General features: G+C 40.5%; 36 protein-coding genes, 2 tRNA genes, 11 rRNA genes and 2 riboswitches (2 of these 51 only partly in view). Of the genes, 41 read left to right on the plus strand and 8 right to left on the minus strand.

What is annotated here, in order from left to right; translation table 11 throughout:
- Positions 1-1246 (plus strand): 23S ribosomal RNA (locus QUF99_RS04805) (it extends 1676 nt beyond the left edge of the window).
- A gap of 50 nt (positions 1247-1296) precedes the next feature.
- Positions 1297-1412, plus strand: a 5S ribosomal RNA gene (gene rrf, locus QUF99_RS04810).
- A gap of 374 nt (positions 1413-1786) precedes the next feature.
- Here the strand turns inward: rrf (QUF99_RS04810) and QUF99_RS04815 are convergent.
- Complete coding sequence (locus tag QUF99_RS04815) at positions 1787-1981, minus strand: hypothetical protein (protein WP_289368840.1); 195 nt, start codon at positions 1979-1981, stop codon at positions 1787-1789.
- Between the two features lie 965 nt (positions 1982-2946).
- Between QUF99_RS04815 and QUF99_RS04820 the strand changes: the two genes are divergently transcribed.
- From QUF99_RS04820 to tsaD, 9 genes are all read left to right on the plus strand, one after another.
- A 16S ribosomal RNA gene (locus tag QUF99_RS04820) occupies positions 2947-4498 on the plus strand.
- 142 nt (positions 4499-4640) lie between these two features.
- A 23S ribosomal RNA gene (locus QUF99_RS04825) occupies positions 4641-7562 on the plus strand.
- Positions 7563-7611: 49 nt separating this feature from the next.
- A 5S ribosomal RNA gene (rrf, locus tag QUF99_RS04830) occupies positions 7612-7727 on the plus strand.
- The 16S, 23S and 5S rRNA genes sit together here with 2 tRNA genes alongside, the layout of an rRNA operon.
- Before the next feature lie 11 nt (positions 7728-7738).
- Positions 7739-7815: transfer RNA gene (locus QUF99_RS04835), tRNA-Met, on the plus strand.
- 2 nt (positions 7816-7817) lie between these two features.
- Positions 7818-7893, plus strand: a tRNA-Asp gene (locus tag QUF99_RS04840).
- A gap of 208 nt (positions 7894-8101) precedes the next feature.
- Positions 8102-8557 (plus strand): tRNA (adenosine(37)-N6)-threonylcarbamoyltransferase complex ATPase subunit type 1 TsaE, encoded by a 456-nt coding sequence (gene tsaE / locus QUF99_RS04845; RefSeq protein ID WP_483298620.1) that lies wholly within the window; start codon positions 8102-8104, stop codon positions 8555-8557.
- Positions 8538-9230 carry a tRNA (adenosine(37)-N6)-threonylcarbamoyltransferase complex dimerization subunit type 1 TsaB gene (gene tsaB / locus QUF99_RS04850; protein ID WP_289368843.1) on the plus strand — a complete coding sequence of 231 codons (693 nt, stop codon included), beginning with the start codon at positions 8538-8540 and terminating at the stop codon, positions 9228-9230. The genes tsaE and tsaB overlap by 20 nt, the downstream gene beginning before the upstream one ends.
- Positions 9231-9241: 11 nt before the next feature.
- Positions 9242-9685, plus strand: coding sequence for a ribosomal protein S18-alanine N-acetyltransferase (gene rimI, locus QUF99_RS04855; RefSeq protein ID WP_289368845.1), 444 nt, complete (start codon positions 9242-9244; stop codon positions 9683-9685).
- On the plus strand, positions 9685-10701 hold the full coding sequence (gene tsaD, locus QUF99_RS04860) for a tRNA (adenosine(37)-N6)-threonylcarbamoyltransferase complex transferase subunit TsaD (RefSeq protein ID WP_289368846.1): 1017 nt from the start codon (positions 9685-9687) through the stop codon (positions 10699-10701). The genes rimI and tsaD overlap by 1 nt, the downstream gene beginning before the upstream one ends.
- Before the next feature lie 482 nt (positions 10702-11183).
- On the opposite strand, the gene QUF99_RS04865 is transcribed toward tsaD, so the two are convergent.
- Positions 11184-13109, minus strand: coding sequence for an ABC-F family ATP-binding cassette domain-containing protein (locus QUF99_RS04865; RefSeq protein ID WP_289368847.1), 1926 nt, complete (start codon positions 13107-13109; stop codon positions 11184-11186).
- Positions 13110-13297: 188 nt separating this feature from the next.
- On the opposite strand from QUF99_RS04865, the gene QUF99_RS04870 reads away from it, so the two are divergent.
- Positions 13298-13927 (plus strand): redox-sensing transcriptional repressor Rex, encoded by a 630-nt coding sequence (locus QUF99_RS04870; RefSeq protein WP_289368848.1) that lies wholly within the window; start codon positions 13298-13300, stop codon positions 13925-13927.
- Positions 13928-13953: 26 nt separating this feature from the next.
- Here QUF99_RS04870 and QUF99_RS04875 read toward each other — a convergent pair whose 3' ends face one another.
- Both QUF99_RS04875 and QUF99_RS04880 read right to left on the minus strand, forming a co-directional pair.
- The gene (locus QUF99_RS04875; RefSeq protein ID WP_289368849.1) at positions 13954-14154 is read right to left on the minus strand and encodes a YdiK family protein; all 201 of its coding nucleotides are present in this window, start codon (positions 14152-14154) and stop codon (positions 13954-13956) included.
- Between the two features lie 2 nt (positions 14155-14156).
- Positions 14157-14900 carry a CPBP family intramembrane glutamic endopeptidase gene (locus QUF99_RS04880; protein WP_289368851.1) on the minus strand — a complete coding sequence of 248 codons (744 nt, stop codon included), beginning with the start codon at positions 14898-14900 and terminating at the stop codon, positions 14157-14159.
- Positions 14901-15323: 423 nt separating this feature from the next.
- Between QUF99_RS04880 and groES the strand changes: the two genes are divergently transcribed.
- Both groES and groL read left to right on the plus strand, forming a co-directional pair.
- Complete coding sequence (gene groES, locus QUF99_RS04885; RefSeq protein WP_289368852.1) at positions 15324-15608, plus strand: co-chaperone GroES; 285 nt, start codon at positions 15324-15326, stop codon at positions 15606-15608.
- A 38-nt stretch (positions 15609-15646) separates the two neighbouring features.
- The gene (gene groL / locus QUF99_RS04890) at positions 15647-17281 is read left to right on the plus strand and encodes a chaperonin GroEL (RefSeq protein WP_289368853.1); all 1635 of its coding nucleotides are present in this window, start codon (positions 15647-15649) and stop codon (positions 17279-17281) included.
- A 77-nt stretch (positions 17282-17358) separates the two neighbouring features.
- Here groL and QUF99_RS04895 read toward each other — a convergent pair whose 3' ends face one another.
- Complete coding sequence (locus tag QUF99_RS04895; protein WP_289368854.1) at positions 17359-18537, minus strand: site-specific integrase; 1179 nt, start codon at positions 18535-18537, stop codon at positions 17359-17361.
- 4 nt (positions 18538-18541) lie between these two features.
- The gene (locus QUF99_RS04900; protein WP_289368855.1) at positions 18542-19162 is read right to left on the minus strand and encodes a helix-turn-helix domain-containing protein; all 621 of its coding nucleotides are present in this window, start codon (positions 19160-19162) and stop codon (positions 18542-18544) included.
- A gap of 156 nt (positions 19163-19318) precedes the next feature.
- Between QUF99_RS04900 and QUF99_RS04905 the strand changes: the two genes are divergently transcribed.
- The 15 genes from QUF99_RS04905 to QUF99_RS04975 all read left to right on the plus strand — a co-directional run bounded on the left by QUF99_RS04905 (position 19319) and on the right by QUF99_RS04975 (position 28282).
- The gene (locus tag QUF99_RS04905) at positions 19319-19549 is read left to right on the plus strand and encodes a helix-turn-helix transcriptional regulator (RefSeq protein WP_289368856.1); all 231 of its coding nucleotides are present in this window, start codon (positions 19319-19321) and stop codon (positions 19547-19549) included.
- 1 nt (position 19550) lies between these two features.
- Positions 19551-19850, plus strand: a complete 300-nt coding sequence (locus tag QUF99_RS04910; protein WP_289368857.1) for a helix-turn-helix domain-containing protein — start codon at positions 19551-19553, stop codon at positions 19848-19850.
- A gap of 116 nt (positions 19851-19966) precedes the next feature.
- Positions 19967-20110: a hypothetical protein gene (locus tag QUF99_RS04915; protein WP_289368858.1), complete on the plus strand. Its 144-nt coding sequence runs from the start codon at positions 19967-19969 to the stop codon at positions 20108-20110.
- Positions 20111-20124: 14 nt separating this feature from the next.
- The gene (locus QUF99_RS04920; protein ID WP_289368859.1) at positions 20125-20424 is read left to right on the plus strand and encodes a hypothetical protein; all 300 of its coding nucleotides are present in this window, start codon (positions 20125-20127) and stop codon (positions 20422-20424) included.
- 101 nt (positions 20425-20525) lie between these two features.
- Positions 20526-22730, plus strand: coding sequence for a VapE domain-containing protein (locus tag QUF99_RS04925; protein WP_289368860.1), 2205 nt, complete (start codon positions 20526-20528; stop codon positions 22728-22730).
- 400 nt (positions 22731-23130) lie between these two features.
- Positions 23131-23352, plus strand: a complete 222-nt coding sequence (locus QUF99_RS04930) for a hypothetical protein (RefSeq protein WP_289368861.1) — start codon at positions 23131-23133, stop codon at positions 23350-23352.
- The gene (locus QUF99_RS04935; protein ID WP_289368862.1) at positions 23345-23497 is read left to right on the plus strand and encodes a hypothetical protein; all 153 of its coding nucleotides are present in this window, start codon (positions 23345-23347) and stop codon (positions 23495-23497) included. The genes QUF99_RS04930 and QUF99_RS04935 overlap by 8 nt, the downstream gene beginning before the upstream one ends.
- Positions 23498-23501: 4 nt before the next feature.
- The gene (locus tag QUF99_RS04940; protein ID WP_289368863.1) at positions 23502-23723 is read left to right on the plus strand and encodes a hypothetical protein; all 222 of its coding nucleotides are present in this window, start codon (positions 23502-23504) and stop codon (positions 23721-23723) included.
- Between the two features lie 21 nt (positions 23724-23744).
- Positions 23745-24140 carry a DUF1492 domain-containing protein gene (locus QUF99_RS04945; RefSeq protein WP_289368864.1) on the plus strand — a complete coding sequence of 132 codons (396 nt, stop codon included), beginning with the start codon at positions 23745-23747 and terminating at the stop codon, positions 24138-24140.
- A 6-nt stretch (positions 24141-24146) separates the two neighbouring features.
- Complete coding sequence (locus tag QUF99_RS04950) at positions 24147-24440, plus strand: hypothetical protein (protein ID WP_289368865.1); 294 nt, start codon at positions 24147-24149, stop codon at positions 24438-24440.
- 286 nt (positions 24441-24726) lie between these two features.
- Positions 24727-24909 carry a hypothetical protein gene (locus QUF99_RS04955; protein WP_289368866.1) on the plus strand — a complete coding sequence of 61 codons (183 nt, stop codon included), beginning with the start codon at positions 24727-24729 and terminating at the stop codon, positions 24907-24909.
- 57 nt (positions 24910-24966) lie between these two features.
- Positions 24967-25149, plus strand: a complete 183-nt coding sequence (locus tag QUF99_RS04960) for a hypothetical protein (RefSeq protein WP_289368867.1) — start codon at positions 24967-24969, stop codon at positions 25147-25149.
- A gap of 77 nt (positions 25150-25226) precedes the next feature.
- On the plus strand, positions 25227-26177 hold the full coding sequence (locus QUF99_RS04965; protein WP_289368868.1) for a phage major capsid protein: 951 nt from the start codon (positions 25227-25229) through the stop codon (positions 26175-26177).
- Between the two features lie 179 nt (positions 26178-26356).
- A complete protein-coding gene (locus QUF99_RS04970; protein WP_353958387.1) occupies positions 26357-27058 on the plus strand; it encodes a DUF5986 family protein in 702 nt (233 codons plus the stop codon).
- Positions 27059-27097: 39 nt separating this feature from the next.
- The gene (locus tag QUF99_RS04975; protein WP_289368869.1) at positions 27098-28282 is read left to right on the plus strand and encodes an XRE family transcriptional regulator; all 1185 of its coding nucleotides are present in this window, start codon (positions 27098-27100) and stop codon (positions 28280-28282) included.
- A gap of 89 nt (positions 28283-28371) precedes the next feature.
- Here QUF99_RS04975 and QUF99_RS04980 read toward each other — a convergent pair whose 3' ends face one another.
- Positions 28372-28836, minus strand: a complete 465-nt coding sequence (locus QUF99_RS04980) for a hypothetical protein (RefSeq protein WP_016127451.1) — start codon at positions 28834-28836, stop codon at positions 28372-28374.
- A 3-nt stretch (positions 28837-28839) separates the two neighbouring features.
- Entirely contained in the window at positions 28840-30498 is a 1659-nt protein-coding gene (locus QUF99_RS04985; RefSeq protein WP_289368870.1) for a T7SS effector LXG polymorphic toxin, read from the minus strand.
- A gap of 765 nt (positions 30499-31263) precedes the next feature.
- Positions 31264-31365, plus strand: a riboswitch (purine riboswitch).
- A gap of 160 nt (positions 31366-31525) precedes the next feature.
- On the opposite strand from QUF99_RS04985, the gene guaA reads away from it, so the two are divergent.
- The 12 genes from guaA to QUF99_RS05045 all read left to right on the plus strand — a co-directional run.
- Entirely contained in the window at positions 31526-33064 is a 1539-nt protein-coding gene (guaA, locus tag QUF99_RS04990; RefSeq protein WP_483298589.1) for a glutamine-hydrolyzing GMP synthase, read from the plus strand.
- A gap of 163 nt (positions 33065-33227) precedes the next feature.
- A riboswitch (purine riboswitch) is annotated at positions 33228-33330 on the plus strand.
- Positions 33331-33461: 131 nt separating this feature from the next.
- Positions 33462-34787, plus strand: coding sequence for an NCS2 family permease (locus tag QUF99_RS04995; RefSeq protein WP_289368872.1), 1326 nt, complete (start codon positions 33462-33464; stop codon positions 34785-34787).
- Between the two features lie 144 nt (positions 34788-34931).
- Positions 34932-35633, plus strand: a complete 702-nt coding sequence (locus QUF99_RS05000; protein ID WP_289368873.1) for a response regulator transcription factor — start codon at positions 34932-34934, stop codon at positions 35631-35633.
- Positions 35617-37131 carry a sensor histidine kinase gene (locus QUF99_RS05005; RefSeq protein ID WP_289368874.1) on the plus strand — a complete coding sequence of 505 codons (1515 nt, stop codon included), beginning with the start codon at positions 35617-35619 and terminating at the stop codon, positions 37129-37131. The genes QUF99_RS05000 and QUF99_RS05005 overlap by 17 nt, the downstream gene beginning before the upstream one ends.
- 294 nt (positions 37132-37425) lie before the next feature.
- Positions 37426-38977 (plus strand): 16S ribosomal RNA (locus QUF99_RS05010).
- Positions 38978-39119: 142 nt separating this feature from the next.
- Positions 39120-42041 (plus strand): 23S ribosomal RNA (locus QUF99_RS05015).
- A gap of 49 nt (positions 42042-42090) precedes the next feature.
- Positions 42091-42206: ribosomal RNA gene (gene rrf / locus QUF99_RS05020) — 5S ribosomal RNA — on the plus strand.
- Between the two features lie 622 nt (positions 42207-42828).
- Positions 42829-43734 (plus strand): DMT family transporter, encoded by a 906-nt coding sequence (locus tag QUF99_RS05025; protein WP_289368875.1) that lies wholly within the window; start codon positions 42829-42831, stop codon positions 43732-43734.
- A 995-nt stretch (positions 43735-44729) separates the two neighbouring features.
- A 16S ribosomal RNA gene (locus QUF99_RS05030) occupies positions 44730-46281 on the plus strand.
- 144 nt (positions 46282-46425) lie between these two features.
- Positions 46426-49347 (plus strand): 23S ribosomal RNA (locus QUF99_RS05035).
- Between the two features lie 49 nt (positions 49348-49396).
- Positions 49397-49512 (plus strand): 5S ribosomal RNA (gene rrf / locus QUF99_RS05040).
- Between the two features lie 957 nt (positions 49513-50469).
- Positions 50470-52500 carry the 5' portion of an efflux RND transporter permease subunit gene (locus tag QUF99_RS05045; RefSeq protein WP_289368876.1) on the plus strand. The gene runs 999 nt beyond the window's last position, so the window shows 2031 of its 3030 coding nt (coding positions 1-2031); its start codon is at positions 50470-50472; its stop codon lies off the right edge, out of view.

The following is a 52500-nucleotide window of genomic DNA, read 5'->3' on the forward strand; positions in this document are numbered from 1 at the left end:
AGGAGAGAATCCTAAGGTGTGCGAGAGAACTCTGGTTAAGGAACTCGGCAAAATGACCCCGTAACTTCGGGAGAAGGGGTGCTTTCTTAACGGAAAGCCGCAGTGAATAGGCCCAAGCGACTGTTTAGCAAAAACACAGGTCTCTGCGAAGCCGTAAGGCGAAGTATAGGGGCTGACACCTGCCCGGTGCTGGAAGGTTAAGGAGAGGGGTTAGCGCAAGCGAAGCTCTGAACTGAAGCCCCAGTAAACGGCGGCCGTAACTATAACGGTCCTAAGGTAGCGAAATTCCTTGTCGGGTAAGTTCCGACCCGCACGAAAGGTGTAACGATTTGGGCACTGTCTCAACCAGAGACTCGGTGAAATTATAGTACCTGTGAAGATGCAGGTTACCCGCGACAGGACGGAAAGACCCCGTGGAGCTTTACTGTAGCCTGATATTGAATTTTGGTACAGTTTGTACAGGATAGGCGGGAGCCATTGAAACCGGAGCGCTAGCTTCGGTGGAGGCGCTGGTGGGATACCGCCCTGACTGTATTGAAATTCTAACCTACGGGTCTCATCGACCCGGGAGACAGTGTCAGGTGGGCAGTTTGACTGGGGCGGTCGCCTCCTAAAGTGTAACGGAGGCGCCCAAAGGTTCCCTCAGAATGGTTGGAAATCATTCGTAGAGTGCAAAGGCATAAGGGAGCTTGACTGCGAGACCTACAAGTCGAGCAGGGACGAAAGTCGGGCTTAGTGATCCGGTGGTTCCGCATGGAAGGGCCATCGCTCAACGGATAAAAGCTACCCCGGGGATAACAGGCTTATCTCCCCCAAGAGTCCACATCGACGGGGAGGTTTGGCACCTCGATGTCGGCTCATCGCATCCTGGGGCTGTAGTCGGTCCCAAGGGTTGGGCTGTTCGCCCATTAAAGCGGTACGCGAGCTGGGTTCAGAACGTCGTGAGACAGTTCGGTCCCTATCCGTCGTGGGCGCAGGAAATTTGAGAGGAGCTGTCCTTAGTACGAGAGGACCGGGATGGACGCACCGCTGGTGTACCAGTTGTTCTGCCAAGGGCATAGCTGGGTAGCTATGTGCGGAAGGGATAAGTGCTGAAAGCATCTAAGCATGAAGCCCCCCTCAAGATGAGATTTCCCATAGCGTAAGCTAGTAAGATCCCTGAAAGATGATCAGGTTGATAGGTTCGAGGTGGAAGCATGGTGACATGTGGAGCTGACGAATACTAATAGATCGAGGACTTAACCATATAAATATGAAGCAATGTTATCTAGTTTTGAAGGAATATACCTTCATCAGTTTGGTGATGATGGCAGAGAGGTCACACCCGTTCCCATACCGAACACGGAAGTTAAGCTCTCTAGCGCCGATGGTAGTTGGGACCTTGTCCCTGTGAGAGTAGGACGTCGCCAAGCAACCTGTAGACGAGTCATAATGACTCGTCTTTTTTGTGTTTTTAAAGGAAAAAGTAGAAAATAGTGGACTGCATTGTCTAGCGGTTTCTACTTGATTGGTAAGGGCTAATAATCAGTGGGGGATGAAGAAAAAAACGACTGATTAAAGTTTTACTTTATATGCCTCGTGTTAATCTAGGGAATTATTTATCGATAGATTAAGAGATTTTGCGGACATTTTATATGCGCAATTTTTATAAAAATACTTTCCTAATTCTGCAGCAAGTTCTTGAACCAAAAGATACTGTTTTTTTTATTCCTATTTCAATTGCTCTTTGCATTTCCTTCTCATATCCACAATGGTCATTACGTAATTTGAAAATCATAGCCTTAAATTAATGCAATTGAACGTGTGCATAGGGGAGGTTATGAATTGCAGCAAGTTTAAATGATTCATCCATAAGTTCGCTAACGACTTCCCAGTCTTTAAGTTCTATATGAATTTCAATTAGGCTGCGTAATGAATATCTTTTTTCTGTTTTTAAGCCTGTGTTTATACGGATTTTACCAAGTTTTTCACCGATTTCCATATGCTCACTCCTCTATGTAATAGTAAAGAATAATACGAGTTATATTTAGAATAATTCATTTGTGATGTTTACTGGTGATTTTACAATACCAGTAGCAAGTAGTCCTGAGTTTGTGCAAATAATTGCTAAAGCAAATTCTATATATCATATCAATCATATTTTTATTGATATTTAGAACGGGATGTTTGAAGTGAATAGTAAAACGATTTACTTTCTTATGTATGTTATGGCAATCGTTTTAGTGGCATTAGGGATTATTGTAGTAAAAGCTAGACGATAGAGAGGGTAAGAGATGCTAGCTATTTAAAATATAGACAGGCTGTTTGATTGTACTATGAAGATATTAAATTGTGTTTTCATAAGTATGAATTAGATATAGTTAACACGAACGAAGTAGGCTATGTGAAACCCGTTGCATCTAGTGATCAACTAAGTGTGAATAAATGAATCTTAGGATGGGATAGTAAGTATGATGTTTTGAAACATAACCCATTAGTAATGAGAAAAGATATATTTTAGTAAAAAGCAATATCAAACAGACAAGGAAATCGCTTCTTAGTATGGATGAGAGAGATAAGCTTTTCTTTAACAGAGCCTAAAAGAAAGAAGGAGGATCTTCTTCATAGGCCATTGTAATGAAGAGGCCTAAACCATTAGGCGGATGAGTCTACTATTGATGGAGGTCTCGCTTTAGGGAAGGTAGCTTTTGTATAGGGGTAGAAAATTTTGGTTTTAAGGAAAAAAGTATTGCTTTTATAAGAACAAGCGTGTAGTATTATATGAGTCGCTGATGCAACAGAGCAGAAAGCGAAAAAACAAAATAAAAAAACTTAGTTGACATTGAATAACTGAGATGTTAACATAAGGGAGTCGCAAATGAGCGGCAAACAAGTTCTTTGAAAACTGAACGAAACAAACAACGTGCAACGTCAATTTTTATTTTTATGATGCTAGACAAACTAACTTTATTGGAGAGTTTGATCCTGGCTCAGGATGAACGCTGGCGGCGTGCCTAATACATGCAAGTCGAGCGAATGGATTAAGAGCTTGCTCTTATGAAGTTAGCGGCGGACGGGTGAGTAACACGTGGGTAACCTGCCTACAAGACTGGGATAACTCCGGGAAACCGGGGCTAATACCGGATAACATTTTGCACTGCATGGTGCGAAATTGAAAGGCGGCTTCGGCTGTCACTTGTAGATGGACCTGCGTCGCATTAGCTAGTTGGTGAGGTAACGGCTCACCAAGGCAACGATGCGTAGCCGACCTGAGAGGGTGATCGGCCACACTGGGACTGAGACACGGCCCAGACTCCTACGGGAGGCAGCAGTAGGGAATCTTCCGCAATGGACGAAAGTCTGACGGAGCAACGCCGCGTGAGTGATGAAGGCTTTCGGGTCGTAAAACTCTGTTGTTAGGGAAGAACAAGTGCTAGTTGAATAAGCTGGCACCTTGACGGTACCTAACCAGAAAGCCACGGCTAACTACGTGCCAGCAGCCGCGGTAATACGTAGGTGGCAAGCGTTATCCGGAATTATTGGGCGTAAAGCGCGCGCAGGTGGTTTCTTAAGTCTGATGTGAAAGCCCACGGCTCAACCGTGGAGGGTCATTGGAAACTGGGAGACTTGAGTGCAGAAGAGGAAAGTGGAATTCCATGTGTAGCGGTGAAATGCGTAGAGATATGGAGGAACACCAGTGGCGAAGGCGACTTTCTGGTCTGTAACTGACACTGAGGCGCGAAAGCGTGGGGAGCAAACAGGATTAGATACCCTGGTAGTCCACGCCGTAAACGATGAGTGCTAAGTGTTAGAGGGTTTCCGCCCTTTAGTGCTGAAGTTAACGCATTAAGCACTCCGCCTGGGGAGTACGGCCGCAAGGCTGAAACTCAAAGGAATTGACGGGGGCCCGCACAAGCGGTGGAGCATGTGGTTTAATTCGAAGCAACGCGAAGAACCTTACCAGGTCTTGACATCCTTTGAAAACCCTAGAGATAGGGCTTCCCCTTCGGGGGCAAAGTGACAGGTGGTGCATGGTTGTCGTCAGCTCGTGTCGTGAGATGTTGGGTTAAGTCCCGCAACGAGCGCAACCCTTGATCTTAGTTGCCAGCATTTAGTTGGGCACTCTAAGGTGACTGCCGGTGACAAACCGGAGGAAGGTGGGGATGACGTCAAATCATCATGCCCCTTATGACCTGGGCTACACACGTGCTACAATGGACGGTACAAAGAGCTGCAAGACCGCGAGGTGGAGCTAATCTCATAAAACCGTTCTCAGTTCGGATTGTAGGCTGCAACTCGCCTACATGAAGCTGGAATCGCTAGTAATCGCGGATCAGCATGCCGCGGTGAATACGTTCCCGGGCCTTGTACACACCGCCCGTCACACCACGAGAGTTTGTAACACCCGAAGTCGGTGGGGTAACCTTTATGGAGCCAGCCGCCTAAGGTGGGACAGATGATTGGGGTGAAGTCGTAACAAGGTAGCCGTATCGGAAGGTGCGGCTGGATCACCTCCTTTCTATGGAGAATTGATGAACGCAGTTCATCAATATACGTTGACTTGTTTCGTTTCGTTCAGTTTTGAGAGAACTAAATCTCTCGAAATGTATGTTCTTTGAAAACTAGATAACAGTGTAGCTCATATTTTTTTAATTAATTTTGGTTAAGTTAGAAAGGGCGCACGGTGGATGCCTTGACACTAGGAGTCGATGAAGGACGGGACTAACGCCGATATGCTTCGGGGAGCTGTAAGTAAGCTTTGATCCGAAGATTTCCGAATGGGGAAACCCACTATACGTAATGGTATGGTATCCTTACCTGAATACATAGGGTATGGAAGACAGACCCAGGGAACTGAAACATCTAAGTACCTGGAGGAAGAGAAAGCAAATGCGATTTCCTGAGTAGCGGCGAGCGAAACGGAATCTAGCCCAAACCAAGAGGCTTGCCTCTTGGGGTTGTAGGACATTCTATACGGAGTTACAAAGGAACGGGGTAGACGAAGCAGCCTGGAAAGGCTCGTCATAGAAGGTAACAACCCTGTAGTCGAAACTTCGTTCCCTCTTGAATGTATCCTGAGTACGGCGGAACACGTGAAATTCCGTCGGAATCTGGGAGGACCATCTCCCAAGGCTAAATACTCCCTAGTGATCGATAGTGAACCAGTACCGTGAGGGAAAGGTGAAAAGCACCCCGGAAGGGGAGTGAAAGAGATCCTGAAACCGTGTGCCTACAAATAGTCAGAGCCCGTTAATGGGTGATGGCGTGCCTTTTGTAGAATGAACCGGCGAGTTACGATCCCGTGCGAGGTTAAGCTGAAGAGGCGGAGCCGTAGCGAAAGCGAGTCTGAATAGGGCGTTTAGTACGTGGTCGTAGACCCGAAACCAGGTGATCTACCCATGTCCAGGGTGAAGTTCAGGTAACACTGAATGGAGGCCCGAACCCACGCACGTTGAAAAGTGCGGGGATGAGGTGTGGGTAGCGGAGAAATTCCAATCGAACCTGGAGATAGCTGGTTCTCCCCGAAATAGCTTTAGGGCTAGCCTTAAGTGTAAGAGTCTTGGAGGTAGAGCACTGATTGAACTAGGGGTCCTCATCGGATTACCGAATTCAGTCAAACTCCGAATGCCAATGACTTATCCTTAGGAGTCAGACTGCGAGTGATAAGATCCGTAGTCAAAAGGGAAACAGCCCAGACCGCCAGCTAAGGTCCCAAAGTGTGTATTAAGTGGAAAAGGATGTGGAGTTGCTTAGACAACTAGGATGTTGGCTTAGAAGCAGCCACCATTTAAAGAGTGCGTAATAGCTCACTAGTCGAGTGACTCTGCGCCGAAAATGTACCGGGGCTAAATACACCACCGAAGCTGCGGATTGATACCTATGGTATCAGTGGTAGGGGAGCGTTCTAAGGGCAGTGAAGTCAGACCGTAAGGACTGGTGGAGCGCTTAGAAGTGAGAATGCCGGTATGAGTAGCGAAAGACGGGTGAGAATCCCGTCCACCGAATGCCTAAGGTTTCCTGAGGAAGGCTCGTCCGCTCAGGGTTAGTCAGGACCTAAGCCGAGGCCGACAGGCGTAGGCGATGGACAACAGGTTGATATTCCTGTACCACCTCTTTATCGTTTGAGCAATGGAGGGACGCAGAAGGATAGAAGAAGCGTGCGATTGGTTGTGCACGTCCAAGCAGTTAGGCTGATAAGTAGGCAAATCCGCTTATCGTGAAGGCTGAGCTGTGATGGGGAAGCTCCTTATGGAGCGAAGTCTTTGATTCCCCGCTGCCAAGAAAAGCTTCTAGCGAGATAAAAGGTGCCTGTACCGCAAACCGACACAGGTAGGCGAGGAGAGAATCCTAAGGTGTGCGAGAGAACTCTGGTTAAGGAACTCGGCAAAATGACCCCGTAACTTCGGGAGAAGGGGTGCTTTCTTAACGGAAAGCCGCAGTGAATAGGCCCAAGCGACTGTTTAGCAAAAACACAGGTCTCTGCGAAGCCGTAAGGCGAAGTATAGGGGCTGACACCTGCCCGGTGCTGGAAGGTTAAGGAGAGGGGTTAGCGCAAGCGAAGCTCTGAACTGAAGCCCCAGTAAACGGCGGCCGTAACTATAACGGTCCTAAGGTAGCGAAATTCCTTGTCGGGTAAGTTCCGACCCGCACGAAAGGTGTAACGATTTGGGCACTGTCTCAACCAGAGACTCGGTGAAATTATAGTACCTGTGAAGATGCAGGTTACCCGCGACAGGACGGAAAGACCCCGTGGAGCTTTACTGTAGCCTGATATTGAATTTTGGTACAGTTTGTACAGGATAGGCGGGAGCCATTGAAACCGGAGCGCTAGCTTCGGTGGAGGCGCTGGTGGGATACCGCCCTGACTGTATTGAAATTCTAACCTACGGGTCTCATCGACCCGGGAGACAGTGTCAGGTGGGCAGTTTGACTGGGGCGGTCGCCTCCTAAAGTGTAACGGAGGCGCCCAAAGGTTCCCTCAGAATGGTTGGAAATCATTCGTAGAGTGCAAAGGCATAAGGGAGCTTGACTGCGAGACCTACAAGTCGAGCAGGGACGAAAGTCGGGCTTAGTGATCCGGTGGTTCCGCATGGAAGGGCCATCGCTCAACGGATAAAAGCTACCCCGGGGATAACAGGCTTATCTCCCCCAAGAGTCCACATCGACGGGGAGGTTTGGCACCTCGATGTCGGCTCATCGCATCCTGGGGCTGTAGTCGGTCCCAAGGGTTGGGCTGTTCGCCCATTAAAGCGGTACGCGAGCTGGGTTCAGAACGTCGTGAGACAGTTCGGTCCCTATCCGTCGTGGGCGCAGGAAATTTGAGAGGAGCTGTCCTTAGTACGAGAGGACCGGGATGGACGCACCGCTGGTGTACCAGTTGTTCTGCCAAGGGCATAGCTGGGTAGCTATGTGCGGAAGGGATAAGTGCTGAAAGCATCTAAGCATGAAGCCCCCCTCAAGATGAGATTTCCCATAGCGTAAGCTAGTAAGATCCCTGAAAGATGATCAGGTTGATAGGTTCGAGGTGGAAGCATGGTGACATGTGGAGCTGACGAATACTAATAGATCGAGGACTTAACCATATAATATGAAGCAATGTTATCTAGTTTTGAAGGAATATACCTTCATAAGTCTGGTAATGATGGCAGAGAGGTCACACCCGTTCCCATACCGAACACGGAAGTTAAGCTCTCTAGCGCCGATGGTAGTTGGGACCTTGTCCCTGTGAGAGTAGGACGTTGCCAGGCTTTTATATCGTCGCGGGGTGGAGCAGTACGGTAGCTCGTCGGGCTCATAACCCGAAGGTCGCAGGTTCAAATCCTGTCCCCGCAACCAATGGTCCCGTGGTGTAGTGGTTAACATGCCTGCCTGTCACGCAGGAGATCGCCGGTTCGACCCCGGTCGGGACCGCCATTTATACAAAGAAAAGAACGAAACAACTTGTTTCGTATTTTTTTATTTATTTAAAAAACTTATAAAGACAGTCAATCTTATCCTTAGGAAAACTCCTAAGGTCTTTTTTTATATGATCAAAAATGAAACAAAGTGAAAAAAACTGTATAATAAAGAGCAGAGAATATTGTAAGTAAGGTAGGTGAAACCTTTGAATAGATATGAAATTATGACAACGTCTTCTGAAGAAACACAGGAATTATCAGAGAAGCTGGGACAACTTGTTGAGGCGCAAGATGTACTTATTTTAGAAGGAGACCTTGGGGCAGGCAAGACAACATTCACGAAGGGCCTTGCAAAAGGGCTTGGTGTAAAGCGTGTTGTAAATAGTCCAACATTCAATATTATTAAAGAGTACAAAGGGCGACTACCGCTATATCATATGGACGTGTATCGTTTAGCGGAAAGTGAAGAGGATCTAGGATTTGATGAATATTTTTATGGTGAAGGCATAACAGTTGTAGAATGGGCGCATTTAATTGAATCTTTCCTACCGACTTCACAGTTAAAGATTAGTTTATTTCATGAAGGTGATAATACAAGAAGAATTGTACTAGAGCCAAGTGGAGAACGTTATATTAGATTATGTGAGGAGCTATTACAAGATGAAAGTACTAGCAATTGACACTTCAAATTATGTAATGGGAGTTTCTCTTATTGATGGAAATACTGTTGTTGGAGAAATCATTACAAATTTAACAAAAAATCATTCTGTACGCCTTATGCCAGCTGTAGAACAGCTTTTGCAAGAGTGTAATGTAAAACCTAAAGATTTAAATAAAATTGTTGTAGCAGCTGGTCCTGGTTCGTATACAGGTGTTCGGATTGGAGTAACGGCAGCGAAAACATTAGCTTGGTCATTGCAAATTCCGATTGTGGGTGTGTCTAGCCTGGAAGTAGTAGCAGCAAACGGGGCGAATTTCCAAGGTGTTATTTGTCCATTATTTGATGGGCGCCGAGGACAAATTTATACAGGCTTGTATACATATAAAGAGGAACAGCTAATTTCTATAAAGGATGATCGAATCATTCTTATTGTGGATTGGTTACAGATGTTAAAAGATATGGGACAACCTGTTTTATTTATTGGAAATGATGTAGAACAACATAAAGAAACAATTGTAGAGCATTTGGGAGACTTAGCTATATTTGCTTCCTTTACAAAGAATAATCCAAGACCAAGTGAGTTAGCATTTTTAGGATTACAAAAAGAAGAACAAAGCGTACATACATTTGTTCCGAGCTATCTTCGTTTGGCAGAAGCAGAAACAAAATGGCTAGAAAGTCAAAAACAGTAGGGGTTAGAGCGATGGATATTACATTTCGAAAGATGACGACCGATGATATTGCCCAAATTGTTGCAATTGAAGAAGCGTCATTTACAACTCCTTGGACAGCCGACGCATTTTATCGTGAAATAACGACGAACGAATATGCGCACTATGTTGTAATAGAAAAAAATGATGCGGTAATTGGATACTGTGGATTATGGATTATTATTGATGAATCACATATTACGAACATAGCCATTTTACCAGAATACCGTGGTCAAAAGCTTGGAGATGCTTTGTTAAAAGAAGTAATAGATCAAGCGAAGGAAATAGGAGCTAAGACGATGACCCTTGAAGTAAGAGTGTCAAATGAAGTAGCGAAAAAGTTATACAGAAAGTATGGATTCCAAAATGGTGGGATTCGTAAACGATACTATACGGACAATTATGAAGATGGTCTTGTAATGTGGGTGAATATATAATGGAAAAAAATACAATTATACTTGGTATTGAAACGAGCTGTGATGAAACAGCTGTAGCAGTTGTCAAAAATGGAAAAGAAATAGTAGCAAATGTAGTGGCTTCACAAATCGAAAGTCATAAGCGTTTTGGCGGAGTTGTACCAGAAATAGCATCTCGTCATCACGTAGAACAAATCACAGTTGTGCTAGAGGAAGCATTAAAAGAAGCGAACATCTCATTTGAAGATATTGATGCAATCGCTGTAACGGAAGGGCCGGGGTTAGTAGGTGCACTTTTAATTGGTGTAAATGCAGCAAAAGCGGTTGCTTTTGCTCATGATATTCCGCTCATCGGTGTTCATCATATCGCTGGACATATTTATGCAAATCGCTTAGTAAAAGAGTTACAGTTCCCGCTGTTGTCACTTGTTGTATCAGGAGGGCATACAGAGCTTGTTTATATGAAAGAACATGGTTCATTTGAAGTAATTGGCGAGACGAGAGACGATGCTGCAGGAGAAGCATATGATAAAGTTGCACGTACGTTATCGATGCCGTATCCAGGTGGGCCACACATTGATCGCCTTGCTCATGAAGGAAAGCCAACGATTGATTTACCTCGTGCATGGCTCGAACCAGATTCTTATGACTTTAGCTTTAGTGGATTAAAATCAGCAGTTATCAACACTGTGCATAACGCAAAACAACGCGGGGAAGACATTGCACCAGAAGATTTAGCAGCTAGCTTCCAAGCGAGTGTAATAGATGTACTAGTAACGAAAGCAGTTCGTGCAGCAAAAGCGTATGATGTGAAACAAGTGCTTCTTGCTGGGGGTGTTGCAGCCAATAAAGGACTCCGTGCCCGTTTAGAGGAGGAGTTTGCAAAGAATGAACATATTGAGCTTATCATTCCGCCATTATCTTTATGCACAGATAATGCAGCGATGATTGCAGCAGCTGGAACGATTGCATATGAACAAGGAAAGCGTGCGACATTGGCATTGAACGCAAATCCAGGATTAGATATCGAAGCATAGTTATACACAAAATTAACCACAAGCTGTGGATAAAACCCATATTATCTGTTGATAATATGGGTTTTATTGTGTATATAAAGTGTGGATATTTTTTATGCGGATTGTGGATAATGTGGAAAAGATATTTCATCCCCTCATATTATAAAGGTGGATATGTGTATAATGTTGTGGATAACTAAAAAGAGGTCAGACGTTTGACTAGAATATTCTTATGTATATTGTAATTATACTGTATCTTTGATTTATCCTGCTATTTGCGGGCAGTAAACGCCCGATTGGTCAGGGCTAATAATCAGTGGGGAATGAAGAAAACCCCCGCCGTATAAAGTTTTACTTTATAAGGTGTAACTATTACCGATAGCATGTATGAAATGGAGACATAGTAAACTGTTTTTGTGCCATATCGGGCATTGGGATTAAAAAGAAAAAAGGAGATGACTTTGAGCCATCTCCTTTTTTTTCGTATATGAAAGACAGAGAGCTTATACGTGTAATTCTTCCCATTCTGCCATATATTTTTCTAGTTGCTCTTGCATCGTTTGCTTGGCTGTTGTAATTTCACTAGCGCGTTCGTAGTCGGCATACACTTCCGGCAGACAAAGTTGATCTTCTAATTCTGTAATTTCTTCTTCTAGTTTCGCGATATTTTCTTCTAATTCTTCAATTTTTCGTGAGCGTTGACGTTCTAACTTTTTACGTTCTTTTTCCTCAAGATAATTTATCTTTTCTTGAGCGATTTGTTTTTGGGCGGGTGCATTTGTTTCTAATTGTTCTAATTCTGCCCGTTCAAACATTTCATTTTTCTTTTCCACATAGTAATCGTAATCCCCTAAGTATTCTTGTGCACCATCTGTTGATAATTCAACGACTGTTGTCGTTACACGATTGATAAAATAGCGATCATGAGAGACAAACAAAAGGGTTCCTGGAAAATCGATTAAGGCATTTTCTAAAATTTCTTTGCTATTTAAATCGAGATGGTTCGTTGGCTCATCTAGAATGAGTAAATTGGACTTTTGCATCATTAATTTTGCTAAGGCCAATCTTGCCTTTTGTCCACCGCTTAGGGAAGAGACTGGTTTTAACACATCGTCTCCTGAGAATAAAAAGTTGCCGAGTAGGGTGCGAATCTCTTTTTCAGGTTGCATTGGATAGTCATCCCAAAGCTCGTTCAGAACACGCTTTGATGATGTTAAGTTGGCTTGTTCTTGGTCGTAGTATCCGATGGAGACATTAGAACCGAAAGAAATGTCTCCACCTAATGTCTCGATTTTATTTACAAGTGACTTTAGTAGCGTAGATTTCCCAATTCCGTTTGGTCCAACAAGTGCCACACTGTCTCCTCGTGTTAATCGTACATTAACATGCTCAATAACCGGTTCTTGATTATATCCAATGGAAACGTCTTTTACTTGTAGCACATCATTCCCACTTTGCTTTTCGATATCAAAATGAAAAGATGCTGATTTTGAATCACCTAATGGTTTGGTCATCAGTTCCATTCGTTCTAATTGTTTACGGCGACTTTGGGCACGCTTTGTTGTAGAAGCACGGGCAATATTTTTTTGAACAAAGTCCTCTAATTTTGCAACTTCGTCTTGCTGCTTTTCATAGCGCTTCATTTCCTGCTCATAGAGTGCGGCTTTTAAATCTAAATATTTACTGTAGTTTCCGACGTAACGTCTACTTTCTTTGTTAGAGATTTCATATACTTGTGTGACAAGCTTGTCTAAAAAGTAGCGATCATGGGAAACAATTAAAATAGCGCCCGGATAGCCTTGTAAGTATTGTTCTAGCCATGTTAGTGTATCAATGTCTAAATGGTTTGTCGGCTCGTCTAAAATAAGCAAGTCTGGTTTTGTTAATAGCAATTTACCAAGGGCTAACCGCGTTTTTTGACCACCGCTTAATGTGGAAATCGTTGTTCCATGCGTTTCTGCTGGAAAACCAAGGCCGCTTAAAATAGAGCGAATATCTGCTTCATATTGATAACCGCCTTTATCTTTATAATCCAGTTGCAATTGATCATAGTCAGCGAGCAATTTTTCATATGTAGCAGCGTTTGAGAAGTTTTCTTCCTTACCCATTTCTTGCTCTAACCTTCGAAGTTTTTTTTCCATGTGTTGTAGATGCGTAAAGACAGTTAATAATTCATCCCAAATGGTCAATGAAGTTTCTAAACCGGTATTCTGGGCTAAATAACCGATGGATACGTCTTTTGGTTTTATAATTTCACCATCGTCGTGAGAGAGTTCCCCTGCAATAATTTTTAATAGTGTAGATTTTCCAGCTCCATTTCGACCGACAAGGGCGATGCGATCTCTTGTTTGTACTTCAAGTTTAATGTTTGCAAGGATTGTTTCAGCACCGTACAATTTGGAAAGTCCGTTTACTTGTAATAAAATCAATTTTTTCACCTCAAATAATTTCTTAACTTTGCCATGTTTATATTTTTCAATCATACTAAAAATAGTGTATAGTTTAAAATAAAGAGAGAAGTCTCTCTCTATTATACAAGGAAAGTCTTAAGTGCTAAACTTCTGTATTTGTTCAAATCACATGAACAGAGATAGGAAGAGAGGAGTGGAGTGGTTTTATGGATCAACAAAAGATTCCACAGGCGACTGCCAAACGTTTGCCTCTATACTATCGATTTATCCAAAACTTATCTCTTTCTGGTAAGCAACGTGTATCATCTGCGGAATTAAGTGAAGCGGTGAAGGTAGACTCCGCAACAATTCGCAGAGATTTTTCATATTTTGGGGCGTTAGGGAAAAAGGGATACGGCTATAATGTGAATTATTTACTATCGTTTTTCCGAGAAACACTTGATCAAGATGATATAACACGTGTAGCACTTATTGGAGTGGGTAATTTAGGGACCGCTTTCTTACATTACAATTTCACGAAAAATAATAATACAAAAATTGAAATGGCTTTTGATGTAAATGAGGAGAAAGTTGGAAAAGAAATCGGAGGAATTCCTGTATATCATTTGGATGAACTTGAAGAGCGTTTGACAGATGATATACAAGTGGCAATATTAACAGTACCTGCTACTGTTGCACAAGCTGTGGCAGATCGATTAGCTCATACAAACGTACATGGAGTGTTGAATTTCACACCAGCACGGTTAAATGTATCAGAGAATATAAGGATACATCATATTGATTTAGCTGTAGAATTACAAACGCTTGTTTACTTTTTAAAAAATTATCCACAATAAAAACGCAGGGGAAATCCCTTGCGTTTTTATTGTTCTTTTTTTGTTTTCGTTTTGAATTTTACTAAGATAAGGTGAAGTGCTAAATTAAAATCTATTGTCGCCATACCAGCAAGCAGTAGCGTATAAAAATTCCAGATTGTATCTTCAACATTAATAATTGCTAAATATGTAAAAATACATCCAAGAAGGAAATACAGTGCTGCCATGAACAATGGTGAGTTTCTCATATTTAAAATCCTCCGATAAATCCTTGCATTTTTTCTGCTTCTTTTATCATTTCTTGTATTTGCTCATTACTTAATGCTACTTGAAATAGTGCAACTAATGTATTCATGGCAACGTGAGCCATGATGGGAACGATAATTCGTTTTGTTTTCACGTATAAGAAGGCGAAAACAAGACCCATAGCAGTGTATACCAATAGGTGCGTAAAATCAAAGTGGATAGCTGCGAATACAAGTGAACTAATGATAGCTGCGATAAAGAAATTAAACCTTTTATACAGTGTGCCAAATAAAATCTTTCTAAAGACAATTTCCTCTAAAATAGGGCCTAGTATAGATACAACAATGAGGAACCAAGGAGTGGTCCTTGCTATTTCCATTAAACGCTCTGTATTCTCAGAGCCTGGCTTAATACCTAACAAACGCATTTCGATCGTACCAGCAATCGTTTGAGAAAAGAAAGCTAAAAAGAATCCGATAAAGATCCAACCAATTGTGGCAGGAATACTGGCGCGTTTTGTATCGAAACGGCTGTCGCGAATATCTGTTCGCAGTAGCCAAAGTACGATGCATAACGCAATGAAAAAGCTAATAATTGCCCAATGACCAGTCATGATCTGTATTTTTTCATCTCGTGTTAAACCGCTATTATCATAAAGTCCAGTTTTTACAAGAAGTGGTAATCCGATGATACCTGATAATTGCATCAGAATATATGTAACTATAATCCACCAATACTGTTTATTCAAATTGGTTAACCATCCTTTCTAGCCCTTATGTTATGAGATAAGGCAGGATAACATGTAAACATCCAGCCAGGAGTACAGAATAACCGTGTGTTTTATTATTTTTTTGTAAATCTTTGCTTGAAAATGAAATAGGAAACAGGAAAAAGCTGTATCTATAGAGAAAACAACTTGTGGCATCTTTCTTATTGTAACATACGAGAAACGGAAAAGCCGATGCAATATAAAGTGAGCTAAGGCTCGCCTGTGTGATAATCATTCATTTACGTTTTGTAGAAAAAGCCTGTATATTGATTTGCAAAAAATTATGATTTTTTTACTTGCAAAAGAAATTTAGATTATTTATTATTATAAGTGTGTTAGCACTCGGAGCTACTGAGTGCTAATAAAGAAAATTTACATAGAAAAATGAGGAGGTTATTGTTCATGCTAAAGCCATTAGGTGATCGCGTTGTAATTGAGCTTGTTCAAGCAGAAGAAAAAACAGCAAGTGGTATCGTATTACCAGACACTGCAAAAGAAAAACCACAAGAGGGTAAAATCGTTGCAGTAGGTACTGGTCGTGTGCTTGAAAATGGTGAGCGTGTTGCTTTAGAGGTAGCAGCAGGCGATCTTATCATCTTCTCAAAATATGCAGGTACTGAAGTGAAATACGAAGGTACAGAATACTTGATTTTACGTGAAAGTGACATTTTAGCAATTATTGGTTAATTATATACATTTTTAAAAATCCAAGGGGGTCAAAAATTATGGCAAAAGATATTAAATTTAGTGAAGAAGCACGTCGTTCGATGCTTCGCGGTGTCGACACTCTTGCAAATGCAGTAAAAGTAACGCTTGGACCAAAAGGTCGCAACGTTGTACTTGAGAAAAAGTTTGGTTCACCACTTATTACAAATGATGGTGTAACAATTGCAAAAGAAATTGAATTAGAAGATGCATTCGAAAACATGGGTGCGAAATTAGTAGCAGAAGTTGCTAGTAAAACAAATGATGTAGCTGGTGACGGAACAACAACTGCAACTGTATTAGCGCAAGCAATGATTCTTGAAGGCTTAAAAAACGTAACAGCTGGTGCAAACCCAATGGGTCTTCGTAAAGGGATCGAAAAGGCTGTTGTTGCAGCAATTGAAGAATTAAAAACAATCTCTAAACCAATCGAAGGTAAATCTTCTATCGCACAAGTAGCTGCTATTTCATCTGCTGACGAAGAAGTAGGTCAATTAATTGCAGAAGCAATGGAACGCGTTGGTAACGATGGCGTTATTACATTAGAAGAATCTAAAGGCTTCACAACAGAATTAGATGTAGTAGAAGGTATGCAATTTGACCGTGGATATGCATCTCCTTACATGATTACTGATTCTGACAAAATGGAAGCAGTTCTTGATAATCCATATATCTTAATCACTGACAAAAAAATCGCTAACATTCAAGAGATTTTACCAGTGTTAGAGCAAGTGGTACAACAAGGTAAACCACTTCTTATCATTGCGGAAGATGTAGAAGGCGAAGCATTAGCTACATTAGTAGTGAACAAACTTCGTGGTACATTCAATGTAGTAGCTGTAAAAGCTCCTGGATTTGGTGACCGTCGTAAAGCAATGCTAGAAGATATCGCGATCTTAACTGGTGGTGAAGTGATCACTGAAGAATTAGGACGTGATTTAAAATCTGCTACTGTTGCATCTTTAGGCCGCGCTGGCAAAATTGTTGTAACGAAAGAAAATACAACAGTTGTTGAAGGTGTAGGTAGCACAGAACAAATCGAAGCTCGCATTGGTCAAATCCGTGCGCAATTAGAAGAAACAACTTCTGAGTTCGATCGTGAAAAATTACAAGAACGTCTTGCTAAACTTGCAGGCGGTGTAGCTGTAATTAAAGTTGGTGCAGCAACTGAAACTGAATTAAAAGAGCGTAAACTTCGCATTGAAGATGCTCTTAACTCAACTCGTGCAGCAGTAGAAGAAGGTATTGTTGCAGGTGGTGGTACTGCACTTATGAACGTATATACGAAAGTATCTGAGCTTGCAGCTGATGGCGACGAAGCAACAGGTATTAACATTGTACTTCGTGCATTAGAAGAGCCAGTTCGTCAAATCGCAATCAACGCTGGTCTAGAAGGTTCTGTAGTTGTAGAACGCTTAAAAGGTGAAAAAGTAGGCGTAGGCTTCAACGCAGCAACTGGTACTTGGGTAAACATGCTTGAGTCTGGTATCGTAGATCCAACAAAAGTAACTCGTTCAGCACTTCAAAACGCAGCATCTGTTGCAGCAATGTTCTTAACAACTGAAGCAGTTGTTGCTGACAAACCAGAACCTAATGGTCCTGCAATGCCTGATATGGGCGGCATGGGCATGGGCGGTATGGGCGGCATGATGTAATAAAGGTGTAAAAACCTTGTTATATCAACAATTATAAGCCTTTACACCTTAGTAAGTATCCGAAAAAGTGACCGATATTAGTCGGTGAGATTTTTAGAGAGGTCTTTCATTAAGTTACTAAACTTATTGGAAGCCTCTTTTTTTATGTTCTTTGTCATGTGTGCGTATATGTCCATTGTTGTATTAATATCTGAATGTCCTAGTCGTTCTTGTATCTCTTTTATGTGTACATTTGCTTCAATTAACAAAGACGTATGAGTATGTCTAAATGAATGAGGTGTTACTTGTTTTTGAATAGATGTTTTCTTAAGTAGTCGCTGCATTCTAATTGATAAATGCTTAATTGTCTTAGGATAACCTTCATTGGTTGAAAAAATAAAATCATTGTCTTTATAAAAAGGTTTGTTATCTGTTATTATTTTTTCTTGTTGTTGTTTGTGTTGCGTGAGCATAGCGACTAAAAGAGGGTCTATTGTTATAGTGCGAATGGAACCCTCTGTTTTTGGTGTCAGTAATGTATATTTTAACTTGTTGTTTGTTGGATTGTAGTAAGTTTTTATAACCCTTAGTGTATGTTCTTCAAAATCAATATCAGACCATTTTAAAGCTACCAATTCCCCAATTCTTAAACCAGTATAAGCTAACATAGTGAAGGCAAGTAAATCGCTCTCCAAGCCTTCATTTTTAGTGACAGTTAGAAATTCTTCCAATTCCTCTTTTTCAAGAAATTTTTCATTAATAGAATTATCATTTTCAAGATCAGATACAGTTTTCTTTTTCTTTGGTAGTTTAATGCCCTTCGTTGGTGCTTCTTTGATTAAATTATTTGTAATAGCATATTCGAATACCATATTTGTCGAAGTATGAATACTGGACACATAGTTTGTACTGAATTGAGTAGCAAGCTTATCTATAACGTCTTGATAATCCTTTTTAGTTATCTTTTGAATCGGAAGTTGTCCAAACTCATTAATAATATGCTTTAAAGCAATCCTTCTAGCCCTCACACTGCTTTCTTTAGCATCTTGACTATAATGCCTTTCCCAATCGTTATAAAGGTTTAAGAAGGCTATTTTAGAAGGCTGAATATATTCCCCATTATGAAATTGTCTTTCGAATAAAGCGGCTGCAAGTTTTGCGTCCTTTTGAGTCAAAAAACCAGATTTACTCTTTTTTATTTCCTTCCCGGTTACAGGGTCTGTGCCCATATATGCACGAAATGCCCACTTTTTCCCCTTTTTATAGATGTAAGCCATGAGATCACCTTTTTTTCATTATGAAATATTCTATAAAATCTTTTATATGTTGTTTGTCTTCATCTGTAAGTTTTTTCTGTTCGTTATTACTGGAAGGCGTATCCTCATCAAAAAATAAATCATGATTTGAACTAAGTAAATAATTAAGGTTGAAAAGATAAGGAGGGACTGACAGACTTTTCGTAACTGTTTCATCTTTGACATAAGTACCATTGTATTTGTCAATACGATCAGTTAAACGTTGTTTACGTTGTTTTAACTCCTTTAAGTCCCCTTGTTCTGGTTGTTTTTCCAAACGTTTAATTTCTGCATTTACTTTTTCTAATTCTTCTATGTTTTGTTTATGGAATGCTTGTTTGAAAGCAGCTTCGTCCACTTTGTCAATTACAGTTTTAAATGGATCACTAACAAGACCAGCAGCCATCATTAATGTACCGTTTGGTACTCCCAAACCTGTAGCTAATTTATTAATAGTTTCAATTTTAGGTGTTTTACGATTACCGTTTTCTAAATTGGAAATATATGATTGTGATAATCCAGATAATGTAGCTAATTGACTAGTAGTTAAGTGTTTTTCTTTCCTTTTGTTCTTTATAAAATCAGCAAAATGCTTATTTTGATTCAATTTAATTCACTCCTTTTTTATTACTTATGATGTACATTATAATTCATTTTTAATCCAAATGAAATAAAATGTTGACAAAAGAATTATAAAGGACTAATATGATAATTAATTCAAATGAATTAAATAATCCTGATGAATTAAAAGAGGTGAAACGAGATGAAAATCTATTTGAAGGATATTAAGGAGTTTAATATTTTATTGATTAAAAAAGGGTTTAACAAAAGTTCTCTTGCTAAAGAAACGCAAGTTTCAAAGTCCTCAATTGCTAATATATCAAAAGGAACAAGACATCCGAGTCCATTGGTTGCTAAAAAAATAACGGATGCTTTAGATATTGATTTTGATGAAATTTTTCAAATAAGGTTTCACGAAAAGGAGGTGATCTAAATTGTTAAATGTTCAGATTGATGAAAAGACGGTTAATTCAATGTTAGAAAAAGCAATTAATGAAAAAGTTGAGGAATTAGCTGCACAAAAATACTTCATGACTTATAAAGAGTTGTCCGAGTATCTAAACATTAGCAAACCGACCATTGAAGAGCGGTTAGTCAAAAATGGATTACGATACTACAAAGTTGGTAGCAAATATCTTTTTAAGAAAAATGAAGTAGATGAATTTTTAGATGAGATGACAACAAATATGAATGCTACTAATAACGATATAAAACTTTATCAAAGTTTGCTTTAAACTAAATAGCGCTTTTTATTGGTCAGATGGTCGAGCAGACCGAACATAAATGCAATGTTGGGACTTATAGCTTATGGGACGTTAGCAACGTTAATACATAATAAGAGGTGAAATATATGAATGGAGTATTCACGGCCACAAAAATCATGAAGGCATCAGAGGTTGTGGCGATAAGTGTAGAAATGAGAAAGAATCCAGTATTACTATTTAATGCTGATTTAGAAAGAAAAAAAAGATTACGTGAACTGAACAGTAAATAAGGAGCGTTGGAAACATGGGGAATTTAAGAGAATTAGCATTCGGATTAGATCATGAAGTAGGCCAAATTAAAGGTCATGCAGATACTTTAATTGATGTAGAAACACTGTTAGGTCAATTAAATGACAAAATGTTCGAAGTAGAAATGAAAGGCGAAGAAAGAAGCTATTACAGAGAACATCATAGAACGATTAGAATATTGTGGCATGTCATGCGTCAACTAAAAGCCGAACTGACTGACAGTGTTGAAACGTTCGATAAAATCAATACAGATTTATTCAATGAGGTTGTGAAGAATGTTGAAAAAAGACAATAAAAAAAGATATATGAACGGCGAATTCATATACCTGCATACAAATTTTGTTGATTACTTATATTTTAACATTAAGTTGTTTTAGATACAAGGGAGGTGAGAGTTTGTTAGCTATTACAACAGCACATAAAGAAAAAATAAAGCTTAAATATGACAGATTAATCGACATAACTAACTTTAAATCCCTTACCAACACAAATGCTATTAACAAAAAGATAGCATACGGAGAGTTTTTAAATGGGATAAGCGAGCCTATGATAACCAATGAGAAAGGCAATGCAGGTGGTTTTATAGGTGGATATGTTCAAGAGCGTAGGAATAAAGCCAATGTTAAAAGCAGAAGCATAATAACAATTGATATAGATGAAGTACCGCAAGGTTTAAATGTTTGGGAGAACATTGATGGTTTTACAAATTTTGCAGTTGCCATGTATTCAACACATAGTCATACAAAAGAGAATCCACGTTACAGGGTTATCATACCTTTGCATCATGACATTGAGCCGGAACACTACAAAGAAGTCACACGATATTTAGTGGATATTCTCCAAGTGTGGATAGATGAGACTTCATGTGAATTTGAGCGACACATGCACTATCCGACTTGTAGTAACCCTGATAATTATGAATTTTATTATCAAGACTTCACTTTCTTTAATGCTAGCTTCATTACAAAACAGCATGAAGAAATCAAGACCTTTAAAAATAATGAAAAAGCTGATCCACGCACAAAACAAAACTGGATTGGGGCATGGACAAATATTTATTCGATAACGGATGTTTTGGACAACTTCTTATCAGATAAATATGAGCCATTTAGAAATAATAGATATACCTATGTTGAGGGAAGCTCTAAAGGTGGATTAATTGTTTATGACGATGGTACGCATGCACATAGCAATCATTCAACAGATCCGATAAGCGGTAAAAACGTAAACAGTTTTGACTTATATAGGCTACATAAATTTTCCCATCTGGATAACGGTACGGAGGATATGAAGGACAAGCCTAGTTATAAAGCCATGATAGAGCATTGCAAGAAAGATGAAAAGGTTAGGGAGTATTACGAAAGATATATAAGTGGTGGGCAAGGTATTCATAAACAAGAAGAACTAAAAGTACAAAATGAAATAGATTTTAAAAGAAATAGCAAAAACAAAATACTTGTTAAAGCTGAAAATACCAAGAAGCTATTAGATTCAATGGGCATAGAGGTTTATTACGATGTTATAAGAAAACGTGAATACTTATCGTCCTTAAATTTATATTTTGATGGTGAAATAGCAGATCATCATGCACAAGGGATTATAGAAGAAGCTATTGATATGGATTATTTCATAACGAAAGATAAACTAATTGACCATCTTTTATATTTAGCTAGCTGTAATAAAAAGAACAAAGTAGCTGAATATTTCTTAAACGTATCTAAGAAATGGGATGGACAGGGTCGTATCGAGGAAGTTTTCACCACATTAAATGCTAGGTCAAATAGAGAGTTAGGAATTGCGTACTTAAAAAAATGGGCAATCCAAGCTGTTAAACTTGCATTCAACGAAAGTGGAAAGATGAATCAAGAATTTGTACTTGTCCTTCAAGGCTCTCAAGGTTGTGGGAAAACATTCTGGTTTAAGTTGTTATTTAACTCAATAGGTGATGATTATTTCAAAACGGGTAAAAGACTTAACCCAGAGAACAAAGACAGTGTAATAGAAGCAGTAAGCAACTTTGCCGTTGAATTAGGCGAGTTAGACTCGACAATGAAGTTTGAACAGGCAGCACTAAAAGCGTTCTTTACAGAGAGTTTTGATGAGTTTAGGCGACCATATCAACGGTTATCAGTTAAATATCCGAGGATGACAGTATTCTTTGCCACTGTTAATGACGATGAATTTTTGAAAGATAAGACAGGAAATAGACGGTACGCTGTAATAAACGTAGGTGACAAGATAAGTGATTTAAAAGCAATGGATATTGACCAGTTTTGGGGAGAAATTGCCACAATGGCGTTAAAAGATGATTCACACCTACTTACTAGTGAAGAAGCACAGAAACAAAAAGAACACAACGAAGAAAGCGAACTACAGACACATGAAGAAATTGAAATTTTAAGTGGGTTTTCTTGGGGAGCATCCAAAGACTTATGGACGTGGAAAAGTAATAAAGTTATTTTCAAGGAACTGGATTTAACTAAGAGTACAAAAAATGCAGCTATAGCACTTAAGAAGTACGGAGCAGTAAGAAAACAAAAGGGTAAAGACAGAGAAAGAGGATGGATAACACCACCTTTTGCTGGTAAACCATCGTGTTAATAGGGTGAACAGGTAATCGCTATAGTGAACACTAGCGAACACTAAAAAACAAAAGACGTGTTCTACCCTTAAACCCAGTAGTACCAATGGGGAAGTGAAAAAGAGAACACATGAACACCATAATCTATATAAAAAGTATAAAAGTAAAAATATATAGAGGTAGGTAGAGAGAGTAGTAGTAGAGTCACAGTTTGTTACTTTTGCTGATTTCTGGTGTTCCTAGTGTTCGCCTTGCCTCAAAACACAGTCATATCAAGGTTTTTGGGTAGAACATTTACATTAAATATGAGTTCACCTAAGTGTTCACCTTTAGTCTAAGTGGTGTTCACCCCAGTGAGAGGTGCGGGTGAAGTTATTTTTTCGGATACAAAACTAAAACAATGAAAATGGAGGTGAGCACATGGAAGGGAAGATAATTCAGATAATACCAGCTCCAGCGGATTTAAATACAGTGTATCAAAACTATGAAACAGGTGAATTGATAACATCAAGGACGTTATGTCTTGCTTTAACAGACGAAGGAGAAGTTCATTTAATGGATATAGACGATAGTGGGTGGGTTGATGTTGCAGAAGCGGCAACCAATTTTAAGAGCATTGAATGGGGGCAATCCCATGAATGAAATATTAGAACGATTGAAGGTACAATTAGAAATTCATCGTGATGATGAAAAGGTAACGGTAGATCGTTTAGATCTTATGAAGTTTATACAAGAATACGAAATAGAAAAAGGTAGAAAGAAAAGATGGTCAGATGAGAGGTGGTGAGTAAATGGCAACTAAAAAAGATCCAATTGTATTAGCGATAGAACGAGATGAGAAGGGAAATTTAAGTACCTGGTGTAGTTACTGCTGCAAATTTCATCATCATGGTGCAAGTGAGGGGCATAGGGCAGCACACTGTATTAATGAAGATAGTCCTTTTATTAATACAGGATATGTTCTAAAGAAAATGAAACTCTCGGGTAAAGAGATTATAAGAAAAGAGAATTAAATCTAAGTAGGTGATATGTAATTGAATAGCCTGAAAGACTATCAGAAATTAGAAGAAGAAATTACTTATCTTGAATTTAATCTTGAACGAACTGAACTAGAATTAAAGCGCTGGATCAGTGGTGATTTAGCTAAATATAAATTAACTGCTGATTCAGACGGTGCCAAAGTAGAAGAACATATTGAACGCATAAAAAGGGAACTTGCTTTTAAACAAGAGCAAATGAAAAAGCTCACTGATCTAATCGAGAAGTTCAAAGGGTTAGACAATAATATATTAAAAATGAAATATATCGATGGGATGACGTTAGAGCAAATAGCATACGAATTAAATTATAGTACTCGATATATCTGCAATAAACACGCTGAGATTATGAAGATAATAAAGTTTGTTGAGAAAACAGGATTAGGAGGATAAAGAACTGTGGAAGCTACTGAAGACAATAGAAACATAGATTTGTTTGGTCGTGTGGAAAGTATCCTGTTTAAAGATAATAGCATAATACTATTCTCATTCATTGACGATGTACATGGAGAATTAATTTGTACTGCACGTAAGAATGAAAGTATTCTTTATTATCAAATTGAAACGGATAAACGATACCATTTAGAAGTTAAATTGAAAGAGTTTATTAAAGAAACAGGAAACGGCGAAACGTTTTTAAATAATGGTTTATACGTTAAAAAGGTTTATGTAGAAATGAACGATTTATCATAACCCCCCCTGTCAAAAAATAAAATTTTCACTTTGGGAGGGATAGGTAGGGTAGGGGGCGCATACATCGTTGGACCATTTTTTTTAAAACAAAGGGGGGTGTTTTATACAAAAATACAAATAAAGGCTGTTCAAATCCTTATCATATCAACAATTTAGGGCGTTTGATTTTCAATTTTAAAGGTGAAAAATAAGGTGTTTTTATGGGATTAATACGTGAAAAAGTGGTGATTTTCTATCCTGTTTTTGTCGATAATTGTCGAATTTAACTTAAAGGGAGGTGAGGAAAGTGATAGAGAATTGTCTGCAATCTATACTTGATAAATTAAACAAAAAAGAAAGATCAAAACTAGAAAAGCTTATTCAAGAATATAATACTGCAGTTGAAGAGGGAGATCCTGTACATCATAAACTGTGTATGGAACTAGTCGAAGCATATCAAAATATCAGACTGGGATATGACAAATGCTAGTTTTACAGTTGAAGTAATTGAATAGATCATCAAAATTATTGAAAGGAGGTGTGAAAAATGGTTAAACATTATGAAAGTGCATCTAAATCCCACGAATCTAGAGATATGACTGAATTAAAAAATTTAATAAAAAGAAGGAAAGGTGAGGTCTGGGAAAGACGAAACGGAGTATGGAGAAAATTGGACAAGCGAGAACAGCTACTCAAACAAATCGATAAGCTGTTAAAAAAATTTAAATAGGTACTTAAAAAGCATAGGGTGTTCTGGACCAACATCCTATGCTCAATCAAAAAACAAAATACAAGGAGAATTATAACATGACTACAACAATGAAAAATAAAAAAGAAATTCGTTCGGCATTTGCTAAATTTGTAACAGGGAATATTAATGAAAAAGAAGCTCGTTCTTTAGGGGTAGATATTAACAACGGTCGTGCTACTGTACCGAAATCAATTGCAGCTGAAATTATTGGCTATGTGGAGCAAGAAAATCCATTACGTAAATACGGAAATGTTGTAAAAGTTGATGGGAATTTAAGCTATCCAGTTTTAAAAGGTGCTGTAACAGTTGATGTTCATAAAACAGAACGTGATAAAAATGAAATCCAGGTTAATCATTTGGGTTTAATTGCTGAATTATTAGACCCTGTGGAATTTGATTCTATTTCAACTATTAAGAAGAAGTTATTATATACATCAACTGTAAGTGTAGAGGACTTAGTTATTGATGTAATGAAAAAAGCATACTTGGCTAAAGAGATAGATTACATGATTAATGGAAATTATTCAGATGCCTTTAATGAAGGTTCATTATTGAATAAAGCAAAGATATTTACACCTACTGCAACTGATCCAGTAGCGATTATTAAAGAGTTAAAAAATAAACCATCTACTAATGTGGTAAACAAAGCAAGATGGATTGTAAATAAAGCTGCTCTTGAATATGTTGAAGATTTAAAGCTACCAAATGGAGAAGCGGCCCTAAAAACAATTGATCGGACGGACGGTGGCGTAAGCTATATGTTAATAGGTTTTCCACTAGATTGCCTGGATTCAGTAAAAGGATCTACAGAAAAAGCGGCAGTATTCTATTTTGGTGATTTTGATTCGTTTACCATTCAAGAAAATTCAACAGGGTTAGAAGTTGAAACTTTGTATGAAAGATATGCTCATTTAAATGAAATTGGATTCAAATTATACAACCTTCTTGATGGGAAATTAATCTATTCAGAGTTAGAACCGACTGTGTATCGCTTGGAGATTAAATAGTTTGACTATATTTGCAAGTATGATGTGATTTTTAGGGATATTGATGTGAAATTGATATCCCTTTTAATTGGAAAAAGAATGTTATTGACTATTTTCAAAAAATAAGTTTATAGGTTGACGTTTTTTAAATAAAATGTAAAAATAAGAAGACGAAATATTAAAGAATGGGAGTGACGTCTTTGCCTTTTAAACTGAATGTTAATGGAGATAGTATCAAACAAATCATTCAAAGGATTCAAGCGTCGTTGTATAAGGCTAATGATAGATTAGCAACTGATTATGGATTTAATAATGGTCACGGGATGGCAAAATGGAGTTTTATATATTCCCATCAAATTGGGAATGATACAGAAGAGTTTACTTCATTTAAAACTAAGAGGAATGGCTGGAAAGTTGCAGGACTTGTTGATACAACAACTAAAACTTTATTTTTCTTTCTGTCTCAGAAAAATCTTGAGGCTAGGCAAAAGGGAAAGATAAAATCTAAAGTGATGTATTACATTTCTGCATTGTCAGGGATATGTAATGTGAATTTTGAGGAAAAATTAGATTTTAATCAGAGAAGAGCGATCCAGTTAACTTTGGGTTTGGATTACGATGAGGATGAAGCTCGTCAAATATATGAGGAAATGCTTCGGGTATGTCCTTGTGAAATTGAACAATTTTGTGTAATTAGTCTTGATATGAGAGGCTATGAATTAAAATCCGTTAAGGCTAATATATTAAATGAAAATTTAGATACGCTTTATGAAGAGGATTGGAGTGACTTTATTACTGTTGCTTCTAATGATGATAGTGATAAGGACGACAAACAACAAGAGCAAGAACAGCATGATATGACGGTTTCGCTGAAGAAAAAGAAAAAGCAAACATCTGAATAAAATCGCGCTCTTCTCATAGAAAGAAAGGGATTTTTCAAGATGATCACATCTAAATTTAATGGTGAAAGATTGAAATTAGCTAGGCGCTTTAATGCAATGAGTTTATTGGATTTAGCGGAAAAGCTTTCAATATCTAAACAAATGATTTCTAAGTATGAAAAAAATATTAGTCCACCTAGTGGAGAAATCATGCTTCAATTGGAAGGTGTATTAGGTTTCCCAAGAAAGTTTTACTTCGAAGATGACACTGTTACAGATAAAGTAGGTAATGCTTATTTTAGAGCACTTGCTAAAACTTTGAAGAAAGATCTTGAGGCTCAGAAATTAAGATTAGACTTTCTTTCAATTATTTATCAGCTTATTAATGAGTATATTGATTTGCCTAAAGAAAACTTGCCTACTTTAGATGTAGATAATATGAGCATAGAAGAAATGGCTGTACAAGCTAGGGAGTTTTGGGGACTAGGAGATAAGCCAATTAAAAATATGGTGGAGCTCTTAGAGGTAAATGGAATAATTGTTTCTACCTCAAGAATAAATGTTTCTGAAATTGATGCATATACACAGACAAGGAAAATAAATGGTTCAGATGTTTATTTTGTAGTATTAGGTAATGATAAAGGGAGTAGATATAGAAGGCAGTTTGATGCAGCTCATGAGCTTGCTCACATACTGATTCATGAACCTTACCTTGACTTATCTACATTGTCCAAGGATGAGGAAAGAGAAATGGAACAGCAGGCCAATGATTTTGCTAGTGCATTTCTACTACCTAAAGAACCTTTTATTAGAGATGTTAGTATGTTTCCGATTGACCTAGACCATTATGTTTTTATGAAGAAGAAATGGCATGTTTCTGTGGGAGTAATGGTTAGAAGGGCATACAATTTAGGGGTAATCACTTTCAATCAATATTCGTATCTGCAAAGACAAATGAGTAAAAATGGTTGGAGAAAAAAAGAACCATTAGATGGACAATCTAAGCCCACAAGCCCAGTTTTAATTAAAAAGTCAATTCTTGCATTGCTTGAAAATAATGTCTTTGATGGTAATAGCATTTTAGACGAACTTTCAAATGAGTATCAATTGAGCCTACGTGAAGATATGTTTGAAGCATTGACTGGTTTAGAAGAAGGTACACTGGCTAACTTTAGAAATGATAGTTCTAACGTTGTGTTAGCACTGAAAAGAAATACTAATATGAGATCAAATAAAACAGTATAAAGTTTTAGATAAATGAAGAAATCCGGCTCTTGTGAGTCGGACTTTCTTTTTTTACATTTAAGATAAAATTGCCTTTCTTAAATATAAAATTATGAATAGATAGGAATTAATTCTTGTTTGAAATCTTCATACATCTCAAAGGCAATTTTCATGATTTCTTTTAGTTCTTCATAACTGTGGAAATATAGCACTGGTACTTTTTCAATGTCATTTGATAACAATCGTATAAATATATCCCATGGGTCTCCAGCTCTAACTTCACCATTATGACATGCTTCCCAAATCAATTCAGCAACACCATATTTTAAGCTGATGTTGAATCTAAAAGCATAGATATCTTTGTTTTTTACTTCTCCTACAATAAAAAAGTCTTCTTTTTTCATATAACGAGCTTTATAGCCAAGAGACTCGAATACTTCAATAGCTTTTTCATTTTCATAGTTTTCAAATGTATTTTCTCTATCTGAAAATTTTTCTGCTAATGCTTTATATCTTTCTACAAAGTCAATTTTCTCAAGTACCTCTTTTATTTCAAGTTCTAAATCATATGCCATCAATTATTCCTCCCTAAATCTAATATCAATATCATATTTTTCTTTTGCTAATTTTATATATTCCTCTATTCGTTCAAAATTTTTATTAGATGCTGGAATCTCTAAAATTTGTTTTCCTTCTAGTGATTTTCCATCTATTCTTCTATACTTATTTGAACGAATCTTAGTTCCAACATCATACTTATCTTTCATTTCTTTCAAATGTTTTTCAAAAGTTTTAATATCAATATCCGCTAGATCTGTAGCTTTTCTGGAAACTATTTCCCCTTTAATTGGGTCGTATGAATCTAATCTTTTACCATTACTTAAATGGACCTCATTATTCGGATACCATCTATTTTTTTCTGCGGTTTTATTAAAACGATTTCCTCTTGCCATAGGTGAATCTTTTGTCCAATAATCACTTGCTTCTTTCCAGTTCAATCTATCTTTAGGTACTTTACCGTCTTTTGCTTTTCTAGCGCAATATTCAGCATATTTTAATTCTAAATCAGATTCAATAAATTTACCATCTTTTAAAAGGTTTTTAGCAGTCTCACTTGAGCCCTTAACTCTACTAACAGAACCACTAGAAGAAGACTGGATTTTTTGAAGAGTATCCTTACCATTTTGAATTGCATTACGCCCAACAAATACACCATGTCCAACAAGACTAACTCCAGCCGTTGTAGCAGCTGCATCAAATGTAATAGCAATTGGTGATGCTAATCCACCAGTTCCTACTGTTGCGACTAGAGTTAAAAAATTAGAGCCGCCTATGACGGTAAGGCCTTCTAGAATTTCTATAATGGAAGCCGCTCCTGCTATAACATTTCCTGTGAACCTTCCCGCTTGATAAGTTAACTTGCTTTCTAATTCATCATTATCAGGTGATTCTAGTCCAATAACGCTTTCGAAAGCCGCACTGCCAGCGCCCTGAAAAAATTCTTTCATAAATTCCCAAGTACCGATAGCTGTTTTTTGATACCACGGTCTATTAGCTTCTTGTTCTTGCAAAGCCATTTTTTCTTCAATTTCTTTTTTTATTTCAGCTTCGCGAACTTTTTCCTCGGCAATTTTTTGAATAGAGGCTACCCACTCCATATTCAACCCTTGTGTACTAAATGTACCACTGGCGGGACTAAAACCTTTTCCGCTTTGGACTTCTGCAAGACCTGTTGCGATACTAGCGGCTAATTGAATTGCTGTACTATAGTTATCGCTAGATGTTTGATTAAATTCATATAGATGTTCTAACTTTTCTTGCAGTTTACGCCTCATGACAGCAAAAAGATTTACCATAGCGTCCATGCCCGAGATTGGCATAGCTTGATTGATTGCTTCCGTACTTGCTATCATTCGGTCAATTTCTCGAATTTGTTCTAATATCTCTTGTTCGATTACATCTGTGGAAGCGACTTGTGATTGGAAATCGTTTGGAAAGGCATTATTTTGACGGATTAATTCTTCACACAAGTAAATGATTCCTTGTGCTAATGGACGAAAGGTTTGTGCAAAGAATGCTTTTGCACTGCTATATGTTTGTCCTTGTAGAACAGTATCAATTGCAAAAGCGTCAATCGACTGAATCGCTTGTTCCATACCTTGAATGGTAGCGGTACATACAGCATTCATACTTTGTGTTTGGGTATGTACTTCCCCTAAATACATATTTAAACTCAAAAATCTCCCCCCTTTAATAAGTAAATGATACCAATTTAAGGAGAGAACTGTAAATCTTATATTCCCATAAATTCACGGTCAAAATAGAACATGTCCATTAAGTTATTTTATATATGATTTAGCTAACATATGAAGTAAAGGTATTAACATACCTCAAAGCGAACCTATCAATATTCAAGCTGAAAGGGTGAGTAAATGATAATTAGAGAAGGGATTGAAGTCACTAAAATAACTTTAGATGGTTATGAATTACCGAGTTTTTGAAGAGCATATGGAATTCATATTTAGTGTCCGAAAAGTGTCCGAAAGGGTTTAGAATTGTATATTTTTAAGTAATGAAATTGCTTGAGGATATTGATACAATAGCCTTTTTCGCATCTGTTTTCTTCTATTATATATACTGCTTGATGGGCGGCATGATGTAATTCATGTGTCTAGGAAACATCCATCTCTATGTAGAGGTGGATGTTTTTTTTAATTCCGCTATTTGCGGGCAGCAATACCCCCACCTCAAAGTTCAGCAAAAAGTAAAGAAGTGAGGTGGGGGATAAACTGCCCGTAAAAGCCCGATTGATGAGGGCTAATAATCAGTGGGGATGAAGAAAACCTCCACTGATTAAAGTTTCACCTTATGTCATATGAACAGTAGGGAGGGGGAAGAATAAACGATTGTTAGAAGGTTCATTGTACGAGGGAAATAATTTCTGTAGAATTTTGTCGCTTTCTCCCTTGACCGTATTGATACTTCATTGTTAGAATCTAGGAAGATAATATAAAGCAATCCTTCATATATCCTCAATGATATGGTTTGAGAGTCTCTACCGGGTTACCGTAAACAACCTGACTATGAAGGCAGTGCGTCTTATATTTATAAAGGGCGAATTTGTACCTTTATAAAGCCAGACCCCTGCCTTTTCTTTGTTATGAGACTGAGGGCAGAGGACTGGCTTTTTTTATTATATTGGTAATGCTTTTTGCCAAATTGGTGAAAATATTTATATACAGAACTAACGTTGGGGTGATTATTTTGAAAAAACAGCACGATACGATTATCGTTTTAGATTTTGGGAGTCAGTACAATCAGTTAATTGCACGTCGAATTCGTGAGTTCGGTGTATACAGTGAACTTCATCCGCATACAATTACTGCAGAAGAAATTAAAGCAATGAATCCAAAAGGGATTATTTTCTCTGGTGGACCGAATAGTGTGTATGGTGAAAATGCATTCCACTGTGATGAAAAAATCTTTGAGTTAGGCTTACCGATCTTTGGTATTTGCTACGGTATGCAACTTATGACAAAACATTTTGGTGGAAAAGTAGAACGTGCAGACCATCGTGAATACGGAAAAGCAGTTTTAAAAGTAGAAAACGAATCTAAATTATATGCAAACCTTCCAGAAGAGCAAGTTGTATGGATGAGCCATGGTGACTTAGTAACAGGTTTACCAGAAGGTTTCGTAGTAGACGCAACAAGTGATTCTTGTCCGATTGCTGGAATGAGTAATAAAGAGCAAAACTTATACGGTGTACAATTCCATCCAGAGGTACGTCACTCTGAGCATGGTAATGATTTAATTAAGAACTTCGTCTTCGGTGTATGTGGTTGTTCTGAAGGCTGGAATATGGAAAACTTCATTGAAGTAGAAGTAGAAAAAATTCGTGAAACAGTTGGCGATAAAAAAGTATTATGCGCACTTAGCGGCGGTGTAGACTCTTCTGTTGTAGCTGTATTAATTCATAAAGCAATCGGCGATCAGTTAACATGTATTTTCGTTGATCATGGCTTACTTCGTAAAGGAGAAGCTGAAGGTGTTATGAAAACATTTAGCGAAGGCTTCCATATGAACGTTATTAAAGTGGATGCAAAAGAGCGTTTCATGAGCAAGTTAAAAGGTGTCGAAGATCCAGAACAAAAACGTAAAATCATCGGTAACGAATTTATCTATGTATTTGATGATGAAGCATCCAAGTTACAAGGAATGGACTTCTTAGCACAAGGTACACTGTACACTGATATCGTTGAAAGTGGTACAGCAACTGCACAAACAATTAAATCTCACCATAATGTTGGTGGACTTCCAGAAGATATGCAATTCAAGTTAATCGAACCATTAAACACATTATTTAAAGATGAAGTACGTGTATTAGGATCTGAACTTGGAATTTCAGATGATATCGTATGGCGCCAACCGTTCCCAGGTCCAGGACTTGGTATTCGTGTGTTAGGTGAAATTACAGAAGAAAAATTAGAAATCGTTCGTGAATCAGATGCGATTTTACGTGAAGAGATCTTAAAGGCAGGCCTAGAGCGTGAAATTTGGCAATACTTCACTGCACTTCCTGGTATGCGCAGTGTAGGTGTTATGGGTGATGAGCGTACGTATGATTACACAGTAGGTATTCGTGCAGTAACGTCTATCGATGGTATGACAGCAGACTGGGCACGTATCCCTTGGGACGTATTAGAGAAAATCTCAGTGCGTATCGTAAACGAAGTAAAACACGTTAACCGTATCGTGTATGATGTAACGAGTAAGCCACCTGCAACAATTGAGTGGGAATAAAGAAGGTTTTATAATGTAGAAGACGATTCACCTATGCTTTCATGTGTAGGTGAATCGTCTTTTTTTGTATTTACACGAACGAAAAATAGTTTTAATGAAAAAACGTTCGTTTCTAGATTGACATATCTATGTGGGTGAGTTAATATGAGTATGTAATTGATGCAAAAAATGAATATTATAGCCGTCGTATAATATCGGGGATATGGCCCGAAAGTTTCTACCTAGCTACCGTAAATGGCTTGACTACGAGGCGTTTTAATAAAGGTAAGGGACAATTGCCTTTGTTTACAGACGCTTCCATGTATATGCAATGGAAGCCTTTTTTATTTTTATGGATAAAAGAGGGGCTAGTTAGCAATAAATACGACGAGTACTCATATAACGGAGGAAACATAGAATGAAACGCTATTTTCAGTTCGATGAGCTTGGCACAAATTATAAAACAGAGTTCATTGCAGGGCTAACAACCTTTTTATCTATGGCATACATTTTGTTTGTCAATCCTGCTACGCTGTCACTTGTGAATATTAAGGGCTTACCGGCAGGAACAGGAATGGATCCAGGCGCTGTATTTGTTGCAACGGCTTTAGCAGCAGCGATTGGATCACTAATTATGGGGATTTTTGCAAAGTATCCAATCGCATTAGCACCGGGGATGGGAATTAACGCATTCTTTGCTTATACAGCAGTGTTAACGATGGGGATTCCGTGGCAAACAGCAATTGCCGGAACATTAACGTCAGGTATTATCTTTATTATTCTTACTGCTTCCGGTATTCGTGAAAAAATTATTAATGCCATCCCAGTAGAGTTAAAATTTGCAGTAGCAGCTGGTATTGGTTTGTTTATTGCCTTTCTTGGTTTTCAAAATGCCGGAATTATTGTAAAGAATGATGCAGTCCTTGTTGGATTGGGAGATTTAACAAAGGGTACAACATTACTTGCGATTTTTGGTGTAGTGATTACAATCATTTTTATGCTTAAAAAAATAAATGGTGCGGTTTTTTACGGGATGATTCTTACAGCTATTCTTGGTGTTGCAACGGGATTGATTGATACACCAAAAGCTGTTATGGGTGCTATTCCGAGCTTAGAACCAACGTTCGGGGTAGCGTTAAACCATTTCGGAGATATTTTCACTGTTCAAATGGGGATTGTTATTATAACGTTCTTCTTCATCGACTTCTTTGATACAGCTGGTACACTTGTAGCGGTTGCGAATCAAGCGGGATTAATGAAAAATAACAAATTGCCACGTGCAGGAAAAGCGTTATTTGCAGATGCAATTGCAACTGTAATCGGTGCAATTCTTGGTACATCTACGACAACGTCTTACATTGAATCGTCTGCAGGGGTAGCAGCGGGAGGACGTTCTGGATTTACAGCGGTCGTAACGGCAGGATTTTTCTTATTAGCACTTTTCTTTTCACCGTTACTAAGTGTCGTAACACCTGCTGTAACGGCACCAGCTTTAATTATTGTAGGGATTTTGATGGTATCATCACTAGGGGAAATTGATTGGAAGAAATTAGAGATAGCAGTACCGGCATTCTTTACGATTATTTCAATGCCGCTTACGTACAGTATTGCAACGGGGATTGCAATTGGCTTTATCTTTTATCCGATTACAATGTTTGTAAGTGGTCGTCGTAAAGAGATTCATCCAATTATGTACGTGCTGGGAGTTTTATTCGTACTTTACTTTATCTACGTTCGGAAATAAAAGGGGTTTTTTGAAAGGTCTAGACTAGGGGAGTCTAGACCTTTTTTGCGTTTTCAGAAAATCTTAAGGATTTCGCAGCGTTTTTCTTCAGAAGTTTTTTTATAATAGAGAGTAGGGATTCTAGAAGTTTTGGGGGGAGATATTGTGGGACGAGAAACAATATTGGTTGTAGATGATGAAAAGGAAATACGGGATTTAATTACTATCTATTTAAAAAATGAAGGATATGAAGTATTGCAAGCAGGGGATGGAGCAGAGGGATTAGCTATATTGGAGAAAAATGAAGTGCATTTAGTTGTACTAGATATTATGATGCCGAAAGTAGATGGTATTCATATGTGCATGAAAGTAAGGGAAGCAGCAGAGATGCCTATTATTATGTTGTCTGCTAAAACGCAAGACATGGATAAAATTTTAGGATTAACAACGGGGGCGGATGATTACGTAACGAAGCCGTTTAATCCGTTAGAACTGATAGCTCGTATTAAATCGCAGCTGCGTCGATATATGAAAATGAATGGGTTCGTTGTACAAAGCGAGAATGAAATTGAAATTGGAGATATGAAGATGAATGTAGCGACACACGAAATAATCGTTGCGGATGAAGAGGTGAAATTAACACCACGAGAGTTTTCTATTCTAGAGTTGCTCGTCCGTAATCCTGGTATGGTGTTTAGTGCAGAGCAAATTTATGAAAGAGTATGGAACGAACAGCCCTTCCAATCAGATAATACGGTTATGGTACATATTCGGAAAATCCGTGAGAAGGTAGAAGGAAATCCAAGAAAACCAAGATATATAAAAACAGTATGGGGAGTGGGGTATAAGATTGAGAAAGATATTTAATCTGTTTACTTATGTATATAAGAAAACTAGAAGATTGATTGAAAAGGTAGTAAAGAGCGTACGACGAAGTATACGAATTCAGCTTATTACTACTTTTTTTGCTTGTGCGTTATTAGGGCTTTTTGTATCGACGAAGATAGTAGCACCTGTTTTTGAGGATGTAAATCGAGATGCCCAAATTGATTATAGGGAAGGTATGGAGCAAATTAATTATAAAGCTCAAAGTACAGCAGAAATGCTGGTTACGGAAAATAAGTTAGAGGCTTTACAAAATATGATAGATACAGAAAATCAAAACTTAGAACAAGGGCATGAAGGTTTCAAAATATTAATTACAGATGAAAGTGGTAAAGTTCTGTATAAAACGAAGCAGGCACAAGAAGAACAAATTAATTTGCATAATACAATTCGCAATGTGACATCATTTGCTATCAATTATTCAAATAATAATAATGATATTGAAAGATCAAGAAAAGAATTTATCACTTTTTCACCTATTACAATTGAAGATAAAAACTTATATATGTTTGTGAGTGGAATTCCTCAAGGAGAGGTAGTGTATTACAAAGTAGAAGGACCATTTCCATTTTTAATTGGTGTCCTCGTATTTATTTTCTCTTTCTTCTATATAACAAAACGAAAGATGAAACAAATTGAAGCGATGGCTCAAGGGGTAAAAGAGATAGAAAAAGGAAATTTAGCGTATCGTATCGAGAAAAAAGGGGAAGATGAAATCGCTGCATTGACTGAGAATATTAATAATATGGCAGAAGAGCTTATGATTAATATTGAAAAGGAACGTAAGTTAGAAAAGCAGAAAAATGAGCTCATTACAAATGTATCACACGATTTGCGTACACCGCTTACTTCTATTATGGGATATTTACGATTGCTCCGTGATTCTAAATATGAAAATAAAGAGCAACATGATGAGTATACGAAAATTGCTTTTTCAAAATCAGAGCAGTTGAAGAACTTAATAGAAGATTTATTTGAGTATACAAAACTAGCAAACGAAAATATCGTATTAGAAAGGCAAGAGGTATGTATGAATGAACTTCTTGACCAGTTAATTGAAGAGTTGGTACCTCAAGCAGAAGAACATGGCCTTTCATTTGTGAAAGAGTTCCCTGATGAGCGTACATACGCCGTTATAGATTCCGAGAACATTGTCCGTGTGTTTGAAAATCTATTAATGAATGCGATTAAATATAGTAAAGATGATGGGGATATTAAGGTTTCTCTTCAAAGACAACGTCGTAACGTTCAAATCTCTGTTGTAAATCAAAGTGAAGAGTTTACGAAAGAAGAGTTAGAGAATTTATTTGAGCGTTTTTATAAAAAGGATCAATCGAGAAGTAGAGTGACAGAAGGTTCAGGACTTGGTCTTGCGATTGCGAAAAGCATTGTTGAGTTACAAGGTGGAGAAATTCGAGCAGAATATGAAGATGGGATTGTTCAATTTATTGTCTCGTTACCAATTATAGAAGAAAAATAAATAGAAGCAAATTCACAGTGAAGAAAGGCTTGCTTATAGAGAGTGAGTCTTTCTTTATATTTTTTTAGAAAAACATATTGACGTTTGTGACTAGGAGGTGTAGTATTATACGAGTCGCTGATGCAACAGAGCAGAAAGCGAAGAAACGAAATGAAAAACTTAGTTGACATTGAAACATGAAAATGTTAACATAAGGAAGTCGCAAATGAGCGGCAAACAAGTTCTTTGAAAACTGAACGAAACAAACAACGTGCAACGTCAATTTTTATTTTTATGATGCTAGACAAACTAACTTTATTGGAGAGTTTGATCCTGGCTCAGGATGAACGCTGGCGGCGTGCCTAATACATGCAAGTCGAGCGAATGGATTAAGAGCTTGCTCTTATGAAGTTAGCGGCGGACGGGTGAGTAACACGTGGGTAACCTGCCTACAAGACTGGGATAACTCCGGGAAACCGGGGCTAATACCGGATAACATTTTGCACTGCATGGTGCGAAATTGAAAGGCGGCTTCGGCTGTCACTTGTAGATGGACCTGCGTCGCATTAGCTAGTTGGTGAGGTAACGGCTCACCAAGGCAACGATGCGTAGCCGACCTGAGAGGGTGATCGGCCACACTGGGACTGAGACACGGCCCAGACTCCTACGGGAGGCAGCAGTAGGGAATCTTCCGCAATGGACGAAAGTCTGACGGAGCAACGCCGCGTGAGTGATGAAGGCTTTCGGGTCGTAAAACTCTGTTGTTAGGGAAGAACAAGTGCTAGTTGAATAAGCTGGCACCTTGACGGTACCTAACCAGAAAGCCACGGCTAACTACGTGCCAGCAGCCGCGGTAATACGTAGGTGGCAAGCGTTATCCGGAATTATTGGGCGTAAAGCGCGCGCAGGTGGTTTCTTAAGTCTGATGTGAAAGCCCACGGCTCAACCGTGGAGGGTCATTGGAAACTGGGAGACTTGAGTGCAGAAGAGGAAAGTGGAATTCCATGTGTAGCGGTGAAATGCGTAGAGATATGGAGGAACACCAGTGGCGAAGGCGACTTTCTGGTCTGTAACTGACACTGAGGCGCGAAAGCGTGGGGAGCAAACAGGATTAGATACCCTGGTAGTCCACGCCGTAAACGATGAGTGCTAAGTGTTAGAGGGTTTCCGCCCTTTAGTGCTGAAGTTAACGCATTAAGCACTCCGCCTGGGGAGTACGGCCGCAAGGCTGAAACTCAAAGGAATTGACGGGGGCCCGCACAAGCGGTGGAGCATGTGGTTTAATTCGAAGCAACGCGAAGAACCTTACCAGGTCTTGACATCCTTTGAAAACCCTAGAGATAGGGCTTCCCCTTCGGGGGCAAAGTGACAGGTGGTGCATGGTTGTCGTCAGCTCGTGTCGTGAGATGTTGGGTTAAGTCCCGCAACGAGCGCAACCCTTGATCTTAGTTGCCAGCATTTAGTTGGGCACTCTAAGGTGACTGCCGGTGACAAACCGGAGGAAGGTGGGGATGACGTCAAATCATCATGCCCCTTATGACCTGGGCTACACACGTGCTACAATGGACGGTACAAAGAGCTGCAAGACCGCGAGGTGGAGCTAATCTCATAAAACCGTTCTCAGTTCGGATTGTAGGCTGCAACTCGCCTACATGAAGCTGGAATCGCTAGTAATCGCGGATCAGCATGCCGCGGTGAATACGTTCCCGGGCCTTGTACACACCGCCCGTCACACCACGAGAGTTTGTAACACCCGAAGTCGGTGGGGTAACCTTTATGGAGCCAGCCGCCTAAGGTGGGACAGATGATTGGGGTGAAGTCGTAACAAGGTAGCCGTATCGGAAGGTGCGGCTGGATCACCTCCTTTCTATGGAGAATTGATGAACGCAGTTCATCAATATACGTTGACTTGTTTCGTTTCGTTCAGTTTTGAGAGAACTAAATCTCTCGAAATGTATGTTCTTTGAAAACTAGATAACAGTGTAGCTCATATTTTTTTAATTAATTTTGGTTAAGTTAGAAAGGGCGCACGGTGGATGCCTTGACACTAGGAGTCGATGAAGGACGGGACTAACGCCGATATGCTTCGGGGAGCTGTAAGTAAGCTTTGATCCGAAGATTTCCGAATGGGGAAACCCACTATACGTAATGGTATGGTATCCTTACCTGAATACATAGGGTATGGAAGACAGACCCAGGGAACTGAAACATCTAAGTACCTGGAGGAAGAGAAAGCAAATGCGATTTCCTGAGTAGCGGCGAGCGAAACGGAATCTAGCCCAAACCAAGAGGCTTGCCTCTTGGGGTTGTAGGACATTCTATACGGAGTTACAAAGGAACGGGGTAGACGAAGCAGCCTGGAAAGGCTCGTCATAGAAGGTAACAACCCTGTAGTCGAAACTTCGTTCCCTCTTGAATGTATCCTGAGTACGGCGGAACACGTGAAATTCCGTCGGAATCTGGGAGGACCATCTCCCAAGGCTAAATACTCCCTAGTGATCGATAGTGAACCAGTACCGTGAGGGAAAGGTGAAAAGCACCCCGGAAGGGGAGTGAAAGAGATCCTGAAACCGTGTGCCTACAAATAGTCAGAGCCCGTTAATGGGTGATGGCGTGCCTTTTGTAGAATGAACCGGCGAGTTACGATCCCGTGCGAGGTTAAGCTGAAGAGGCGGAGCCGTAGCGAAAGCGAGTCTGAATAGGGCGTTTAGTACGTGGTCGTAGACCCGAAACCAGGTGATCTACCCATGTCCAGGGTGAAGTTCAGGTAACACTGAATGGAGGCCCGAACCCACGCACGTTGAAAAGTGCGGGGATGAGGTGTGGGTAGCGGAGAAATTCCAATCGAACCTGGAGATAGCTGGTTCTCCCCGAAATAGCTTTAGGGCTAGCCTTAAGTGTAAGAGTCTTGGAGGTAGAGCACTGATTGAACTAGGGGTCCTCATCGGATTACCGAATTCAGTCAAACTCCGAATGCCAATGACTTATCCTTAGGAGTCAGACTGCGAGTGATAAGATCCGTAGTCAAAAGGGAAACAGCCCAGACCGCCAGCTAAGGTCCCAAAGTGTGTATTAAGTGGAAAAGGATGTGGAGTTGCTTAGACAACTAGGATGTTGGCTTAGAAGCAGCCACCATTTAAAGAGTGCGTAATAGCTCACTAGTCGAGTGACTCTGCGCCGAAAATGTACCGGGGCTAAATACACCACCGAAGCTGCGGATTGATACCTATGGTATCAGTGGTAGGGGAGCGTTCTAAGGGCAGTGAAGTCAGACCGTAAGGACTGGTGGAGCGCTTAGAAGTGAGAATGCCGGTATGAGTAGCGAAAGACGGGTGAGAATCCCGTCCACCGAATGCCTAAGGTTTCCTGAGGAAGGCTCGTCCGCTCAGGGTTAGTCAGGACCTAAGCCGAGGCCGACAGGCGTAGGCGATGGACAACAGGTTGATATTCCTGTACCACCTCTTTATCGTTTGAGCAATGGAGGGACGCAGAAGGATAGAAGAAGCGTGCGATTGGTTGTGCACGTCCAAGCAGTTAGGCTGATAAGTAGGCAAATCCGCTTATCGTGAAGGCTGAGCTGTGATGGGGAAGCTCCTTATGGAGCGAAGTCTTTGATTCCCCGCTGCCAAGAAAAGCTTCTAGCGAGATAAAAGGTGCCTGTACCGCAAACCGACACAGGTAGGCGAGGAGAGAATCCTAAGGTGTGCGAGAGAACTCTGGTTAAGGAACTCGGCAAAATGACCCCGTAACTTCGGGAGAAGGGGTGCTTTCTTAACGGAAAGCCGCAGTGAATAGGCCCAAGCGACTGTTTAGCAAAAACACAGGTCTCTGCGAAGCCGTAAGGCGAAGTATAGGGGCTGACACCTGCCCGGTGCTGGAAGGTTAAGGAGAGGGGTTAGCGCAAGCGAAGCTCTGAACTGAAGCCCCAGTAAACGGCGGCCGTAACTATAACGGTCCTAAGGTAGCGAAATTCCTTGTCGGGTAAGTTCCGACCCGCACGAAAGGTGTAACGATTTGGGCACTGTCTCAACCAGAGACTCGGTGAAATTATAGTACCTGTGAAGATGCAGGTTACCCGCGACAGGACGGAAAGACCCCGTGGAGCTTTACTGTAGCCTGATATTGAATTTTGGTACAGTTTGTACAGGATAGGCGGGAGCCATTGAAACCGGAGCGCTAGCTTCGGTGGAGGCGCTGGTGGGATACCGCCCTGACTGTATTGAAATTCTAACCTACGGGTCTCATCGACCCGGGAGACAGTGTCAGGTGGGCAGTTTGACTGGGGCGGTCGCCTCCTAAAGTGTAACGGAGGCGCCCAAAGGTTCCCTCAGAATGGTTGGAAATCATTCGTAGAGTGCAAAGGCATAAGGGAGCTTGACTGCGAGACCTACAAGTCGAGCAGGGACGAAAGTCGGGCTTAGTGATCCGGTGGTTCCGCATGGAAGGGCCATCGCTCAACGGATAAAAGCTACCCCGGGGATAACAGGCTTATCTCCCCCAAGAGTCCACATCGACGGGGAGGTTTGGCACCTCGATGTCGGCTCATCGCATCCTGGGGCTGTAGTCGGTCCCAAGGGTTGGGCTGTTCGCCCATTAAAGCGGTACGCGAGCTGGGTTCAGAACGTCGTGAGACAGTTCGGTCCCTATCCGTCGTGGGCGCAGGAAATTTGAGAGGAGCTGTCCTTAGTACGAGAGGACCGGGATGGACGCACCGCTGGTGTACCAGTTGTTCTGCCAAGGGCATAGCTGGGTAGCTATGTGCGGAAGGGATAAGTGCTGAAAGCATCTAAGCATGAAGCCCCCCTCAAGATGAGATTTCCCATAGCGTAAGCTAGTAAGATCCCTGAAAGATGATCAGGTTGATAGGTTCGAGGTGGAAGCATGGTGACATGTGGAGCTGACGAATACTAATAGATCGAGGACTTAACCATATAAATATGAAGCAATGTTATCTAGTTTTGAAGGAATATGCCTTCATAGTTTGGTGATGATGGCAGAGAGGTCACACCCGTTCCCATACCGAACACGGAAGTTAAGCTCTCTAGCGCCGATGGTAGTTGGGACCTTGTCCCTGTGAGAGTAGGACGTCGCCAAGCAACCTGTAGACGAGTCATAATGACTCGTCTTTTTTGTGTTTTTAAAAAATATAAAAAACAAGAGAAAAGGAAATATTATATAAATACAAATTAAAAAACCGACATAAAACCCTTCTTTTTAGGTGGGAGAGAGCATCCGGCCATGCATAGAAGCGGTCAGATCTTATTCCTGCCCAGACATAGTGAAAACAAAGAGAGAAAACGAGTGCAGGTCACCTTTTGTTATCCATAGCCGCAGCTATATGTCGAAAAACCGAAATAGATATATATAGATATAACTTTATTCATCCCAATAACTCGTGTTAATAGAGGAAGGTGCAACTTGTCTTTCGCCACTAAAAATAGCGTACTATCTCTTTGAGGGCTTTTATGGGCAGTTTATCGCCCAACTAACTTCTTTGCTTTTTGCTGAATTTTGAGGTGGTGGGGATTTCTGCACGTTAATGCGGGATAAAAAGGAAATAGAAACCTCGTGCTATACAAGAACAACATTCATCCCCTCCCTATCACCTGGGCTATGCCCTGCACGTGCTTGAGGGAATGAATGTTGGAGTACTGTTAAATATGATATGATACAAAAAAGAGATGCCATATTTTAGAATGGGTGTGGGATAAGGGGATTATGAAAGCAAAATTTATGTTATTAACAGCGATTGTATTATGGGGTACAGCAATTGCTCCGACAAAATGGGCGTTAGAGTCAATTCATCCCTTTACATTACTGTTTCTGCGTCTATGTTTTGCAGGGGGAATATGTGTATTTTTTTCTTTTACTGAATTGCGTCAAAGTATTGTATGTAAAGCCATTCCATGGAAAAGAATCAGCTTACTATCTTTTACTGGTGTCGCAGGATATTTTATGTTTACATCGTATGGCATAGCTTTAACCAGTGGATTGCATGTTAGTATCATTGATGCTGCGTTACCATTAGTTACGATTGTTTTTTCAGCACTTTTTCTAAAAGAAAAGATCCAAATAAACTATTGGATTGGAATTATATTAGGTTTTATCGGTGTGGTATGTATTACGATCCCATCTAATCATGATAATCAAACAGCTTCCTTAATAGGAGACCTACTTATATTAGCTAGCACGTTTTTATTTGCTGTTTATACGATACTATTAAAACGACCAAAACAAGAAAAGAATCTATCGAATGAGGTATTTACAGCATTAACATTGCTAGTTGGGGCAATTATTCTATTACCTTTTGCTGCTATGGAAGTTTCGTATTATGGTTTACCTAGAGTAGATACTTGGAAAAACGGACTGAGCTTTATTTATCTTGTAATTGGTGCGACGATTCTTGCGTATTGGTTATGGAATAAGGCTCTGAAAGAAGTGTCTGCATCAATAAGCGGACTGTATTTAAATGCGCTTCCGTTAGTGAGTATCGTTACTTCGATCTTTTTGTTAAAGGAATCGTTAACGTGGAGAGTTATAATAGGAGGAAGTCTTGTTTTGTTCGGTGTATTATGGGCGGATCGTGAAAAGTTAAAAGCGTTAGTGAAATTGAAGAAAATATAGAATAGATAGCTATACGGATTAGAAGTAAAAAGACAATTCATTTGTCTTTTTTATTTTTTATATGAAATAGTAATGAATCTTTCCTGATGGAAATTGGAGATGCCATGATATTGTAAGGGAATTCAGTGGTGCTTTTAAAAGTGTATTGTTACAACATCATTATGAAAGTTTTTTAGATAGGTAGTTCTGCATCCTGCTATATAAATACAAATTAAAAAACGGACATAAACCCTTTCTTTTAGATGGAAGAGAGCATCCGGCCATGTATAGAAGCGGTCAGATCCTTTTCCTGTCCCATGCTAAGTGAAAACAAAGAGAGAAAACGAGTGCAGGTCACCTTTTGTTATCTATAGCCGCGGTTATATGTCGAAAAATCAAAATGGATTTATATAATAAAAGAGTCTGTGTGTAACCTATGTTGGGATCTAACTTAATAGGTTAGGTAAGTTTGATATATAACTTGTGGCAAGGATGATTTTTGTTTGTGTATAGAAAAGAATGCTTGTTCACAAAAATCATATATCGACAACTGAGCATATGTGATTTTGCGAACAGAATTTATAATGGGAAATTGAACCGTTATTTCCTATGAAGTGTAGTTGCTGTGAATATGTTTTAAGTGGAACTAAAGGAAAATAGATGAATGAAATTAAGTGACTAAGTGGTAGTTAGACTAAGGTGTACTTACCTATTGAAGATGATATCAATGAACTGGCTAAGTGATGAAAATGTTCATTGCGATGATTGGTTTTGCAGGATAAAAATAATAAAAAAAGGTATTGACTATTATTAGATAGGAGTGTAATATTATACGAGTCGCTGATGCAACAAAGCAGAAAGCGGTAAACAAAATAAAAAACTTAGTTGACATTGAAACATGAAAATGTTAACATAAGGGAGTCGCAAATGAGCGGCAAACAAGTTCTTTGAAAACTGAACGAAACAAACAACGTGCAACGTCAATTTTTATTTTTATGATGCTAGACAAACTAACTTTATTGGAGAGTTTGATCCTGGCTCAGGATGAACGCTGGCGGCGTGCCTAATACATGCAAGTCGAGCGAATGGATTAAGAGCTTGCTCTTATGAAGTTAGCGGCGGACGGGTGAGTAACACGTGGGTAACCTGCCTACAAGACTGGGATAACTCCGGGAAACCGGGGCTAATACCGGATAACATTTTGCACTGCATGGTGCGAAATTGAAAGGCGGCTTCGGCTGTCACTTGTAGATGGACCTGCGTCGCATTAGCTAGTTGGTGAGGTAACGGCTCACCAAGGCAACGATGCGTAGCCGACCTGAGAGGGTGATCGGCCACACTGGGACTGAGACACGGCCCAGACTCCTACGGGAGGCAGCAGTAGGGAATCTTCCGCAATGGACGAAAGTCTGACGGAGCAACGCCGCGTGAGTGATGAAGGCTTTCGGGTCGTAAAACTCTGTTGTTAGGGAAGAACAAGTGCTAGTTGAATAAGCTGGCACCTTGACGGTACCTAACCAGAAAGCCACGGCTAACTACGTGCCAGCAGCCGCGGTAATACGTAGGTGGCAAGCGTTATCCGGAATTATTGGGCGTAAAGCGCGCGCAGGTGGTTTCTTAAGTCTGATGTGAAAGCCCACGGCTCAACCGTGGAGGGTCATTGGAAACTGGGAGACTTGAGTGCAGAAGAGGAAAGTGGAATTCCATGTGTAGCGGTGAAATGCGTAGAGATATGGAGGAACACCAGTGGCGAAGGCGACTTTCTGGTCTGTAACTGACACTGAGGCGCGAAAGCGTGGGGAGCAAACAGGATTAGATACCCTGGTAGTCCACGCCGTAAACGATGAGTGCTAAGTGTTAGAGGGTTTCCGCCCTTTAGTGCTGAAGTTAACGCATTAAGCACTCCGCCTGGGGAGTACGGCCGCAAGGCTGAAACTCAAAGGAATTGACGGGGGCCCGCACAAGCGGTGGAGCATGTGGTTTAATTCGAAGCAACGCGAAGAACCTTACCAGGTCTTGACATCCTTTGAAAACCCTAGAGATAGGGCTTCCCCTTCGGGGGCAAAGTGACAGGTGGTGCATGGTTGTCGTCAGCTCGTGTCGTGAGATGTTGGGTTAAGTCCCGCAACGAGCGCAACCCTTGATCTTAGTTGCCAGCATTTAGTTGGGCACTCTAAGGTGACTGCCGGTGACAAACCGGAGGAAGGTGGGGATGACGTCAAATCATCATGCCCCTTATGACCTGGGCTACACACGTGCTACAATGGACGGTACAAAGAGCTGCAAGACCGCGAGGTGGAGCTAATCTCATAAAACCGTTCTCAGTTCGGATTGTAGGCTGCAACTCGCCTACATGAAGCTGGAATCGCTAGTAATCGCGGATCAGCATGCCGCGGTGAATACGTTCCCGGGCCTTGTACACACCGCCCGTCACACCACGAGAGTTTGTAACACCCGAAGTCGGTGGGGTAACCTTTATGGAGCCAGCCGCCTAAGGTGGGACAGATGATTGGGGTGAAGTCGTAACAAGGTAGCCGTATCGGAAGGTGCGGCTGGATCACCTCCTTTCTATGGAGAATTGATGAACGCAGTTCATCAATATACGTTGACTTGTTTCGTTTCGTTCAGTTTTGAGAGAACTAAATCTCTCGAAATGTATGTTCTTTGAAAACTAGATAACAGTGTAGCTCATATTTTTTTTGAATTAATTTTGGTTAAGTTAGAAAGGGCGCACGGTGGATGCCTTGACACTAGGAGTCGATGAAGGACGGGACTAACGCCGATATGCTTCGGGGAGCTGTAAGTAAGCTTTGATCCGAAGATTTCCGAATGGGGAAACCCACTATACGTAATGGTATGGTATCCTTACCTGAATACATAGGGTATGGAAGACAGACCCAGGGAACTGAAACATCTAAGTACCTGGAGGAAGAGAAAGCAAATGCGATTTCCTGAGTAGCGGCGAGCGAAACGGAATCTAGCCCAAACCAAGAGGCTTGCCTCTTGGGGTTGTAGGACATTCTATACGGAGTTACAAAGGAACGGGGTAGACGAAGCAGCCTGGAAAGGCTCGTCATAGAAGGTAACAACCCTGTAGTCGAAACTTCGTTCCCTCTTGAATGTATCCTGAGTACGGCGGAACACGTGAAATTCCGTCGGAATCTGGGAGGACCATCTCCCAAGGCTAAATACTCCCTAGTGATCGATAGTGAACCAGTACCGTGAGGGAAAGGTGAAAAGCACCCCGGAAGGGGAGTGAAAGAGATCCTGAAACCGTGTGCCTACAAATAGTCAGAGCCCGTTAATGGGTGATGGCGTGCCTTTTGTAGAATGAACCGGCGAGTTACGATCCCGTGCGAGGTTAAGCTGAAGAGGCGGAGCCGTAGCGAAAGCGAGTCTGAATAGGGCGTTTAGTACGTGGTCGTAGACCCGAAACCAGGTGATCTACCCATGTCCAGGGTGAAGTTCAGGTAACACTGAATGGAGGCCCGAACCCACGCACGTTGAAAAGTGCGGGGATGAGGTGTGGGTAGCGGAGAAATTCCAATCGAACCTGGAGATAGCTGGTTCTCCCCGAAATAGCTTTAGGGCTAGCCTTAAGTGTAAGAGTCTTGGAGGTAGAGCACTGATTGAACTAGGGGTCCTCATCGGATTACCGAATTCAGTCAAACTCCGAATGCCAATGACTTATCCTTAGGAGTCAGACTGCGAGTGATAAGATCCGTAGTCAAAAGGGAAACAGCCCAGACCGCCAGCTAAGGTCCCAAAGTGTGTATTAAGTGGAAAAGGATGTGGAGTTGCTTAGACAACTAGGATGTTGGCTTAGAAGCAGCCACCATTTAAAGAGTGCGTAATAGCTCACTAGTCGAGTGACTCTGCGCCGAAAATGTACCGGGGCTAAATACACCACCGAAGCTGCGGATTGATACCTATGGTATCAGTGGTAGGGGAGCGTTCTAAGGGCAGTGAAGTCAGACCGTAAGGACTGGTGGAGCGCTTAGAAGTGAGAATGCCGGTATGAGTAGCGAAAGACGGGTGAGAATCCCGTCCACCGAATGCCTAAGGTTTCCTGAGGAAGGCTCGTCCGCTCAGGGTTAGTCAGGACCTAAGCCGAGGCCGACAGGCGTAGGCGATGGACAACAGGTTGATATTCCTGTACCACCTCTTTATCGTTTGAGCAATGGAGGGACGCAGAAGGATAGAAGAAGCGTGCGATTGGTTGTGCACGTCCAAGCAGTTAGGCTGATAAGTAGGCAAATCCGCTTATCGTGAAGGCTGAGCTGTGATGGGGAAGCTCCTTATGGAGCGAAGTCTTTGATTCCCCGCTGCCAAGAAAAGCTTCTAGCGAGATAAAAGGTGCCTGTACCGCAAACCGACACAGGTAGGCGAGGAGAGAATCCTAAGGTGTGCGAGAGAACTCTGGTTAAGGAACTCGGCAAAATGACCCCGTAACTTCGGGAGAAGGGGTGCTTTCTTAACGGAAAGCCGCAGTGAATAGGCCCAAGCGACTGTTTAGCAAAAACACAGGTCTCTGCGAAGCCGTAAGGCGAAGTATAGGGGCTGACACCTGCCCGGTGCTGGAAGGTTAAGGAGAGGGGTTAGCGCAAGCGAAGCTCTGAACTGAAGCCCCAGTAAACGGCGGCCGTAACTATAACGGTCCTAAGGTAGCGAAATTCCTTGTCGGGTAAGTTCCGACCCGCACGAAAGGTGTAACGATTTGGGCACTGTCTCAACCAGAGACTCGGTGAAATTATAGTACCTGTGAAGATGCAGGTTACCCGCGACAGGACGGAAAGACCCCGTGGAGCTTTACTGTAGCCTGATATTGAATTTTGGTACAGTTTGTACAGGATAGGCGGGAGCCATTGAAACCGGAGCGCTAGCTTCGGTGGAGGCGCTGGTGGGATACCGCCCTGACTGTATTGAAATTCTAACCTACGGGTCTCATCGACCCGGGAGACAGTGTCAGGTGGGCAGTTTGACTGGGGCGGTCGCCTCCTAAAGTGTAACGGAGGCGCCCAAAGGTTCCCTCAGAATGGTTGGAAATCATTCGTAGAGTGCAAAGGCATAAGGGAGCTTGACTGCGAGACCTACAAGTCGAGCAGGGACGAAAGTCGGGCTTAGTGATCCGGTGGTTCCGCATGGAAGGGCCATCGCTCAACGGATAAAAGCTACCCCGGGGATAACAGGCTTATCTCCCCCAAGAGTCCACATCGACGGGGAGGTTTGGCACCTCGATGTCGGCTCATCGCATCCTGGGGCTGTAGTCGGTCCCAAGGGTTGGGCTGTTCGCCCATTAAAGCGGTACGCGAGCTGGGTTCAGAACGTCGTGAGACAGTTCGGTCCCTATCCGTCGTGGGCGCAGGAAATTTGAGAGGAGCTGTCCTTAGTACGAGAGGACCGGGATGGACGCACCGCTGGTGTACCAGTTGTTCTGCCAAGGGCATAGCTGGGTAGCTATGTGCGGAAGGGATAAGTGCTGAAAGCATCTAAGCATGAAGCCCCCCTCAAGATGAGATTTCCCATAGCGTAAGCTAGTAAGATCCCTGAAAGATGATCAGGTTGATAGGTTCGAGGTGGAAGCATGGTGACATGTGGAGCTGACGAATACTAATAGATCGAGGACTTAACCATATAAATATGAAGCAATGTTATCTAGTTTTGAAGGAATATGCCTTCATAGTTTGGTGATGATGGCAGAGAGGTCACACCCGTTCCCATACCGAACACGGAAGTTAAGCTCTCTAGCGCCGATGGTAGTTGGGACCTTGTCCCTGTGAGAGTAGGACGTCGCCAAGCAACCTGTAGACGAGTCATAATGACTCGTCTTTTTTGTGTTTTTAAAGAGAAAAGTAGAAAATGGTGGAATGCATTGTTTAGCGTTTTTTACTTTTATCCCGCTATCTGCGGGCGGTAATACCCCCGCTTCAGAGTTCAGCAAAAAGCAAAGAAGTTAGGTGGGAGATAAACTGCTCGTAAAAGCCCCACTGATCAAAGTTTCACTTTATAATGCATGACATGCATTAAAGATTTTTCAAACATTTTTATTCGCTCTCTACCATGTAGTTTTACTATATAAATCCATTTTGATTTTTCGACATATAGCCGCAGCTATGGATAACAAAAGGTGACCTGCACTCGTTTTCTCTCTTTGTTTTCACTGTGTCTGGGGCAGGAAAAGGATCTGACCGCTTCTATGCATGGTCGGATGCTCTTTCCCGCCTAAAAAGAAGAGGTTTATGTCGGTTTTTTAATTTGTATTTATATATCTATTTTATCTACTGTATCTCACAGATTTGTAGGCGTGTATGCAAAGAAAGTATTTGCAGGAGTACCATCATTATTGCTTATTTGTTTCTTTTAAAGGTAAAAAATAGTAATGGGATTAAGAAAGGAGGGTGAAGGGGCATATATAACTGATTTGAAGAGCCGATTTGATTGTATGATAATTATAAATGGAAAACTGAAAGGACTGTGAGGTATACAGTCCTTTTTGTCATGTTTAGAACATGACTTTTTGCATTACCATGTAGAACAGGTTCTCTATATACTTAGCGCTGTGAGATTGGATATAGGTCTTAGGTCTGAGCTTAGAATCCATCATGCGGTTGATGTTGAGTAAGAGGATAAAATTTACAATTAGAAAAGAATGAAGAGTATGTAGGAGGGAGAAGAGTACAGTACAGCTTGTATGAAATTGTATAGGTAAGATTATTTTGCTTGATAAAAAAGCACAGGGGAACAGGGGGAATGAAGATGGGGTCTTGGATTCGCTTTTCCTTAAAAAATGTAGGTGTTGTTTTTCTCACGATGATTTTTATTGTTGTTGGGGGATTGTATTCTATTAAAACGATGGAAATGGAGGAGATGCCAAACGTTGATATTCCATATATGGTTGTGCAAGTCCCTTATATGGGTGCCACACCGGATCAAGGAGTAGAGGATATAGGAAAACCGCTAGAAACTGCGCTTTCTAGTGTTCAAAAACTTGATAATTTATATATTGAATCCCACAGCGACATGGTAGTTGCCATTTTGGGATTTGATATGGACCGAAAAATGGATGAGGCGGAAAAAGATGTGACGAGTGCTGTTGCGTCTCTAAAATTACCAGAGGGGACAGGGAAACCTGTCATTATGAAAGACGGGCCTTCACAGATGCCAGTACTGACTTTTGCTCTTTCTTCAGACAATGCTAAGCAAGCTGACATTTCACAATATGTGAACGAGCGGATTAAACCGACTTTGTCTACTGTTGAAAATATCGGCAAAATGGATGTGTCCGGCGAAACGGAAAAGCAATTGTCAATTAACCTTGATGCTGAAAAAATGAAAGAAAAAAACATTACTTATGATGTAGTGAAGCAGGCGCTTATAGCTCACAACTTTTCTTTTCCAGCAGGTCAGGTGAATATAAATGAAAAAACGTTAAATGTTCAAGCTGACTACAAACTTAAATCACTTATTGACGTGAAAAACATGGAAATGGCAGTACCAGGTGCTGGGGGAGTGCAAACCGTTAAACTGTCAGATGTGGCAACTGTGGAGTATGAGAGTAAGACAGAAACTGTATATACAAGATTAAAAGATACACCCGCTGTTCTTGTATCGGTCAAAGCGCAGCCAGGAGCGAATGCGGTGGAGGTTGTAAAGCAAATTAACCAAAAGTTGTCTGATTTGCAACTACCAGAGGGGTATAAGTTGACAAAGCTGTATGACAGTTCAAAGCAGGTGGAAAAATCGGTTAACAGCATGCTCAAGGAAGTATTGCTTGGAACGTTGTTTGCTGTCATCGTGACATTTGTATTCTTACGTAATGTGAGAGCTACGATTGTGGCGGTGCTATCGATTCCGCTTTCTGTTTTGGCGGCAATGATTACAATGAAGTATTTACAATACAGTTTAAATATGATGACGCTTGCGGGTATTGCGGTAGCAGTCGGCCGGGTAATTGATGATTCCATCGTAGTAATTGAAAACATTTACCGTAGAACGTTAAGCAGTAAAAAACGTGATGAAAGCATGGTGCTTGCGGCTGCCAAGGAAGTCGGCGGCGCAGTTACATCTTCGACAATTACGACTATGGCGGTATTTGGTCCGCTTTCGTTCGTGCCAGGAATCATTGGGAAGTTCTTCGCTCCGTTCGGGATTACAGTTATTGTCGCACTTGCGTTCTCGCTACTGGTTTCGTTAACGGTTGTACCGCTGCTTGCTAAATTTTTCTTATTGCGTTTGAAGCATAAGGAGCCGAAAGAAACGATGTTGCAGAGAACATATCAGCGTGTGCTTAGCTGGACGATGCAGAAAAAGACGATTACGCTTCTTCTTGCTTTCGTCGTATTTGCTTCATCTTTAGCGCTTGTGCCGATGATTCCGAAAAACTTTTTGCCAGAAGAGAAGGCGGCTTCATACAGTTTAACGGCAGACTTGCCTGTTGGAACATCACTTGACAAAGCTAACGGTGCGGCGAAGGATATGGAAAGTATTCTTAGTAAGCAAGTTAGTGTGAAAAGTTATCAAACAATCGTTTCAGGAGAAAGAATTCGTTTATCTATTGATCTGAAGGATAACATGACAAAAGAAGAAATAACGACTTTTGAAAAAGGCGTAAAAGAAAAGATGAAGAACCTGGGAGCGGGCATTGAAACGGCTCTGGCGCCGATCGGTATAACAGGAGGAGGACAATTTGTTCTTATCGTGGAAGGTGGAAGTGCCAAAGATTTGGAGAATGCCGGTAATAAGATTGTAGAGAAGGTAAAGGATATAAAAGGCTTGTCCAACGTAAAA

Source organism: Bacillus sp. DX4.1, assembly GCF_030348195.1.
Classification (GTDB): Bacteria; Bacillota; Bacilli; order Bacillales; family Bacillaceae_G; genus Bacillus_A.

Bases quoted from the DNA above. Each gene is read 5' to 3' on its own strand.
- QUF99_RS04815 (WP_289368840.1), bottom strand. From the start codon at position 1,981: ATGGAAATCGGTGAAAAACTTGGTAAAATCCGTATAAACACAGGCTTA.
- tsaE (WP_483298620.1), top strand. From the start codon at position 8,102: ATGACAACGTCTTCTGAAGAAACACAGGAATTATCAGAGAAGCTGGGA.
- tsaB (WP_289368843.1), top strand. From the start codon at position 8,538: ATGAAAGTACTAGCAATTGACACTTCAAATTATGTAATGGGAGTTTCT.
- rimI (WP_289368845.1), top strand. From the start codon at position 9,242: ATGGATATTACATTTCGAAAGATGACGACCGATGATATTGCCCAAATT.
- tsaD (WP_289368846.1), top strand. From the start codon at position 9,685: ATGGAAAAAAATACAATTATACTTGGTATTGAAACGAGCTGTGATGAA.
- QUF99_RS04870 (WP_289368848.1), top strand. From the start codon at position 13,298: ATGGATCAACAAAAGATTCCACAGGCGACTGCCAAACGTTTGCCTCTA.
- QUF99_RS04875 (WP_289368849.1), bottom strand. From the start codon at position 14,154: ATGAGAAACTCACCATTGTTCATGGCAGCACTGTATTTCCTTCTTGGA.
- groES (WP_289368852.1), top strand. From the start codon at position 15,324: ATGCTAAAGCCATTAGGTGATCGCGTTGTAATTGAGCTTGTTCAAGCA.
- groL (WP_289368853.1), top strand. From the start codon at position 15,647: ATGGCAAAAGATATTAAATTTAGTGAAGAAGCACGTCGTTCGATGCTT.
- QUF99_RS04895 (WP_289368854.1), bottom strand. From the start codon at position 18,537: ATGGCTTACATCTATAAAAAGGGGAAAAAGTGGGCATTTCGTGCATAT.
- QUF99_RS04905 (WP_289368856.1), top strand. From the start codon at position 19,319: ATGAAAATCTATTTGAAGGATATTAAGGAGTTTAATATTTTATTGATT.
- QUF99_RS04915 (WP_289368858.1), top strand. From the start codon at position 19,967: ATGAATGGAGTATTCACGGCCACAAAAATCATGAAGGCATCAGAGGTT.
- QUF99_RS04920 (WP_289368859.1), top strand. From the start codon at position 20,125: ATGGGGAATTTAAGAGAATTAGCATTCGGATTAGATCATGAAGTAGGC.
- QUF99_RS04930 (WP_289368861.1), top strand. From the start codon at position 23,131: ATGGAAGGGAAGATAATTCAGATAATACCAGCTCCAGCGGATTTAAAT.
- QUF99_RS04935 (WP_289368862.1), top strand. From the start codon at position 23,345: ATGAATGAAATATTAGAACGATTGAAGGTACAATTAGAAATTCATCGT.
- QUF99_RS04940 (WP_289368863.1), top strand. From the start codon at position 23,502: ATGGCAACTAAAAAAGATCCAATTGTATTAGCGATAGAACGAGATGAG.
- QUF99_RS04960 (WP_289368867.1), top strand. From the start codon at position 24,967: ATGGTTAAACATTATGAAAGTGCATCTAAATCCCACGAATCTAGAGAT.
- QUF99_RS04965 (WP_289368868.1), top strand. From the start codon at position 25,227: ATGACTACAACAATGAAAAATAAAAAAGAAATTCGTTCGGCATTTGCT.
- QUF99_RS04975 (WP_289368869.1), top strand. From the start codon at position 27,098: ATGATCACATCTAAATTTAATGGTGAAAGATTGAAATTAGCTAGGCGC.
- QUF99_RS04980 (WP_016127451.1), bottom strand. From the start codon at position 28,836: ATGGCATATGATTTAGAACTTGAAATAAAAGAGGTACTTGAGAAAATT.
- QUF99_RS04995 (WP_289368872.1), top strand. From the start codon at position 33,462: ATGAAACGCTATTTTCAGTTCGATGAGCTTGGCACAAATTATAAAACA.
- QUF99_RS05025 (WP_289368875.1), top strand. From the start codon at position 42,829: ATGAAAGCAAAATTTATGTTATTAACAGCGATTGTATTATGGGGTACA.